Annotated in this window: 52 protein-coding genes, 1 tRNA gene and 1 other RNA gene (2 of these 54 cut by a window edge); 37 read left to right on the top strand and 17 right to left on the bottom strand. The window is 53.1% G+C overall.

Annotated features, from left to right (window positions below):
* Together infB and rbfA are read left to right on the top strand one after the other, a co-directional pair.
* Window positions 1–304 carry the end of a translation initiation factor IF-2 gene (gene infB / locus FCN51_RS19980; protein ID WP_003624603.1) on the top strand. The gene continues 2,366 nt to the left of window position 1, outside the view, so the window shows 304 of its 2,670 coding nt (coding positions 2,367–2,670); its start codon lies beyond the left edge, outside the window; it ends in the stop codon at window positions 302–304.
* Window positions 301–765, top strand: coding sequence for a 30S ribosome-binding factor RbfA (rbfA, locus tag FCN51_RS19985; RefSeq protein ID WP_014457541.1), 465 nt, complete (start codon window positions 301–303; stop codon window positions 763–765). Before infB ends, rbfA begins: the two co-directional genes overlap by 4 nt.
* A gap of 4 nt (window positions 766–769) precedes the next feature.
* Here the strand turns inward: rbfA and FCN51_RS19990 are convergent, their stop codons facing one another.
* Window positions 770–1,222, bottom strand: a complete 453-nt coding sequence (locus tag FCN51_RS19990) for an Lrp/AsnC family transcriptional regulator (RefSeq protein ID WP_160256680.1) — start codon at window positions 1,220–1,222, stop codon at window positions 770–772.
* Between the two features lie 128 nt (window positions 1,223–1,350).
* On the opposite strand from FCN51_RS19990, the gene alr reads away from it, so the two are divergent.
* The 3 genes from alr to FCN51_RS20005 all read left to right on the top strand — a co-directional run bounded on the left by alr (window position 1,351) and on the right by FCN51_RS20005 (window position 5,568).
* Entirely contained in the window at window positions 1,351–2,496 is a 1,146-nt protein-coding gene (gene alr, locus FCN51_RS19995) for an alanine racemase (protein ID WP_160256681.1), read from the top strand.
* Between the two features lie 30 nt (window positions 2,497–2,526).
* Complete coding sequence (locus tag FCN51_RS20000) at window positions 2,527–3,786, top strand: D-amino acid dehydrogenase (RefSeq protein WP_160256682.1); 1,260 nt, start codon at window positions 2,527–2,529, stop codon at window positions 3,784–3,786.
* Between the two features lie 249 nt (window positions 3,787–4,035).
* The gene (locus FCN51_RS20005) at window positions 4,036–5,568 is read left to right on the top strand and encodes a glucoamylase family protein (RefSeq protein ID WP_160256683.1); all 1,533 of its coding nucleotides are present in this window, start codon (window positions 4,036–4,038) and stop codon (window positions 5,566–5,568) included.
* A gap of 50 nt (window positions 5,569–5,618) precedes the next feature.
* On the opposite strand, the gene FCN51_RS20010 is transcribed toward FCN51_RS20005, so the two are convergent.
* The 4 genes from FCN51_RS20010 to ssrA all read right to left on the bottom strand — a co-directional run bounded on the left by FCN51_RS20010 (window position 5,619) and on the right by ssrA (window position 8,810).
* Window positions 5,619–6,011, bottom strand: coding sequence for a VOC family protein (locus FCN51_RS20010; RefSeq protein WP_003624614.1), 393 nt, complete (start codon window positions 6,009–6,011; stop codon window positions 5,619–5,621).
* 60 nt (window positions 6,012–6,071) lie between these two features.
* A complete protein-coding gene (locus FCN51_RS20015; RefSeq protein WP_035365812.1) occupies window positions 6,072–7,724 on the bottom strand; it encodes a fumarate hydratase in 1,653 nt (550 codons plus the stop codon).
* Between the two features lie 46 nt (window positions 7,725–7,770).
* A complete protein-coding gene (locus FCN51_RS20020; RefSeq protein WP_003629524.1) occupies window positions 7,771–8,307 on the bottom strand; it encodes an SspB family protein in 537 nt (178 codons plus the stop codon).
* Window positions 8,308–8,483: 176 nt separating this feature from the next.
* Window positions 8,484–8,810: a transfer-messenger RNA gene (ssrA, locus tag FCN51_RS20025) on the bottom strand.
* 120 nt (window positions 8,811–8,930) lie between these two features.
* Between ssrA and thyX the strand changes: the two genes are divergently transcribed.
* Genes thyX through FCN51_RS20040 form a run of 3 tightly spaced genes read left to right on the top strand, consistent with a single transcriptional unit; the run spans window position 8,931 to window position 10,462 of the window.
* On the top strand, window positions 8,931–9,839 hold the full coding sequence (gene thyX, locus FCN51_RS20030; protein ID WP_035362352.1) for an FAD-dependent thymidylate synthase: 909 nt from the start codon (window positions 8,931–8,933) through the stop codon (window positions 9,837–9,839).
* A 22-nt stretch (window positions 9,840–9,861) separates the two neighbouring features.
* Window positions 9,862–10,140 carry a hypothetical protein gene (locus FCN51_RS20035; RefSeq protein ID WP_003629528.1) on the top strand — a complete coding sequence of 93 codons (279 nt, stop codon included), beginning with the start codon at window positions 9,862–9,864 and terminating at the stop codon, window positions 10,138–10,140.
* A 40-nt stretch (window positions 10,141–10,180) separates the two neighbouring features.
* Entirely contained in the window at window positions 10,181–10,462 is a 282-nt protein-coding gene (locus FCN51_RS20040; RefSeq protein WP_014457537.1) for a hypothetical protein, read from the top strand.
* A 74-nt stretch (window positions 10,463–10,536) separates the two neighbouring features.
* Here the strand turns inward: FCN51_RS20040 and FCN51_RS20045 are convergent, their stop codons facing one another.
* The gene (locus FCN51_RS20045) at window positions 10,537–11,652 is read right to left on the bottom strand and encodes an Mrp/NBP35 family ATP-binding protein (RefSeq protein WP_160256684.1); all 1,116 of its coding nucleotides are present in this window, start codon (window positions 11,650–11,652) and stop codon (window positions 10,537–10,539) included.
* A gap of 157 nt (window positions 11,653–11,809) precedes the next feature.
* Here FCN51_RS20045 and FCN51_RS20050 point away from each other — a divergent pair, with 157 nt between their 5' ends.
* The 6 genes from FCN51_RS20050 (at window position 11,810) to FCN51_RS20075 (ending at window position 18,650) form a co-directional block, all read left to right on the top strand.
* Window positions 11,810–13,021 carry an OpgC family protein gene (locus FCN51_RS20050; protein ID WP_124296170.1) on the top strand — a complete coding sequence of 404 codons (1,212 nt, stop codon included), beginning with the start codon at window positions 11,810–11,812 and terminating at the stop codon, window positions 13,019–13,021.
* Window positions 13,022–13,032: 11 nt separating this feature from the next.
* Window positions 13,033–13,689: an SGNH/GDSL hydrolase family protein gene (locus tag FCN51_RS20055; RefSeq protein WP_160256685.1), complete on the top strand. Its 657-nt coding sequence runs from the start codon at window positions 13,033–13,035 to the stop codon at window positions 13,687–13,689.
* A gap of 131 nt (window positions 13,690–13,820) precedes the next feature.
* Window positions 13,821–15,353: a DegQ family serine endoprotease gene (locus tag FCN51_RS20060; protein ID WP_003629535.1), complete on the top strand. Its 1,533-nt coding sequence runs from the start codon at window positions 13,821–13,823 to the stop codon at window positions 15,351–15,353.
* Window positions 15,354–16,382, top strand: a complete 1,029-nt coding sequence (locus FCN51_RS20065; RefSeq protein WP_003624626.1) for an FUSC family protein — start codon at window positions 15,354–15,356, stop codon at window positions 16,380–16,382. It abuts the gene before it with no gap.
* 102 nt (window positions 16,383–16,484) lie between these two features.
* Entirely contained in the window at window positions 16,485–17,480 is a 996-nt protein-coding gene (locus tag FCN51_RS20070) for a quinone oxidoreductase family protein (RefSeq protein WP_160256686.1), read from the top strand.
* A gap of 465 nt (window positions 17,481–17,945) precedes the next feature.
* Window positions 17,946–18,650, top strand: a complete 705-nt coding sequence (locus tag FCN51_RS20075) for a hypothetical protein (protein ID WP_160256687.1) — start codon at window positions 17,946–17,948, stop codon at window positions 18,648–18,650.
* A gap of 124 nt (window positions 18,651–18,774) precedes the next feature.
* Here FCN51_RS20075 and ilvD read toward each other — a convergent pair whose 3' ends face one another.
* Complete coding sequence (ilvD, locus tag FCN51_RS20080) at window positions 18,775–20,643, bottom strand: dihydroxy-acid dehydratase (RefSeq protein ID WP_035365815.1); 1,869 nt, start codon at window positions 20,641–20,643, stop codon at window positions 18,775–18,777.
* 264 nt (window positions 20,644–20,907) lie between these two features.
* Between ilvD and pstC the strand changes: the two genes are divergently transcribed.
* From pstC to phoU, 4 genes are read left to right on the top strand one after another with little or no spacing between them, the layout of a single operon-like run.
* Entirely contained in the window at window positions 20,908–21,891 is a 984-nt protein-coding gene (pstC, locus tag FCN51_RS20085; protein ID WP_014457531.1) for a phosphate ABC transporter permease subunit PstC, read from the top strand.
* 2 nt (window positions 21,892–21,893) lie between these two features.
* Window positions 21,894–22,769 (top strand): phosphate ABC transporter permease PstA, encoded by an 876-nt coding sequence (pstA, locus tag FCN51_RS20090; protein ID WP_014457530.1) that lies wholly within the window; start codon window positions 21,894–21,896, stop codon window positions 22,767–22,769.
* Window positions 22,766–23,596 carry a phosphate ABC transporter ATP-binding protein PstB gene (gene pstB, locus FCN51_RS20095; RefSeq protein WP_003624643.1) on the top strand — a complete coding sequence of 277 codons (831 nt, stop codon included), beginning with the start codon at window positions 22,766–22,768 and terminating at the stop codon, window positions 23,594–23,596. The genes pstA and pstB overlap by 4 nt, the downstream gene beginning before the upstream one ends.
* A 17-nt stretch (window positions 23,597–23,613) precedes the next feature.
* On the top strand, window positions 23,614–24,330 hold the full coding sequence (gene phoU, locus FCN51_RS20100) for a phosphate signaling complex protein PhoU (protein WP_003629542.1): 717 nt from the start codon (window positions 23,614–23,616) through the stop codon (window positions 24,328–24,330).
* A 27-nt stretch (window positions 24,331–24,357) separates the two neighbouring features.
* Here phoU and FCN51_RS20105 read toward each other — a convergent pair whose 3' ends face one another.
* Entirely contained in the window at window positions 24,358–25,230 is an 873-nt protein-coding gene (locus FCN51_RS20105) for an SDR family oxidoreductase (protein ID WP_201762552.1), read from the bottom strand.
* Window positions 25,230–26,561 (bottom strand): hypothetical protein, encoded by a 1,332-nt coding sequence (locus tag FCN51_RS20110; RefSeq protein WP_160256688.1) that lies wholly within the window; start codon window positions 26,559–26,561, stop codon window positions 25,230–25,232. The genes FCN51_RS20105 and FCN51_RS20110 overlap by 1 nt, the downstream gene beginning before the upstream one ends.
* 206 nt (window positions 26,562–26,767) lie before the next feature.
* On the opposite strand from FCN51_RS20110, the gene rplM reads away from it, so the two are divergent.
* Window positions 26,768–27,244, top strand: coding sequence for a 50S ribosomal protein L13 (gene rplM / locus FCN51_RS20115; RefSeq protein ID WP_006115057.1), 477 nt, complete (start codon window positions 26,768–26,770; stop codon window positions 27,242–27,244).
* A gap of 5 nt (window positions 27,245–27,249) precedes the next feature.
* On the top strand, window positions 27,250–27,738 hold the full coding sequence (rpsI, locus tag FCN51_RS20120) for a 30S ribosomal protein S9 (protein WP_003624653.1): 489 nt from the start codon (window positions 27,250–27,252) through the stop codon (window positions 27,736–27,738).
* Window positions 27,739–27,805: 67 nt separating this feature from the next.
* On the opposite strand, the gene FCN51_RS20125 is transcribed toward rpsI, so the two are convergent.
* Window positions 27,806–29,398 carry a S10 family peptidase gene (locus FCN51_RS20125; RefSeq protein ID WP_160256689.1) on the bottom strand — a complete coding sequence of 531 codons (1,593 nt, stop codon included), beginning with the start codon at window positions 29,396–29,398 and terminating at the stop codon, window positions 27,806–27,808.
* A gap of 184 nt (window positions 29,399–29,582) precedes the next feature.
* Between FCN51_RS20125 and FCN51_RS20130 the strand changes: the two genes are divergently transcribed.
* On the top strand, window positions 29,583–30,143 hold the full coding sequence (locus FCN51_RS20130; protein WP_231862516.1) for a hypothetical protein: 561 nt from the start codon (window positions 29,583–29,585) through the stop codon (window positions 30,141–30,143).
* Between the two features lie 61 nt (window positions 30,144–30,204).
* Here the strand turns inward: FCN51_RS20130 and FCN51_RS20135 are convergent, their stop codons facing one another.
* Window positions 30,205–31,962, bottom strand: coding sequence for a DEAD/DEAH box helicase (locus FCN51_RS20135; protein WP_160256690.1), 1,758 nt, complete (start codon window positions 31,960–31,962; stop codon window positions 30,205–30,207).
* Between the two features lie 121 nt (window positions 31,963–32,083).
* On the bottom strand, window positions 32,084–34,129 hold the full coding sequence (locus FCN51_RS20140) for a hypothetical protein (protein WP_160256691.1): 2,046 nt from the start codon (window positions 34,127–34,129) through the stop codon (window positions 32,084–32,086).
* Window positions 34,130–34,174: 45 nt separating this feature from the next.
* Here FCN51_RS20140 and FCN51_RS20145 point away from each other — a divergent pair, with 45 nt between their 5' ends.
* The 11 genes from FCN51_RS20145 (at window position 34,175) to FCN51_RS20195 (ending at window position 42,815) form a co-directional block, all read left to right on the top strand.
* Entirely contained in the window at window positions 34,175–34,576 is a 402-nt protein-coding gene (locus FCN51_RS20145; RefSeq protein WP_124306611.1) for a VOC family protein, read from the top strand.
* A 105-nt stretch (window positions 34,577–34,681) separates the two neighbouring features.
* Window positions 34,682–35,494, top strand: coding sequence for a diaminopimelate epimerase (dapF, locus tag FCN51_RS20150; RefSeq protein WP_124296160.1), 813 nt, complete (start codon window positions 34,682–34,684; stop codon window positions 35,492–35,494).
* Window positions 35,491–36,735: a tRNA (N(6)-L-threonylcarbamoyladenosine(37)-C(2))-methylthiotransferase MtaB gene (gene mtaB, locus FCN51_RS20155; RefSeq protein WP_160256692.1), complete on the top strand. Its 1,245-nt coding sequence runs from the start codon at window positions 35,491–35,493 to the stop codon at window positions 36,733–36,735. The genes dapF and mtaB overlap by 4 nt, the downstream gene beginning before the upstream one ends.
* A gap of 1 nt (window position 36,736) precedes the next feature.
* Window positions 36,737–37,666 carry a signal recognition particle-docking protein FtsY gene (gene ftsY, locus FCN51_RS20160; protein WP_003624133.1) on the top strand — a complete coding sequence of 310 codons (930 nt, stop codon included), beginning with the start codon at window positions 36,737–36,739 and terminating at the stop codon, window positions 37,664–37,666.
* A 119-nt stretch (window positions 37,667–37,785) separates the two neighbouring features.
* Window positions 37,786–38,088: an AtpZ/AtpI family protein gene (locus FCN51_RS20165; RefSeq protein WP_003624137.1), complete on the top strand. Its 303-nt coding sequence runs from the start codon at window positions 37,786–37,788 to the stop codon at window positions 38,086–38,088.
* Between the two features lie 54 nt (window positions 38,089–38,142).
* The gene (locus FCN51_RS20170; protein ID WP_003624139.1) at window positions 38,143–38,892 is read left to right on the top strand and encodes a F0F1 ATP synthase subunit A; all 750 of its coding nucleotides are present in this window, start codon (window positions 38,143–38,145) and stop codon (window positions 38,890–38,892) included.
* 55 nt (window positions 38,893–38,947) lie between these two features.
* The gene (locus FCN51_RS20175) at window positions 38,948–39,172 is read left to right on the top strand and encodes an ATP synthase subunit C family protein (RefSeq protein ID WP_003624142.1); all 225 of its coding nucleotides are present in this window, start codon (window positions 38,948–38,950) and stop codon (window positions 39,170–39,172) included.
* A 49-nt stretch (window positions 39,173–39,221) separates the two neighbouring features.
* Entirely contained in the window at window positions 39,222–39,803 is a 582-nt protein-coding gene (locus FCN51_RS20180; protein ID WP_003624144.1) for a F0F1 ATP synthase subunit B family protein, read from the top strand.
* Window positions 39,804–39,826: 23 nt separating this feature from the next.
* Window positions 39,827–40,330: a F0F1 ATP synthase subunit B gene (gene atpF, locus FCN51_RS20185; RefSeq protein WP_003629562.1), complete on the top strand. Its 504-nt coding sequence runs from the start codon at window positions 39,827–39,829 to the stop codon at window positions 40,328–40,330.
* A 26-nt stretch (window positions 40,331–40,356) separates the two neighbouring features.
* Window positions 40,357–41,130, top strand: a complete 774-nt coding sequence (locus FCN51_RS20190) for a glycosyltransferase family 2 protein (RefSeq protein WP_160256693.1) — start codon at window positions 40,357–40,359, stop codon at window positions 41,128–41,130.
* On the top strand, window positions 41,124–42,815 hold the full coding sequence (locus FCN51_RS20195) for an ArnT family glycosyltransferase (RefSeq protein ID WP_003624150.1): 1,692 nt from the start codon (window positions 41,124–41,126) through the stop codon (window positions 42,813–42,815). Before FCN51_RS20190 ends, FCN51_RS20195 begins: the two co-directional genes overlap by 7 nt.
* An 85-nt stretch (window positions 42,816–42,900) precedes the next feature.
* On the opposite strand, the gene FCN51_RS20200 is transcribed toward FCN51_RS20195, so the two are convergent.
* Window positions 42,901–42,973 (bottom strand) — tRNA-Thr (locus tag FCN51_RS20200).
* A gap of 171 nt (window positions 42,974–43,144) precedes the next feature.
* On the opposite strand from FCN51_RS20200, the gene FCN51_RS20205 reads away from it, so the two are divergent.
* The 3 genes from FCN51_RS20205 to FCN51_RS20215 are packed head-to-tail and all read left to right on the top strand — an operon-like array spanning window position 43,145 to window position 47,023.
* The gene (locus FCN51_RS20205; protein ID WP_160256694.1) at window positions 43,145–44,614 is read left to right on the top strand and encodes a paraquat-inducible protein A; all 1,470 of its coding nucleotides are present in this window, start codon (window positions 43,145–43,147) and stop codon (window positions 44,612–44,614) included.
* Window positions 44,611–46,320, top strand: coding sequence for a PqiB family protein (locus tag FCN51_RS20210; RefSeq protein WP_014457527.1), 1,710 nt, complete (start codon window positions 44,611–44,613; stop codon window positions 46,318–46,320). Before FCN51_RS20205 ends, FCN51_RS20210 begins: the two co-directional genes overlap by 4 nt.
* A gap of 4 nt (window positions 46,321–46,324) precedes the next feature.
* Window positions 46,325–47,023, top strand: coding sequence for a PqiC family protein (locus FCN51_RS20215; protein ID WP_003624157.1), 699 nt, complete (start codon window positions 46,325–46,327; stop codon window positions 47,021–47,023).
* Between the two features lie 82 nt (window positions 47,024–47,105).
* Here FCN51_RS20215 and purF read toward each other — a convergent pair whose 3' ends face one another.
* From purF to metH, 4 genes are read right to left on the bottom strand one after another with little or no spacing between them, the layout of a single operon-like run.
* Window positions 47,106–48,593 (bottom strand): amidophosphoribosyltransferase, encoded by a 1,488-nt coding sequence (purF, locus tag FCN51_RS20220; protein WP_003624159.1) that lies wholly within the window; start codon window positions 48,591–48,593, stop codon window positions 47,106–47,108.
* Between the two features lie 46 nt (window positions 48,594–48,639).
* Window positions 48,640–49,164 (bottom strand): CvpA family protein, encoded by a 525-nt coding sequence (locus FCN51_RS20225; protein ID WP_124296155.1) that lies wholly within the window; start codon window positions 49,162–49,164, stop codon window positions 48,640–48,642.
* 51 nt (window positions 49,165–49,215) lie between these two features.
* Window positions 49,216–49,566: a phosphoribosyl-ATP pyrophosphatase gene (locus FCN51_RS20230; protein ID WP_160256695.1), complete on the bottom strand. Its 351-nt coding sequence runs from the start codon at window positions 49,564–49,566 to the stop codon at window positions 49,216–49,218.
* Window positions 49,567–49,587: 21 nt separating this feature from the next.
* The gene (metH, locus tag FCN51_RS20235; protein WP_160256696.1) at window positions 49,588–53,094 is read right to left on the bottom strand and encodes a methionine synthase; all 3,507 of its coding nucleotides are present in this window, start codon (window positions 53,092–53,094) and stop codon (window positions 49,588–49,590) included.
* A 664-nt stretch (window positions 53,095–53,758) separates the two neighbouring features.
* Between metH and FCN51_RS20240 the strand changes: the two genes are divergently transcribed.
* Complete coding sequence (locus FCN51_RS20240; RefSeq protein WP_003624170.1) at window positions 53,759–56,014, top strand: peptidase domain-containing ABC transporter; 2,256 nt, start codon at window positions 53,759–53,761, stop codon at window positions 56,012–56,014.
* Window positions 56,015–56,018: 4 nt separating this feature from the next.
* Window positions 56,019–57,183, top strand: partial view of an HlyD family type I secretion periplasmic adaptor subunit gene (locus FCN51_RS20245; protein ID WP_003624171.1) — the 5' portion only. 299 nt of this gene lie beyond the right edge of the window; only the first 1,165 of its 1,464 coding nucleotides appear in the window; its start codon is at window positions 56,019–56,021; the stop codon falls past the right edge of the window.

Genomic DNA, 57,183 nt, shown 5'->3' on the forward strand with positions numbered 1-57,183 from the left:
ACCTAAGCATCGTGAAAAGTTCCTTGGCTACGCCGAAATCCGCCGTGTGTTCGAAATCAGCAAGGTGGGCAAGGTGGCTGGCTGTTACGTTACGGAAGGCGTTGTCAAACGCGGCTGTGGCGTGCGTCTGCTGCGTGATGGCGTAGTGGTTCATGAAGGTGATTTGAGCCAGCTCAAGCGCTTCAAGGACGATGTGAAGGAAGTCAGCAAGGGTTACGAATGTGGCCTTTCCTTCGCAGGCTACAATGATCTGCGCGAAGGCGACGTGGTGGAATGCTTTGAAAGTGAGCTGGTTCCAGCATGAGCCGTAAGAACGGATCAGGCAGTAAAGTAGCAGGGCCGGCGGGGTATCTCGCCGGTCTTGCTCCATCTGGCCCCTCTCAGCGTCAGTTGCGGGTGGGGGAAGAAGTGCGGCGTGTGCTGGCAGAAGTTTTTGCACGCACCACGTTTCGTGATCCGGATCTGGTAGATGTTGACCTTACGGTAACAGAAGTTCGGCTTTCCCCAGATTTTCGTCACGCAACGGTTTTTATTACCCGTTTGGGGCGTAGCGATGTTGCGGAACTTCTGCCCGCTTTAAAGCGGGTGGCTCCGTGGTTGAGAACACAGCTTGCGCATAAAATACGTGCGCGTACTGTGCCGGAACTACATTTCCAGCCAGATACAGCGCTGGATACGGCCATGCATATGGATACACTGCTGCGTTCTCCGGAAGTGCAGCGTGATCTCAATGCAGCATCAGAAGATGAAGAGTCGGAAGACTAGGTATTCAGCTACATTTGCCCTGTTGCACAACGGGGCGAATGGCAAAGTTGCTTTGAATACGCACAACACCTGGCATGCGGGATAATTCCTCTTTGTGGATACGCTCGTAATCCTGCATGTCTCGGGCTTCTACGCGCAGTAGATAATCTGCATCACCTGTCATCAGGTAACATTCCTTAACATCAGCACATTCTTTAATGCGGCTTTCAAAACGCCGAAGGCATTCCTCTGTCTGCTTTTCTAGCGTGATCTGCACAATAATGGTGGCAACTGCCGGGCTTTTCTGCCGGGCAATAATAGCCTGGTAGCCTTGTATGGTACCCTGCTGTTCAAGCATGCGCACACGGCGCAGGCAGGCAGATGGAGAAAGGCCAACTTTTGCAGCCAGTTCCGCATTGCTAAGGCGGCCATTGTGTTCAAGCTGTCGCAAAATGGCTTCGGTTACACGATCTGGCATAATCTGTCTTTTGCGGTCTAATATTGAAATTTTATTCTAAAATATAGGAAAAATAGTATGTTCTGCAACACACAGGCAGGATATCTTATAAAATACCTGCTAAAATTTTGGAATCGAAACAAATAAGGGTGGCGGTTGTGAATACTGTTTCGTCCTCAGCCAGAACATTGTGGCCGGCATCTCGCGCGGGGGCTGTTCTTACAGTCAACCTGTCTGCCATTGCTGAAAATTACCGCTATCTTAAAAGCCGACTAGGCAAAACAGCGTGTGCCGCAGTGGTTAAGGCGGATGCCTATGGGCTGGGTGTTGCGCAGGTGGCGCCTGTTTTGGAAAAAGCAGGTGCAGAACATTTTTTTGTTGCGCATGTAGATGAAGGACTTGCCCTCAGGCCATTTCTCTCTCCTCACACATCGGTAACGGTGTTGCATGGGCCTAGGCCTGATGCTGCTGAGGTATGTGTACGCAACAATCTGCGGCCTGTTCTGAACAGTTTGGAACAAGTTGCTGTTTTGCGAGATCTGGCAGCCAAAATGGATAAGCCTCTGGATGTGGCTATTCAGCTTGATACGGGCATGTCTCGTTTTGGGCTTTCAGAGGCGGATATTCATAAACTGGTGGCGTCTCCAGAGCTTCTGAAAGGCTTATCTGTCAGTCTGGTGATGAGTCATCTGGCTTGCGCAGATACACCGCAAAATCAAGCAAACACCATGCAGCGCGAACGGTTTGAGGCATATGCCCACATGCTGCCGCAAGCGGCATTAAGCCTTTCTGCATCATCCGGCATTTTTCTGGGGCCACAGTTTCATTTTGATCTCGTGCGCCCCGGTGCTGCTTTATATGGCGTGGCACCACAGAATGAGGGTGATAACCCGCTTAAGCCTGTGGTTGGCCTGCAAGCGCATATTCTACAAATTCGTCATTTATCCAAGGGAGACCGGGTCGGTTACGGGTTGACATGGCAGGCTCATGGTCCATGCCGTGTTGCCACTATTGCTACCGGTTATGCAGATGGTTTTGCCCGTGCCGGGGCTGCCGCTGGGTGCGCTTGGTATAAGGGCTATCGGCTGCCAATTCTGGGCCGAATTTCCATGGATTCCATGACTGTTGATCTTTCTGCAGTGCCCGAGGGTCTGTTGGAAGAAGACAGCATGGTGGAACTTCTGAATGAGTCGTACGGCGTAGATGCTGTGGCCAAAGCAGAAGGCACAATTGGCTACGAAGTACTGACATCTCTGGGGCGGCGTTATCATCGCGTTTACGCAGCGGCTGCCTGAACAGTTTACCCAACAGAAAGATAAGCAGAAATGAAAATTCTGGTTCTGGGAAGTGGTGTTGTAGGGGTTACATCTGCCTGGTATCTGGCTAAAGCCGGGCATGAAGTTACAGTGGTGGACCGCCAGCCGGAAGCCGGTATGGAAACCAGTTTTGCCAATGCGGGGCAGGTTTCCCCCGGTTATTCTGCGCCATGGGCCGGGCCGGGTGTGCCGCTTAAATCCATTAGCTGGCTGCTGATGAAGTATCGGCCATTTGTGTTTTGGCCAATGCCAGACCCGCATTTGTGGAAATGGCTTTTTCAGATGCTGGAAAACTGCACGGCTGCTGCGTATGATCGCAACAAGGGCCGTATGGTGCGTTTGGCTGAATATAGCCGTGATGTCATGCAGGATTTACGTGCGACAACAGGTATCACGTATGATGACCGCCAGCAGGGCACGCTACAGGTTTTTAGAACCCAGAAGCAGCTTGATGCAACAGCCAAGGATATTGCTGTTCTTAAACAGTATAATGTACCCTACGAACTTTTGGATGTAGATGGCTGCGTAGCGGCAGAACCGGGTCTTGCAGCATCTCGCCAAAAGATTGTTGGTGGTTTGCGTTTACCGGGTGATGAAACGGGAGATGCCTTTAAATTCACACAGCGTCTGGCCAGTATGGCGCAGGAAGCTGGTGTAAAATTTCTGTATGATACAGTTGTGCGTCGCATTCGCTCAGAAAGTGGACGGGTGACGGGTGTAGAAACCTCTCGCGGCGTATTGACGGCAGATTCCTATGTGCTGTCATTGGGCAGTTTTTCTCCCGCACTGCTACGGCCTTTGGGGATTGATCTTCCAGTTTATCCCGTAAAAGGTTATTCGCTCACAGCATCTATTCAAAATGCAGATGCAGCACCTGTTTCTACCATTATGGATGAAACCTTCAAAATTGGTATCACCCGCTTGGGGGACAGAGTGCGTATTGGGGGTACGGCAGAACTGGCTGGCTTTAGCCGCCGTTTGCGTAAGCCCCGGCGTGAAACATTGGAACATTCTGTAACAGATCTGTTCCCCGGCTGTTGCGATGTAGGGCAGGCACTTTTCTGGACAGGTCTGCGCCCAATGACTCCAGATGGCACGCCGGTTATTGGGCGCACAGGTTTGGATAATCTGTTCCTTAACACCGGGCATGGCACGCTTGGGTGGACCATGGCATGTGGTTCCGGCAAAGTTCTGGCTGATCTTATGTCCAACAAAAAGCCTGAGATTGATACGGCAGATTTGAATATCTTCCGGTATCGTCAGTCATAATTCTATCATCCAGAACTATTTTCAGGTGCGGGTGGAAAGCGCTATATGCGTTTTCCACTTGTGCGCACCGCAAAAAATCTACCCTCAAAAGCATTGTTTTTGCATACGCTGTGTTTCATGCTCACGTTTGTGGGAACTTTACACAGTTGCTGGAATGTTTTCATGCGTCTTGCATACAAGCCGTGGCAGTGCGGTTTTGTAACGTAATGGTCGGGACGGTCTGGGGTAACAATCGGATTTTTGGCGGTTATGAAAACAAAGTGCGTGCCTGATGTGTGGAAAAACAAGAAGCTGGATCTTTCAGAAAAAAGAAAATCCTTTCTAAAAACTGGGGCTTTGCTTCTTGCCGGAAGCCTCTTTCTGGGTGTTGCCAATATCAGTGGGCAGGCTTATGCGCTTGCACCATCTGCGCAGGCACCGCAAGCTTATACACCCACACCGGCTGATGTGGCGATGGTATCGGATCTGGAGCAACGGACATTCCAGTGGTTCTGGGATTCAGCAGATCCGGCTACAGGGCTTATCCCAGATCGTTATCCATCAGATCAGAAGCAGGATAGTGTTGCTTCCGTAGGTTTTGGTCTTACAGCTTACGGTATTGGTGTTAAGCGCCATTATATTACGCGCCAGCAGGCAGTAGAACGTACGCTTACAACGCTGCGTTATATGTGGAAATTGCCGCAAAATGAGAGTGCGGATAAAGCCTCTGGCTATCACGGGTTTTTCTATCATTTTCTTGATAACCGCACAGGTTTGCGCCTGAACCCGGATATTGAACTTTCCAGTATTGATACCGCATTATTAATGCAGGGTGTGCTGTTCTGTCGTAATTTTTATACGCAGGATACAGCACAGGAAAAAGAAATTCGTCAGCTTTCAGACCAGCTTTTCAATAGGGTGGACTGGAAATGGATGGAACGTCCAGACCATCGGTTGAGCATGGGGTGGTCACCCGAGCATGGTTTTCTTCCTAATTATTGGGAAGGCTACAGCGAAGGGATGATGCTGTACATTCTTGCTTTGGGTGCTCCCGAGCATGGGTTACAGCCTGTTTCCTGGCAAGCCTGGCTGGCAACAAATGATAAGCGCTGGGGTGAAGAATACGGGCAGACATTCCTGAACTTTGCACCATTGTTTGGGCATCAGTATTCCCACGCATGGATAGATTTCCGAGGGATTCAGGATAACTGGATCAGCAGCAAGGGCATTGATTATTTTGAAAACAGCCGGCGTGCTGTGTATGCGCAACGTAATTATGCTGTGTCCAACCCCGGAAAATGGCAAGGTTACGATGCAAACACATGGGGCTTAACAGCCAGTGATGGCCCCGGCGATGTGACCAAAACAGAAAACGGGCAGACGCGTCACTTCCTGTCTTACAGTGCGCGTGGTGTTGGGCGTGATTATACGCAGGACGATGGCACTATTGCCCCAACGGCTGCTGGTGGTTCTGTGGCGTTTGCGCCGGAAATTGCCATTCCGGCACTGCGCACCATGAAAAGCAAATACGGAAACCATATTTACGGCAAATATGGTTTTGCAGATTCGTTCAACCCTAGCTTTCATGATGAGAAGCAGGATTACTGGGCCGATAATACTTACCTGGGTATCGACCAAGGGCCCATTTTGCTGATGGTGGAAAACTGGCGCAGCGGCCTTGTGTGGGACACAATGCGGCAAAGCGCTGTTATTCGGCGTGGTCTGCTTCAGGCTGGTTTTCATGGAGGGTGGTTGCAACAGGTCGCGCAGCAGCCCTCATCAGTTGTGCGGCGTAAGGGCTGAAAGTAAAAAGCCTCCCTCTTTTATAAATTTTAAAGAGGGAGGCTTTTTTTTTAACCTTGATAAGATGCAATTTCGATCAGATTTTCATCCGGATCATGGCAGTAAACGGATGTAATGGGGCCTAGTGCACCAAGGCGTGCCACAGGGCCTTCTACAATTGTTACACCGCAGGTTTTAAGGTGTTCGCAAACATCTTCACTGGTAATGGCGGTTACAAAGCATAAATCGTTTCCGCCGGGCAGGGCGTGCGTGGCTGTTTCCCACCCTTCGGCATTGTAAGCACGCAGGTTCAGCTTCTGGCCCCCAAAACGCAGCGCAGTGCGATTGTTGCGGCCGTATTCTTCCCGGTCCATCCCCAGCACGCGCTGGAACCATGAAGCGGAAATTTCTACATCCCTTACAGTCAGCACCACATGGTCTAACCGATCTACTGTAAAACGCATGAAACCGCATCGCTCCCTTGCTGTTGGCCCCTTTGCAGCAAAGGGGCCAAGGCTGCTGTCTTACAGCTCAGCGTAGAAGTCGTTGCCCTTATCATCAATAACAATAAACGCAGGAAAATCTTCTACCTCAATTTTCCACACGGCTTCCATGCCCAGTTCAGGGTATTCCAGCACTTCCACCTTGCGGATGCAGTCTTTGGCAAGCCGTGCGGCAGGCCCACCAACAGACCCCAGATAGAAGCCCCCATATTTCTGGCAGGCATCCTTCACGGCCTTGGAGCGGTTACCCTTGGCCAACATAACGTAGGAACCACCATTGGCCTGAAGTTCCGCCACGTAAGAATCCATACGGCCAGCCGTTGTAGGGCCAAAGGAACCTGTAGGCATGCCAGCAGGCGTTTTGGCCGGCCCTGCGTAATAGACGGGATGATCTTTCAGATACTGCGGCAGACCTTCACCTTTTTGCAGGCGTTCGCGGAACTTGGCATGGGCAATATCACGTGCAACTACCACTGTGCCCGTAAGGGCCAGACGGGTTTTGACAGGATATTTGGAAAGCTCTTTGCGGATTTCATCCATCGGCCGGTTCAGGTCGATCTTGATGGCTTCGCCTTCCAGATGTTCATCTGTGGTTTCTGGCAGGAAGCGGGCAGGGTCATGCTCCAGTTGTTCCAGAAAGAAGCCCTCTGCTGTTACACGCGCCTTGATCTGACGATCTGCCGAACAGGAAACCCCAATACCAACCGGCAGTGATGCACCGTGCCGGGGCAGGCGAATAACGCGCACATCGTGGCAGAAATATTTGCCACCAAACTGAGCTCCAATCCCCAGCTTGCGGGTAAGTTCCAGCACCTTCTGTTCCATCTCAACATCACGGAAGGCGTGGCCTGTCATATCCCCTTTGGTTGGTAGGGAATCATACCAATGGGTAGATGCCAACTTAACTGTTTTGAGTGTCTGTTCAGCAGACATGCCGCCAATAACAATGGCCAGATGGTAAGGTGGGCAAGCGGATGTGCCGAGTGTCTTGATCTTGGTGTCCAGCCAGTCCAGCAACTGCTGTTCAGACCCCAGAAGAGCGCGTGTTTCCTGAAACAGGAAGGTTTTGTTGGCAGAGCCACCGCCCTTGGCCACGAACATCAGGTCCATCTGCTCATCGTGCTCACCAGCGGGGCTGGCAAAAAGATCGCACTGAACGGGCAGGTTGGTGCCGGTGTTCTTTTCCTCAAACATGGTCAGCGGCGCCATTTGGGAATAGCGCAGATTGGTGCGTGTATAGGTTTCGTATACGCCCTTGGAGAAGGCAACTTCCTCGTTCCCTTCCACCCAGACACGCTGGCCTTTTTTGCCGAACACAATGGCAGTGCCGGTATCTTGGCACATGGGCAGCACGCCACCAGCAGCAATGCAGGCGTTTTTCAGCAGATCAAGCGCCACAAAGCGATCGTTATCTGAAGCTTCGGGATCTTTCAGAATGGAGGCGAGCTGCGTCAGATGTGCGGGACGCAGAAAATGCGCCACTTCATGAAAGGCCTGCGCTGTGAGTTCGGTAAGGGATTCGGGCGTAACATGCAGCACGGTTTTGCCACCGCACTGTGATGTGCTCACACCTGCAAGATCCAGCTTGCGATAGGTGGTTTTATCCTCCCCCATCGGGAACAGGGGAGAATAGGCAAATTCCGGCACCGGGGGGCGAGGGGGCTGGCTGGTCATTTCTTCGTGTCTTCTCCGTCAACCTGGCCCCGTTTGCACCGGGGCTTCAGGCGGGTGATGGTCCTTTCTTGCGGAAAGCGTCAAGACTCACGACCTGTGAGGACGAGTCGCTTTCCTCCGGCCCGTCCTGTTCGGGCTGGCCAGTGGTGGGTTCTTCCGGCGCGGGTTCCTCCGTTGGCTCCATGGCAGCAAAATGCAGGCTGAACCTTATGGCAGGATCAGCAAACCCAGTAATAGCCTGCACAGGAATAACCAGTATGGAGCCAACACCCCCAAAGGAAAGGCCGACAGAAACAGTTTTTGCTTTCCGGTCTACCTTCAGATCCCAGAACTGGTGCTGGAGCACGATGGTCATTTCATGCGGATACTGGGCGCGAAGTCGGGCAGGAATATCCACGCCGGGAAAATCCGTAAGGAAAGTCAGATAGAAATGGTGCTCTCCTGCAAGCCCTTCGCGGCTCACATGTTCGAGCGCATTCAACATCACACTGCGTGAGGCCTCATTCAGCCAGCGTTCATAAGGCAGCAGGCTGGGAGCCGGAAAAAGGGAGTCGTCCTGTGTGGGGTCGTGGTCATCAGCCATATTATTTGCTCCTTGCCGCCACCGGGGTTACCCCGGCTTTTTGATCAGTACTTATATAACGCAGGGATGCGCGAAAGATCACGCAAGCGCAAGCACGCCGGGCATGTTTGTTGCAACACCAGCCATGCAGGCCGGAGTATAACGTTTTAATACGAAGCTGAGCTTGGAAAATGAGGTGGGAGGGCTTCTGTTGCCCGGTGCCCTCCCGAACCGCGCTTATCGCTTATGCAGCGACAGCGAGCACCTCAGTGTTATCATTGGCACTTGTAAAAATAGCCCGATAACGGTGGTACAATACCGGGCAAAAAGAACATCTTTACTGCGCGTGTCGAGCCTATTTCGTCCCCATCTGTCCAAACCTTTGTAAGGCCGGATGATTGGTGGAGACGCCGGGTACCGCCCCCGGGTCCACTACGCCTATTCCATATCCCGTTTATTGCCATAGTCAGAAGCAAACTTCTCACACCCCAAACATAGGAAGTCCGGTAATGGATTGCAAGCGGAATTAACCCTTTCTCCCTCTTTCCTATAGCGCGTTGTGTACGTAAAATGCCCGCGTTTCGCGGGGTGGTCGCTATTGGCTCAGTTCCGTGTTTTGCAAAGATTTTAGTAAGGGCCAGACCATGTCACTGACCGACGAACAGCGGGCGGAAATAGCAGCTCACGGGCAGGAAACCTTTGCCACGCGCAGGCCTACCGTGCCGGCGCTGGAAGCTATGCTGTATGAACCGCAGGAAGTGCTGGATCATGGGTTCTTGCGTGTTATTGACTATATGGGGGATGATGCCGCCATTGTGCAGGCAGCCCGTGTTTCATACGGCCGAGGCACTCGCAAGGTTTCAGAAGATGCGGGGCTGATCCGCTATCTGATGCGCCATCGCCATTCCTCACCGTTTGAAATGTGCGAGATGAAATTTCACGTCAAACTGCCCATCTTTGTGGCGCGGCAGTGGATTCGCCATCGTATGGCTAGCGTGAATGAATATTCTGCACGCTATTCCATTCTGGACAGTGAATTTTATCTACCCGCCCCAGAACATATGGCCGCCCAGAGTGAAGTAAACCGTCAGGGCCGGGGGCAGATTCTGGCTCCAGAACAGGCAGCCGAGGTTCTGGATATTCTGCGCGATGATGCCATGCGGACATATCGTGATTACGAAAAAATGCTAGATGCAGAAAATGGGTATGGGCTGGCGCGTGAACTGGGCCGTATTAACCTGACCCTGAATACCTATACCCAGTGGTACTGGAAAATAGACCTTCATAACCTCATGCACTTTCTGGCCCTGCGGATCGACCCGCATGCGCAGTATGAAATCCGGGTTTATGCAGAAATCATGCTGAAAATTCTGCATGCATGGGTGCCGGTAACAGCCAGCGCTTTTGAAGAATATCGCCGTGGCGCAGTCACATTCTCTGCAACCATGATGCAGGTTCTGCGTCGTATGTTGGCCGGAGAGAATGTGGAGCAGAAAGGCTCTGGCCTGAGCCGTCGTGAATGGGATGAAATGTTGGCGAGCCTGAAAGGCTGATTGCTAGAGCGTTATCCTGACCATGACAAACAAGCCGGATGAAACAAACGCATTCAAAGGGGAAACACCCCTCTTTGAGCAAATTGTGCAGAAAGGTTCACACGGTAAAAAGTTACGGCAACCTTTTAAGCCTACATATTTGCCGCCATTGTGGCCTTTCGTGGTTGTTGCTGTTGTGCTGGTGGTTATATGGGGTGTTTTGTTTTTGAATGCCCCAGCCACCAAAGATAATTGGCATTTTCAATTCTGTGATAAGGCGCAGGGTGGAATGAAAAACATTTGCCCTAAGCTCGACCCGTAAGAGCAGCCTGTTACAGGTAATTGGCAATTTCTGAAATTTAATGGGGGATAGAATGACAAATTTTATGCAACGTATCTCTATAGTGTTTTCTGGGGTGGCTATGATCGGTCTGGCGTATCCTGCTCATGCGGACACATTGCGAGAAAAGCAGACAGAAGCTTGCAAAGGGGATGCTCTACGTCTTTGTGCGCTGGCTATTCCCAATGAAAAGAAAATCACACAATGCATGGAGCGTAAGCAGGATAAGCTCAGCCCTAAGTGTCGTGCTTTTTTCAAAAAAGGTACAAAAGCACCTCCGGCACATAAGCCAAAATCCAAATAACCACGTGTTTAATGTGTAAGAAAACCGGTCTCCCGTTGCATAAAGGGAATGACCGGTTTTTCTGTTAAAATTGTTTACTTTTGCAGTTGTGGCCGCAGCATTTCTGCAACTGTATGTGCAATGTGGCGCCATGCTTTGGCACCTTCACCATCCGGGTTTTCAATAATACCGGGCACGCCTTTGTCTCCGCTTGCGCGAATGTCTGCCAATAGTGGAACTTCGCCGAGGAAGGGCACACCCATGGCTTCGGCTTCTTTCTTGGCGCCGCCATGGCCAAACAGTTCTGTATTGTGTCCGCAATTCGGGCAACAGAAGTAGGACATGTTTTCAATAAGGCCCAATACGGGCACATTTACTTTTTCAAACATTGTCACGCCGCGGCGCGCATCAATCAGTGCGATATCCTGCGGGGTAGAAACAATAACCGCGCCGGTTAAAGGCACTTTTTGTGTAAGAGAAAGCTGTGCATCACCGGTGCCGGGCGGCAGATCCACCACCATCACATCCAGATCTCCCCAGGTTACATCCGTCAGCAGCTGATTGATGGCGCCCATCACCATGGGGCCGCGCCAGATCATGGCGGCTTTTTCATCTACCAGCATGCCGAGGGAAACTGCCTTGATGCCCCATGCTTCAACAGGTTGCAGCTTACCCTCTATAACTTCAGGTTTGCCCGTTGCGCCCAACATGCGGTGCAGGGAAGGACCATGAATATCTGCATCCAGCAGGCCAACTTTTAGGCCTTCCAAACCAAGCCCAACGGCCAGATTGGTTGCAGTAGTGGATTTGCCCACACCGCCTTTGCCCGAGGCCACGGCAATAATGGTTTTCACACCGGGAAGAATGGGGGCATTGCCATCAGCCGGTGCCACACCTCCTAAAGGACGATGCCCACCAGTTGCGGCCTTGGGTTTTGCTGCGGCTCCGGCTGGGCGATGTGCAGTAAGAATAATACTGGCACTTTGCACACCCGGAAGGGTTTCGAGCTGACGGGCCGCATCATCACATAAAGCAGAAATGGTTTGGGCGTGTTCCCGCGCGATTGCAAAGGCCACGGAAAGTTTGCCCTCCGTAAGTGAACAGCCTTCCAGATGCCCATAAGCCAGCAGGTTTTTGCCTGTTTGTGGATCTTTTACATTTTCCAGAACACGCGCGATGTCCTGAGAGGAAACGGAGGGAGGCTGGGCCACAATTTTGCTCCTGTTAAAGGTGATGAGGTCTGTTGTGTTGGCAACAGCAAGTATGGCTTGCCGTCAAGGGGAGGGCCTGCGCGGGATGTTGTGCAGGTTTGGCGTGGTTTCTGTGTGTGACAGATTTTTTCTGGCACAGAACAGACGAGGCCGGTAGATGACGCACATGGTAAATGCAGTGGCGGATGGCCGGGTGGAAAAAATGACCTCACAGGCTGAAAAAACTTCAGGATCTGGTGTTGTCTCTGCACAGCCACTCAAGCCTGTTGCAGGCCGAGGGCGAGATCATCGGATTGATGCCATGCGTGGTGTGGCGCTGCTGATGATGTTTATAGACCACATCCCTCAAAACCTGCTCAACCGTTTTACCATGCGCAATGTCGGGTTTGCAGATGCAGCAGAAGTGTTTGTGCTGCTTGCGGGTTATGCATCGTGGTTGGCATATGGGCGCGGCTTTAGAAAATATGGTGTGCCCACAATTCTAAAGCGGATTTTCCGCCGGTGTGTGCAGCTTTACATTGGCCAAACCATTATGGTGGCGGCTTACGTCTTCACCGTGCGGGCATGGCGCCATTTTACGCCAGTTTCAGTCGATTATCTGGAGCCAGAACTGGCGCATGGCATGGGCTGGGTCTGGCGTGTGATGATGTTTGATGCCTTGCCCAGCAACCTTAATATTTTGCCCCTGTATATTGTTCTGCTGGGTGGGTTTCCGCTTTTTTATGTGCTGATGCGCGTGCATCGTTCCCTTGCGCTCGTGCTGTCTGGCGCTGTGTGGCTGTTTGTCAATTTTGATCCGGAAATTAACTTTCCGAACTGGCTGGACCCAGACGGATGGTATTTTAATCCATTTGCATGGCAGTTTCTGTTTGCGCTGGGGCTGACGGCTTCTGCCGAAACCGAGCGGCGCGGGGGTGATCTGCCACAGAAGCGGTTACTGGTGATCGCCAGCATTTTGTATCTGGTGTTTTCTGCCATTCAGGCATTCCCCTGGACGTTGTGGGGGCTACCAGATTTCCGCCCGTTTGGAGATTCCATAGCGCCTGCCAAAACATGGCTTTCTCCGTTTCGTCTGCTGGATGTTGTGGCCATTTTTTATCTGGTTCAGTCTTCAGATAAAGCGCGGCAGTGGGCGGCAGAAAGCAAACTGGGGCAAATTCTGGCACGGGTTGGCCGTCATTCCCTGGAAATCTTTGTGGTGGGCACGGTGCTGGATTTATACGCACGGCTCATTTTCAGCACGTTTGGTGAAGGTTGGGGTTTGCAGGTGGCGGTCAACATTGTGGGGCTGGCTATATTGTTCTGGCTGGCCGCTTGGCTGGATGCCCGCCGCACACGCCAACGTGCTGCGTTGGCGGCCAGTAAGTAACGCAGAGTTGGTTGCATCATAAAGGAAACATCATGCCCTTAACGAAGCTTTCTGCCCTGCCGCATGTGGCCCGACTTTTGCAGTATAAAAAGCCTGTAAAAATTACGTTGTTTGGCTCTTCCTCTACGGAAGGCGTGGGCGCTTCATCGATTGCGACCAGTTACGCTGGCGTTTTTGAGCAAACATTGCGTGCTGCCGTGCCGGATAAGCTGGAAGTCATTAATCGTGGTATTGGTGGGCAGGGGGCTGTGCAGATGCATGCCCGCTTGGCGCAGGTTCTGGCAGACAAGGCCGATCTTGTAATCTGGCAAGGCGGTGTAAATGACCCGCTAACAGGCGTAAATCTGACAGATTTTGAGCAGATAACGCGCGATGATCTGCGAGCGCTGCGCGAAAACGGAGCAGATGTTGCACTCATGGATTTGCAATGGTGCCGTTTGCTGGATGAATGCCCTGTGGCACCGGCTTTTCAGGCTTCTGTGCACGCACTGGGGCAAGAGCTGGAAATGCCAGTATTCCCACGTTTTGAGATGATGAAGCAGTGGAGCAAAACATACGGTTTAGGGCGGGAAGACCTTTCGCCCGATGGTATCCATATGGGGGATACTGGTTACCAATTGTTAGGTGAGGCCGTTGCGGCGTGGGTGCTGGAACTGGCGGAGGGGTAACGGCTTTAAATTAGGCTGATATGGGCAGAACAAAAACCGCATGTGTAAAGCGGGCTGACCTTTCAGCACGTTCATGCCATAAACTCAGAACATATTTTCCTGCCGCTGTCTGACAGAAAGACTGTTTCTTCATGCGTATATCTGTCCGTTTTGCCCGTGTTTTTTCTCTGTCTGGCCTTTTGCTGGCGGGTGCAAGTTTTGTGCATCCTGCACGGGCAGATCAGGCTGCTACTGCTACACCGCCTGTAGTGGTGGCACAGCGCGTGCCGGAAAGCTTTGCAGATCTGGCGGCAAAGCTTTTGCCCGCTGTGGTGAATGTGTCCACCACCCAGACCGTGCGGGCAGATTCGGACGATGATGATGAAGATGACCAACTGCCACAGATGCCCAATTTTCCGCAGGGCTCTCCGTTCGAGAAATTCTTTCATGATTTCATGAACAGGCAGACTGAGCCAGATGCACCACCTCGGCGGATGCAGGCTCTGGGTTCTGGCTTTATTATTGATCCTACCGGCTACATTGTGACCAACAACCACGTTATTCGTAAGGCAGACCGTATTACGGTTACTTTGCAGGATAATACGGTGCTAACGGCCAAGGCTGTTGGCCATGATGACAGAACAGATCTTGCCCTGCTGAAGGTGGAAAGCAAAAAGCCGCTGCCTTTTGTGCAATTCGGTAATAGTGACAGCCACCGGGTAGGGGATTGGGTGCTGGCTATTGGCAACCCGTTTGGTTTGTCCGGCACCGTTACGGCTGGTATTATTTCCTCACGCGGGCGCAATATTGACCAAGGCCCGTATGATGATTTTATCCAGACAGATGCGCCCATCAACAAGGGCAATTCCGGTGGCCCGCTGTTTGATATGAATGGGCAGGTTATTGGCGTAAATACAGCCATTTATTCGCCCTCTGGCGGCTCTGTTGGTATTGGGTTTGCCATTCCTTCCAACGAGGCCCGCAATGTAGTCGAACAGCTGCGTAAAACCGGCAAGGTTTCACGCGGGTGGCTGGGTGTAAGAATCCAGAATGTCACGCAGGATATTGCGGATGGTCTGGGGCTTACGCCTGCACGCGGCGCTTTGGTGGCCGGTGTGGAAAAAAATGGCCCAGCAGCCAAAGCCGGATTGCAGACTGGGGACGTCATTCAGTCACTGAATGCACAACCGATTGAAGGCAAGGCATTGCCACGCCTTTCTGCCCAATTGCCTGTAGGAAGTGTGGCACATCTTGGCGTATGGCGGCATGGCAAAACTCTGGATCTGCCAGTTACCATTGCAGCTTTGCCAGAACCTGCGGATGAAACGCCTCAGAAAACAACGGCTCCATCTAAAACCAAAGAAACCGTCAGTTTTGCAGATTTTGGTTTTTCTGTTGGCATCATTGATACGGCAGCCCGGCAGAAATACGGCCTGTCTGCCAATCAGAAAGGGGTGCTGGTTACATCCGTGCAGGAGGATGGCCTTGCCGCAGACCGGGGGCTAAAGCCCGGAGATGTGATTACCGAAGTGCAGCAGGCCGAGGTGAACACACCGGCGGATCTAAAAAAACGGATTGAAGCAGCCAAAAAGGACAAAAAGCGTTCTGTTCTGCTGCTTGTGCATGATTCAGATGGGTTGCGTTGGATTCCGTTTTCCTTAACGGGTGAAGATACGTCTCAATAAATGATTCCATTTTCTATTCAGGCGCCATGGCTGAACAACGCCGTGGCGCGGCAGACCGTACGGCTGCTGAGTGCCGTCGGCCTTTCTGGTTTTATGGTGTGGCTGACCAATCTGCAGGAACCAGGTTGGGCCATTATTACGTCCGTTATTGTCACGCAAAACAGTATTACGGATACCATTTCCAAAGGGCGAGATCAGATTGTTGGCACCCTTATTGGTGCAGTTGCCAGTATTGTGCCCATTACGCTGATGATGTTTTTGCGCTGGCCGTTGTGGGAGGCCTTTGCAATTGCCTTTATTCCATTAGCCGTGTTGGTCAGTTGGAAGCCCGAAGCACGCATGGGTGTGGTCACACTCATGATTGCCACTTTGTTTCCCTCAGAGGGAGATCCGTACCTCCGTCCTATTGAGCGTGTGCTGGCTATTTTGATCGGGGTAGGGGTTTCCACATTGGTGACGTACGTTGTGCTGCATGAGCAGGCACGGCGGGATGCCTTCCGCAACGCAGCGGAAACAGTGACGCAAATTGTGGCTATGTTGCAAAAAGCCCGTTCTGGAGACACAGATTGGGTGACCATTCAGGACATGAATGATGAGTGCGCGGCGTCTTTGCGCAAGGTTCAGGCTGCGTTGGAAGAGGCACGGCGTGAACATTGGAAGCCGTTAGAGCAACGAGACCCCATGCTGGCGCAACTTCCCAAGGAAGTGCGGCAATTGCAGATGGATGCATTGGTGGTGGCACGTGCCATGCTGCGTTTTCCACATTCCGGCGCCACTATTCCCCCACAACAGGTGGCCACAATTAGCGCGGGCCTTCTGCGTGGGTTTCAATGGGTTATTCAGCGTTGCAATGATGAAGCCACGGCCCGTTCAGGGGATGACAGCCGCGTGGCAGCAGAAGTTATTTCAGCCCTTCCGGCAGAAGATGAAACGGCAGACCCGATTATACGTTTTGTTGTAGGAATCCTGCTGACTGATCTGAAGCATATTATCAGTTTTCTGGGTGAGGATGACGCAGACAGGCCCTGACTTTCAGGAAGATAGGGCCGACATGTTTGGAGTATTGTAAACCTGTCTGGCTGCTGTTGTGCTTGGGAAGATGACGGAGGGCTATGCAGCGGACAGCAGAAAATGAGGCAAGAAATGGCAAGCGATCTCAACACAGTTGTGCGTGTGCATCATACAGGCCCACCGGATGTATTATGTGTTGAAACTCTTCCTGTTCCCCAGCCTCAAAAAGGGGAAGTACTCCTGCGGCAGGAAGCCATAGGCGTTAATTTTATAGATACCTATTTTCGCTCTGGCCTGTATCCGTTTCCCGCTTTGCCAGCCATTCCCGGAAACGAGGGAGCGGGCGTGGTGGAAAAAGTGGGCGAAGGTGTGCAGCATCTTCAGCCGGGTATGCGGGTTGCCTACGCAGGAGTTTTGGGGGCTTATGCCCGTTATCGCACCATTGCAGCAGATAGGCTGGTGGTGCTGCCTGATACTATTCCATTTGATATTGCGGCTGCTGTCACTTTACGGGGCCTTACAGCCCATATGTTATTGCGCCAAGTGTACCATGTGCGTGCGGGGCAGGATATTCTGGTTTACGCCCCGGCCGGAGGGGTCGGGCAGCTTATCTGCCAGTGGGCACGGCGTTTGGGCGCGCGTGTAATAGGTGTGACATCTACAGAGGAAAAAGCAGCTATTGCCAAGGCTTGCGGGGCTACGGATGTTGTTATTGGAACATCAGATTTACCTGCTCGGATAAGAGATCTGACTGACGGGAAAATGGTGCCCGTTGTGTATGACAGCATTGGGCGAGATACTTTTGAAACCAGCCTGAACTGCCTTGCCCCACGTGGGCTTATGGTCAGTTATGGAAATGCATCCGGGCCGGTTACGGGTGTATCCGTAGGAACTTTAAGTGCACATGGGAGCTTGTATCTGACACGTCCTTCTCTGACGACATATATTGCAGATCGCAAGGAACTGGAGGCCAGTGCGCAGGAACTGTTTGCAATGGTAGAGCAGGGGGTGTTGAAGCCAGAAATTGGTCAACGCTTTTTGCTAAAAGAAGCCGAACAAGCGCATAGGGCGCTGGAATCGAGCCGCACAACTGGCAGCACGATTCTAACAGTTTAGCTTTTTGCGCAGCTGTCATGAACATATGCCAACATGCGTTTCAATGGCATGACGTGCAGGCCCGTATAGGGTAGGATAACTTATCTGCCTGATTGTAACGGGTGGAATAGATCAAGGATAACAGAACATGTCCAAGTGTGCGGTTAAGTGCCCGAAATCTCCGTGTGTGCGTGGCCTTCTGGTTGCCGGACTGATTGCAACAGTGGTGTATTTCCTGCGTAAGAAGAAGTCCTGCGCATAAAATTTGCTTCTTGCAGATTTCATGCAGCAAAGCCCGTCTGGTCCGCCAGACGGGCTTTCTGTTTTCTGATCGCGTCGTTGTCAGACCCCATAACATGGCGTCATGGCTTGTGTTATGGTGAAACCATTGTATCACGGGCATTAAAATAACCCAGTGTCTGGCGCATGGCTGCATCAGACTGATGTTGGAAAGGATTAAGAGCGTTGCATCCTCTCGTTTCCCGTATGTCTTCTTTGGTCACAGGTTCAGTGGCCGTGTGCACGCTCGCTGTAGCTGGCTTGGCTGCTGCTCCTTCCGCAGCTCATGCTCAGGCTTCCGTGCTTCTGAAAAACCAGACCGCAACCGCTGTGGTTGAAACAGTGGACCGTGATGCGCGTGAAGTGCTGCTGCGTGAAGGCAATGGGCATCTGATCACCGTTGAATACGGTAGCGCTGTGCGTGACCTGCCGCACCTGCATGAGGGTGATCACCTCAAGATTCGGTTTGTAGAAACACTGGGCGCACAGATGGCGCCGCCTGATAGCCCGCTGCCCGAATCCACGCTTACAACAGCACGTGGTTATGCGCATGGTCATCCACGCGGTGTGATTGCAGCTTTCAACCGTGAACGTGGCACCATTAAGGCGATTGACCTGAATACCCACACGGCTTCCTTTGTTACGGACGACGGCGCGTTGCATGTTGCTGTTCTGCGTACCCAGGCCATGCAGGATTTTCTGGCGACCCTGAAAATTGGCGATGTGGTGGATATTACGCGTGCGGAATCCATCTCCTACGTTATCACCAATGAAAACGTGCCACAGCCGCCTGCTAATGGGCAGCAGCTTGCTGTTCCGGCGGGTGATAGCGTAGCCGCCACACCTGCTCCGGCAACACAGGCAGCTCCTCCGGCAGCTCCGCTTGAAGCGCCTCCAGTAGCTGGTCAGTAAGATTTTAGCTGCTTGGATATCATCTTTTAGGGGTGATATTCGGCACGGTTAAAACGCAATAAAAAGCCCCGGTGGAAAATATCCACCGGGGCTTTTTGTTATTTGATATGTTGAGGAGCCCGTCTTAACGGGGCGTCCGTCGCGTAAGCTGGCTAACATCTCTTACGGCACCACGGGCAGCACTGGTGGTGAGGGCCGCATAGGCCTTCAGCGCGTTGGAAACCACGCGGTCACGCTTAGGCTGCCATGCCTGATCCCCCAGATCATCCATACGGGCGCGGCGGTCAGACAGTTCGCTTTCTGGCACAGCAACTGCCAGTTTACGGTTGGGGATATCAATTTCAATAATATCACCTTCCTCAACCAAGCCGATCACGCCACCTTCGGCGGCTTCGGGGGAGATATGGCCAATGGAAAGGCCAGAACTACCGCCTGAAAAACGACCATCCGTAATCAGGGCGCATTTTTCAGCCAATCCTTTGGATTTCAGATAGCTGGTGGGGTAGAGCATTTCCTGCATGCCGGGGCCGCCTTTGGGGCCTTCATAGCGGATCAGCACCACATCACCGGGTTTGATTTTGTCGCCCAGAATGGCGGAAACTGCGGCATCCTGGCTTTCAAAAATACGGGCCGGACCAGAAAATGTTTCCAAACCAGCGGCAACACCTGCTGTTTTAACAATGGCACCATCTTCGGCCAGATTGCCGTATAGAACAGCCAAACCGCCATCCTGATTATAGGCATGTGCCCCGCTACGGATAGCGCCGTTTTCCGTATCCATATCCAGTTCATGATATTGGCTGGACTGAGAGAACGCTTCCGTAGTGCGCACCCCGCCCGGAGAGGCACGGAAGAAGTCTCGCGCTGTGGTGTTGGTTTCAGCACCCGGTGCGCGAATGTCCCATTTTTTCAAGGCTTCGGGCAGGTTGGCAGAATGCACCATCGGCACATCGCGGTGTAACAGGCCTAGCCGATCTAACTCACCCATAATGGCCGGAATGCCACCCGCGCGGTGCACATCTTCCATATGCACATCCGGGCGGGAAGGGGAAACCTTACACAGATGCGGCACCTTGCGTGAAAGGCGATCAATGTCCTTCATGGTAAAGGGCACGTTGCCTTCATGCGCAGAGGCCAGAAGATGCAGCACAGTGTTGGTGGAACCACCCATGGCGATATCAACTGACATCGCATTTTCAAAGGCATCCATAGTGGCAATGCTGCGTGGCAGCACAGAGGCATCTTCCTGCTCATAATAACGGCGGGCCATATCCACAATACGCTGCCCGGCTTCTACAAACAGGCCACGGCGTGCGGAATGTGTGGCTACAAGGCTGCCATTGCCGGGCAGGGAAAGGCCCAGAGCTTCTGTCAGGCAGTTCATGGAGTTGGCGGTGAACATGCCGGAGCAGGAACCACAGGTAGGGCAAGCCGAACGTTCAATGGCAAGCGAATCGGCATCGCTCACATTCGGGTTGGCCGCAGAAACCATGGAAGTTACAAGGTCTGCCCGCTGTTCAATATCCGCCAGTGTTACGCGTCCGGCTTCCATCGGGCCGCCGGAAACAAAAATGGTGGGGATATTCAGCCGCATGGCGGCCATAAGCATGCCCGGCGTAATTTTATCGCAGTTGCTGATGCAAACCAGCGCATCCGCACAATGTGCGTTCACCATATATTCCACGGCATCGGCAATCAGCTCGCGCGAGGGCAGGCTGTACAACATGCCGCCGTGGCCCATGGCAATGCCATCATCCACCGCAATGGTGTTGAATTCACGGCCAATTCCGCCAGCTTCGGCAATGGATTGGCACACAAGCTGGCCCATATCCTTAAGATGCACATGGCCGGGCACAAACTGGGTAAAGGAGTTGGCAACCGCAATAATGGGTTTGCCAAAATCGGAGTCTTTCATCCCGGTGGCGCGCCACAGGCTGCGAGCGCCTGCCATGTTGCGCCCGTGTGTGGTGGTGCGGGATCTGTAACCGGCCATGGTGGGGTCTTCTCTCTGGTTTCTGTCTGCTGTGTGGTTCCGGAGCAATCTGGCGTCCGCCAGATATATGGGGGCTGCACATTAGACTACAAAGAAACTTCTGTCAGGCCGGGATTGCGGCCTAAGGGCGGATAGTGGTTTTTCCTGCTACAGTTTTGTGACAAATCTGCTTTTACCCAGCTTTCTTGCGGGGATTATGTTGCAGGAGACGGAGGCGTTCAGTATTCCTCCTCGCATCCGGCGGACGTTCGGAACGGAGAGCAGATGGAAATTTCCGCAAGGCAGCCCCTGCCCGCAACAAAAAAGAACCATCCAGCCGGAGGTGTTCGCACAGCAGATCCTTTCTTCAGGATGCTGGTGATGGCAACCGGTATTGGTGTTCTGGTGGTGCTGGGGGCCATTATTGGTGTGATGGCAGTAGGGGGCTGGAAAGCCTTTGCTGTTTTTGGCCCTGAATTCCTTATATCTGCGGTGTGGAACCCTGTTACCCAGCATTTTGGGGCAGCGGCACCCGTTTTTGGCACCATTGTCAGCAGTGCGATGGCACTTGTTGTGGCGGTGCCGTTGGCTTTTGGTACCGCATTCTGGCTTGCAGCCCTTGCCCCTCCGGCTGCGGCAGCTTTTATTGGCATGGCTGTGCAGCTTCTGGCTGCTGTGCCTTCCATTATCTTCGGGATGTGGGGCTTTTTTGTGGTGGTGCCATTGGTTGCCCATTATGTGCAGCCTACGGCCCGGCATCTGTTTGGGCACGTGCCCGGGCTTTCCGCACTTGTAGCTGGCGCACCATTCGGCACAGGCTTGTTCACTGCCAGCCTTATTCTGGCAATCATGATTACGCCTTCCATTACCGCCGTTATGCGGGACGTGTTTGTTTCCATGCCAACGGTATTGCGTGAAAGTGCTTACGGCTTGGGCGCTACGCGGTGGGAAGTTATGCGCAATGTAGTGTTGCCGTGGTCTCGGCAAGGCGTGATTGGCGCGGTTGTGCTGGGCATGGGCCGCGCCATGGGCGAAACAATGGCAGTGACCTTTGTGATTGGGGATAGCAACCATATTGGTTGGTCGCTTTTCGCACCGGCTAACACCATTGCTTCTCTTATCGCTCTGGAATTCCCTGAAAGTGCGGCAGGTAGCCTGAAGTTGGCATCTCTCATGGCGCTTGGGGCTATTCTGATGGCAATTTCGTTCCTGACACTCTGGTTCTCTCGCTGGCTTCTGGCCCGTGGGCAAAAAGCTGCGGGAGGTTAAGAATGGCTACGTCACGTTCTCTCCTTCGGTCCGATCGTTCTGCTTCGCTTCTGTTGCGCAGAAAAATCACCGACAGAATGGCAACCGGCCTGAGCTGGCTGGCCATGCTGATTGTTGTGTGTGTTCTGGGGTCCATTTTGTGGACACTGGTTAAAAACGGGTTGGCTGGGCTGAGCATTAACCTGTTTACGCATTCCATGGCGGCACCCGGCCAGAATGGCGGGCTGGCAAACGCCATTATGGGCAGCCTTCTGCAAACCGGGCTGGCCATTTTGCTGGGCACACCGGCTGGGCTGCTAACAGGTATTTATCTGGCAGAATACGGAGCAAACAACGTGCTGGCGCGCACAGTACGCTTTGTGTCTGACATGCTGCTTTCTGCCCCATCCATTCTGATCGGTCTGTTTATCTATATGGTGCTGGTGGCACCGCTGGGGCATTTCTCTGGCTATGCGGGGTCTTTGGCCCTTGCCATTCTGGCTATGCCTATTGTGGTGCGCACAACAGAAGACATGCTTTACTTGGTACCCGTTGCCATGCGTGAGGCTGGTATTGCGCTAGGGGCGCCAAAGTGGCGGGTTATCCTGTTTATCTGCCTGCGTGCAGCGCGCGGGGGCATTCTTACAGGTGTTCTGTTGGCTGTGGCACGTGTGGCAGGTGAAACAGCGCCGCTGCTGTTTACATCACTGGGGAACTCCGAGTGGTCTGTTGATATGAACAGGCCCATGGCCAGCCTGCCCGTAGCTATCTACCAGTATGCAGGTTCCGCTTATCAGGATTGGATGCAGCAGGCCTGGACAGGCGCGCTGCTGGTTACACTTGGTGTATTGGTCATTAATATTGTGGTGCGGGTAGGAACCCGTGGAGGACGGACATGAGCGTAGAGGTCCAAACGGAAACCGTTGCCGCAGAGCAGACAGTGACTGTTGCTGAGACAGAAAAAGATGCCCGCCCGATTGCTTTGCAGGTGCGGGATCTGAATTTCTATTACGGCAAGTCACATGCGCTGCACGATATTTCCCTTAATTTTCCCGAACGCAGCGTAACGGGCATGATCGGTCCATCAGGGTGCGGTAAATCCACCCTGCTGCGTGTGTTAAACCGGATGTATGACCTGTATCCGGGCCAGAAAGCCACGGGTGAGGTCATATTCGATGGCCAGAATATTCTGGCCGCCGGGGTGGACCTGAACGTGCTGCGTTCACGCATTGGCATGGTGTTTCAGAAACCTACACCATTCCCTATGTCCATTTACGATAATATTGCTTTTGGTATTCGGCTGCATGAGCGTGTTTCCCGTTCAGAAATGGATGGACGGGTAGAAGATGCCCTGCGGCGCGTGGCTTTGTGGTCTGAGGTGCAGGACAGGCTCAGCAGTTCTGCTACGGCCATGTCTGGCGGCCAGCAGCAGCGCTTGTGCATTGCGCGCACAATTGCTGTACGGCCTGAAGTTATTCTGCTGGATGAACCTACAAGTGCGTTGGATCCAGTTTCCACTGCCCGTATTGAAGAACTTCTGGATGAACTGAAAACCGAGTTCACCATTGCTATTGTAACGCACAACATGCAGCAGGCTGCGCGATGTGCGGATCAGGTGGCATTTTTCTATATGGGCAAGCTGATTGAAGTGGACAGCACGGCACGCATGTTCACAACCCCGCGTGAGCAGCAAACGCAGGATTATATTACCGGCCGCTTTGGGTGAGCAGAAAGGAACACGTTATGGGAAACGAACCCGCACATACCGTTACCCGATACGATCAGGAACTTGATCGGCTGCGTGGAATTGTTGCCCGCATGGGTGGTTTGGTGGAACGCCAGACAGCGCAGGCCATTGCCGCAGTGGTGGATCAGGACGAAGAAGCCGCGATTGAACCACCCGAACTGGATACAGAGGTGGATGCGCTGGAACGTGAAGCAGAAATGCTGGCGATCCGCATTCTGGCTCTGCGCGCGCCAATGGCGGTGGATTTGCGCATGATTGTTGCCGTTCTGAAAATGAGCGGTGATCTGGAACGCATTGGTGATTACGCCTCCAGCATTGCCCGCCGCGCCATGAAGGTGGAGCCGCTGGATGGTGCATTTTCCTTTAGCCCGTTACGGGCCATGGCGCGCCTTGTGCAGGAAAACCTGCACAAAGCTATTGAGGCCATGGTGGAAAATGACAGCACCCGTGCCATGGAAGTGTGGAATGCGGATACGGCTGTAGATGAGCTATATACGGCCATGTTCCGCGAACTGGTGACGTATATGATGGAAGACCCGCGCAAGATTGGCCCGTGTATCCATCTTCTGTTTGTTGCAAAAAATCTGGAACGCATTGGTGACCACGCCACCAATATTGCAGAGCGTGTTTACTACGCTGTAACCGGCAACATGCTGCCAGCAGTGCGCCCACGCGGCGGTGCAGCTAGAAAAGACGCTCATAAAGATTCTTGATTGTGTAGAACTAAAGGTTGGCACGTATTAGCCCGTAAAGGTGCGTGCCAATCCTTCCTGCAGATCTATGGGCTGCACGCCTAACAAATTCTGCATCGGTGCAATATCGAAGTTCTTGTTTTCAAGCAGGCGGCGGATTTCGTCTGGCCCGATTTCAGGTAGTCCCGGAACCCGAGAAGTTATACGGGCACATGCCATAAGCAATTTGGCAGGTAATGAAACAAAGGGACGCGGGCGTAATCCGCTAGCCTGTTCCACCAAAGTTACAAACTGTTTGTAGGTTACGGCGTTTTTCCCGGCAATCACAAGGCTGCGTGGGCCATGCCATGTTTGTGCAAGTGCAGCCAGAATACTGGCGGTCACATCTCCCTGCCAGATAGGCTGCACCAAAGCTGTTCCGCTATTGGGCAAAGGAATAACGGGCAAAAAGCGCAGGAGTGCTGCCAGGCGCTGCACATTATTTTCACCTTGAGCACCATAAATCATGGTGGGGTGTAAAATAATGCCATCCCGCCCGGAGGCCAGCAGGGCTTTTTCACCTAACAGAACACCATTGCCGTGAGCATCGGGCCAGTGTGTGAATTTACGCGTACTGCCGAGACATACCAGTTTGGCAGAGGCCGGCGCAGCAGCCAGCAAGGCTGGGATATTACGTGCGTGCGCTGTGCAAACAATGCGCGTGGCATCTGCCAATACAGGTTTTATCAGCTCCGTCGGGGCTGTTAGATCGGCAATACGGATATTTTCTAACCCGGTTGCCCGGCTGGCGTTACGCACAATCGGAACAACGGGAACACCCTGTGCCAGTAAAGCCTGACACACAGCTCGCCCAGAACGGCCTGATGCCCCAATAACATGAACAGGGTCTGCCATAGGCTGTAGCGTATGAAGGGGCAACATTACGGCGTATGCAGGGAAAGGCCGACCTGCTGTGCAATTTGTGGCGCCACACCTACAGCTCCCAAAGAAGCCAGAACTGTCATGAGAGGGAGAGGGCGCTGCGGCTGAATATAGATATCCAGCGGGCCTTTTTCAGGGTGCAGGGCATAGGTAAGTGCCTGGGCCAGAATCGGGTTGTTGCCCTGCTTGGTCTGTTCCTGCCATCCGGACAGCATATCCTGCAGGTTCATGTTGCGTGCCTTGGCAGCCTGATCCAGTATTTTCGGCACAAGCCCATGATCCATATAGTTCATGTGCATGTGTAAAACCTGCATGTCTGCATTTGCGGCTACAACAGCGTGGGAACCTGCCTGCGCAAAATCGCCATCCAAGTGCAGGCGGCCCATCTGGGCGGCATCTACACTCAGTTCTTCAATATGCAGTTTGTCTGTTTTCAGATCGTGCGTATCGTTGAGAACCAGAGAGGCACGTAGGCGATCATAACCCAAGGTGGGCAACCATCCGAGATTCGGTAAGCTGGGCCAGAGTTCTGCATCCTGCACGCTGGAAACCTCCTGCTCAGCGGTCTCAGACTTGCTGGAATGAGAAAGAATTTTCACAGCGCGCAGAAGAGGGCTGTCACCATCAATGGCAAGGCGATCAATCTGGATGTCACGGGTGCCATTGCGGCCGGTATAAGCTGCGCCGGTTGTAAGACTATTGTACAATCCAGCCAGATCCAGCCCATCAATGCCAACATGGTCAGCAGAAACATGGCGGGCAGGGGGCACATCCGCAGAAAATTGCAGCTTTGTGGCCTCAAGGTGTGAGGCCATGCTTTCTCCAAAGTCATCAACCGTAACGGTATCGGCAGCAATGTCGGATTGCAGGCTATCAATAAACCCATGCAGCTTTGTGGCCTCTGCATGCTGGATGGAAAGCGTATGTGCTGGTGTGTGTACATCTTCCTTTACAGGCAGTGCCACGCCTTCCATGGCCAGTTTTGCCAGATGCAGGCTACCCGCCGTATCTGCCATCTGAAAGTTGCGGAAGGAAAGGTGCTCAATAAGCGGGGACTCGGAGCCTTTGGTAACGGGTTTGGAAACCTCGGCTTCATCTGCAGTTATGGTTTCTGGCCCCTGGCGGAACACAAGGCTGGTAAATTTTACACTGCGCCCCAGAACGCCGGGTGTGGCTTTCTTATATGTAAAAGAAGCATCAGGCCCCAATGTTTGCCTAAAACGCTCTATGCTTTTGTCCAGCATAAGATGTTCGGCATGGCGTGCACCAAGCCAACCAATGCCACCTAGAATGGCAATGCCGGAAATCATGACCAGAACGTTCTTCTTCACCCGTTGGAAATCCTACTGTTTCGGGACACAAAACCAGCTTTAGTGCATGGCGGATGGGGCTGCAAGCGCCGATGCGGTAACATATTACCTATAGAAAACCCCCTGAAAATACAGACATCAACGCAAACAGTGCTTGACGTTTTGTTTCGGGCACCGCATAAGGCGCCATCTTGGATACACAACTGTTCTAGTATGGAATCAGTGTCATGAAGACCACCCTCTCGCTGAAGCCCGCGGAGGTGACGAAGAACTGGATCCTGATCGATGCCGAAGGTCTCGCTCTAGGTCGTCTCGCCGTCATCATTGCCCAGCGCCTGCGCGGCAAGCATAAGCCTCAGTTTACTCCGCATGTTGATTGCGGTGACCACGTTGTTGTCATCAACGCGGAAAAAGTTGCCCTGACAGGCCGCAAGGCTGATCAGAAGCTCTTCCACTATCACACCGGTTACCCCGGCGGCATCAAGGAACGCACTGTAAAGCAGCGCCTTGAAGGCAAGAATCCGGGTCAGCTGGTTGAAAAAGCTGTGGAACGCATGATCACACGCGGTCCGCTGCAGCGTCAGCAGATGCGCAGCCTGCATGTTTATGCTGGTGCAGAACACCCGCATGCTGGCCAGAACCCCCAGCAGCTTGATGTTGCGGCCATGAACCGCAAGAACGTTGTTAACGTGCAGAAGGGCTGAGCAGAATGTCTGAAACTCAGGAACGTACAGGCACGCTGGCCGATCTGAAGACCGTGGTTCCAGAAATTGCTTCTGACGCCCCGGTTTATGAAGCCAAGCGTGACGCTCAGGGCCGCTCCTATGCAACCGGCCGTCGTAAAGACGCAGTTGCTCGCGTGTGGATCAAGCCTGGCAAGGGTGAAATCACCGTTAACGGTCGCCCGGTTGGCACCTACTTTGCGCGCCCCGTGCTGCGCATGCTGCTGACCCAGCCTTTCCTTGTGTCTGACCGCTACAACCAGTTCGATGTGGTTTGCACCGTAACAGGTGGTGGTCTGTCTGGTCAGGCAGGTGCTGTTCGTCATGGTATCAGCCGCGCGCTGACACATTACGAACCAGAACTGCGCAGCATCCTTAAGGCTGCTGGCTTCCTTACGCGTGACTCTCGTAAGGTTGAACGTAAGAAATACGGTCGCGCCAAGGCTCGTCGTTCCTTCCAGTTCAGCAAGCGCTGATCTGTCGGGAAAAACGGTTTACCGTTTGGCAAAAACGGGTGGGGAAGAAATTCCCCACCCGTTTTTTTTATGGTGTCATGAATGTTTTGGCATCCTGCGCAAGGGCTGCGCGGCTGTCTGCACGGATGTAAAGCATATGCCCGCCGGGGTAGGTGTGCAGGGCAATGCGGTTTCTGCCTACCGGAATATGCTCAGCTACCCAGCGGGATGAGGCAAAGGGGCAAACCAGATCATAATACCCATTGGCAATAAAAACCCGCAGGGTTGGGTTCAATGCCAAAAGCCGGCGAAGTGTCGGAATGGGGCGGACAATAGGGCTGCCACCATCCCGATAATCCCACGCCTCATTTACCTTCATATTCAAAAGAGAATAGCTTAGCGGTGTGCGGAAGTTCAGGCTTGTTGCAGCATACTGTTCAAATGCGCTGCCATAGGCGCGGGTAAAGCCATCCAGAATGGGGTCCGGGCTGGCACCATTTTCCACACCTTCGGGGAATGGGTCTGCAATGGAAAACGTGCCATCGTAAAGGGAATAAAGGCGCCCATTACGGCTGCGCACATCGTGGGCCTCTGGCTGCAGCATGCCGCGCTCTTTTGCCACAGTCTCAAGCGGAATGCCTGAATGTGTGGCAACGTCTTCGTAAAAATCCTGCGCGGCATTTCCGGCAAGTGGCGCATTGGCCAGCGTGCTGAGGTATGGGCCAATGGCGTAATGGTATGCGCTATCCAAATGACCGGCAGCGTTTTCTGGTGTCAGTTTATGTTGCAGTGCAAGCTGGGATGCTTCCAGAGAGGGCAGGACAAAACTGGTTGCCAGAATATCATTGGCCGTATCCAGCAATGTCATATCCAGTGCTGGGGAGATCATGATGATCCCATTTACCAGAATATTTTGATCCTGCGCGAGGGCATCGGCCACTTCAATGGCGCGGAGGCCACCGTAGCTTTCACCTACAAGATAACGTGGAGAAATTTGCCGGTTATTGCTTTGGGCCCAAAGCTGGATAGCTTTTGCAAATGCGTGTGCATCCTGTTTGACGCCGTAAAATGCCTTAGCGGCTTTTTTGGCATCTGTAGGGATAGACCAGCCAGCGCCCGGTGCATCTATAAACACCAGATCCGCTGCAGCCAGCCAGCTTTCCGTGTTGGGTGTGAGCTGTGCATTGGCACCATCTGCCGGGTTACCATTAGGGAAAGAGAGAACAGAAGGGCCAGCCGCGCCCAAATGTAGGTAAGCCGTGCCTGCACCGGGGCCACCGTTAAAGAAATAGGCAACAGGCCGATGAGCCGGATCTACACCATCCTGCGTATAGGCAACGTAAAAAACACGTGCAGTAGGAGCCCCTTCATCATCCCGTAAGGTCAGGGTACCGGTATGGGCTGTGTAGGAGATTTTGCGCTTATCAAAAATGCCGGTGTGATGCGTGATGGCATCCTGAGGCAGCAGGGCTGCTTCATTGTGAAATGTATCTGTTTGCGTTTGTGCCGGAGCTGAGCCTGTTACCGGTGGTGTGGGCTTGGCTGGCGGTGGTGATGGCTCGGTTGCGGCTATGGCTGTGGTGGATAGGCTAAGGGCAACAGCTAAAGAGCAAGCAAGCTTTAGCTTGCTAAAACTTGGCCATTTTGCCGGGTAGAAAACAGGTTTCATCACGATACGCATGGTCCTTGGGTTTATCGAAAATACTTGTCGCTATGCTGCGTCTGCAATCGTGTTCTCGCAAGGGCCGGGGTGGACTATTTTTTGCCAGAATTACATGTCTAAAAATTCATCAACGCTCCACTTCGTGTGGACAGAATTGAAGAAAGAATAGGTTATTATGAGGTTTATTCAGAAATTTGCGGTGATGAGTTTATCTGTGGCAGCGTTGGCTGGCACGGCATCTTTGGCACATGCTGATCCGTGCCTGTCTCTGACGGGTTGCCTGCAGCAGGACGCACAGGACCAACTGAATGCAACACGTGATAGCGTGCGCAATGATGCCAATAATCTGACATCTGGTTTTAGAAATAGCGGGCAGGCTGCACGAGATCAGGTGCGCAATAGTTGGAACAACAGCACTGAAGCAACGCGTGAACAGCTACAGGCGCAGCGCGATCGTGTTACCAATGCAGAAAAGAACGTGCGTGACCGCTGGAACAATAGCGGTGAGGAAGCACGTGAGAAACTGCAGGCACAGCGAGACCGTGTTACTAATGCGGAAAAGAACGTCCGGGATCGCTGGAATAACAGTGGTGAGGAAGCACGTGAAAGGCTGCAGGCGCAGCGTGATCGTGTAACCAACGCAGAAAAGAACGTTACAGACCGTTGGAATAATGCGGGGGAAAATACGCGTAAGGCTTGGAAAGCCCAGAAAGACCGGGTTTCTTCAGACCTGCGCGATGCAACCACTCTGCCACCTTTGTAAGGTTGGCTCAAACTGCATCAGGCCGCTTGAAAGCGGCCTGATGGGTTGATGAGTGTAAAGTTTATTTTGATTTACGCTTGCGGGAAGAACCGTTTTTGCTAGGGCCTTCCCGACGAGGCGCAAAAGAACGGCCACCTTTGGGTTTCCGATCAGCATAAGCGGGGCGAGGTCCGCCACCACCACCGCCACCTTTGCGGGGTGCTGCTGCTGGTTCCACTGTAATTTCATCCGGGTCCGTGGCAGAGGCGCAAGACGCAAACTGCTCGGCTTTATCGGGAGAAATTTCAACCAGTGTGTGGTCCTGCGTAATACGGATAGAGCCGATGTCCTGCTTTTTAATGTTCCCCAAGCGGCACAGCATGGGCACCAGCCATTTGGGGTCTGCACGATCTTCACGGCCAACAGAAAGGCGGAACCATTTACCATCCATCGCAGGTGTACGTTCTCTTTCGCGCACAGGGCGGTTTGGATCACGTTCCCGCGGGGCACGACGAGCATCTGGAGTGATGACGCGTACAGAAACAGGCGCAGGCAGGCTTTTATGCCACAAGCCAACAAGTGCTGCAGCCAGCTGTTCTGGCGTGTGTTCAGCAACAAGGCGACCGATCAGCGTTTGTGTTTCTGCATCTTCTGGTGCCGGAGCAGAAAGGAATGGAGCACCCAAAAGGCGCTCGGCATCGGCTGTGGCAATGGCAGCCGGGGTAGGGGCACCACTCCATTCTGCGGTGACCTTGGCAGCTTGAAGCAGGCGTTCTGCCAACCTTCTGCGTGCGGGGGGCACTAGCAACACACAGGTACCTTTTTTGCCTGCACGGCCTGTACGGCCGGAACGATGCAGCAAGGTAGCTGGGTTGGAGGGCAGGCTGGCATGGATAACCAGCCCCAGATCCGGAATATCAATCCCGCGGGCGGCTACGTCTGTTGCTACGCACACGCGGGCTTGGCCGTGGCGCAGGCTTTCTATGGCGCGGCTACGTTCGTTCTGCCCCAGATCACCTGAAATGGCGACGGAGGAAAAACCGCGTTCTGTCAGAATTGCCTGCAACTGGCGCACAGCTTCACGCGTATGGCAGAAAACGATGGCAGCGGAGGATTCCATCAGGCGCAGCACGTTTACAACCGTGCCAGCCATATCGCCTTGTTCTGTCAGAACAGCGCGGTAGGTAATATCGGCGTGGGGGGTATTTGTCCCTACCGTATCAATGCGTAGGGCATCCTGCTGATAGCGGCGTGCAAGGGCTGCAATATCGCGTGCAATGGTTGCGGAAAACAGCAGGGTGCGCCGCTCTTTGGGCATGGCGTCCAGCAGGGTTTCCAGCTCATCACGGAAGCCCAGATCAAGCATTTCATCTGCTTCATCCAGCACCACGGCTTTCAGGTGTGAAAGATCAAGCGCACCGCGGCGCAGATGGTCACACAGGCGGCCAGGGGTGCCCACAACAATGTGGCAGCCAGAGGCAAGGGCCCGGGCTTCCTTGCGGGGTTCCATGCCACCAACGCAGGAAACAATGCGTGCACCGGTTTCGGCATACAGCCATTCCAGCTCACTACGCACCTGCAAGGCAAGTTCACGCGTGGGGGCAATAACCAGAGCGATAGGTGCGCCAGACGGCACGCAGCGGCCTGCATCATTCAGCAGCAGGTCAGCCAGTGTCAGGCCGAAAGCAACAGTTTTGCCAGATCCGGTGCGGGCTGAAACCAGCAGGTCGCGATTTTTGGCATCATCGGCCAGAACGGCGGCCTGAACAGCGGTAGGAGCAGTAAAGCCACGTGCAGCAAGAGCACGAGCGAGAGGGGCAGGAGCATTCTGAAAAGGCATACAATCCGGATCCGGGCAACGGGAATAGAAATGCGAGATAAAGGTTCCTGCCCGGAAAAGCTAGTAGTTTGACGGCAGAACCCTGTACTGCATGATTTTATAGCACAGGAATTATGCGCTTTTACTGGAAAGGAAGATAGCGGAAATCCATAAAAACCTGGCTCATACCTGCACTTGGGGCGCCACCCAGCCCTTCCCAGGCTTTGCGGCGGGAATACGCAAGCTGCAAACCGGCTTCCACAGTGCCGTAATGGCCCTTGAAGAAACGATACCACGCGCCAACGGTTGCTTCCATGACGCTGCGGGTATTGCCCGTGCAGCCAAGAGTGGAAAGTTCTGTGGCCATTTCAACATTACAGCCGCTGTTATCAAACGATGGGTTACCATACCCATAGGCCGAGCCATTGGCATCAAAGTAGCGACGGCCTGCCTGTTGATATCCAAAGTAACCATACACATCGATAAGCGGGTTGGGGTGGGCAATAACGCCAGCCGTGCCTTGTATGGATGGAATGGGTGAGGGCTCACCTTTGGAATTAAGCGTGGCATCTGGCAGCAACACAGACCCGTAACGGCCAATGCCTACCCCAGCCAAGCCTGCAAGCCGCACTTCCACCTTGTGCGGCAGAACGGGAAGCACAACAGAGCCACCACCACCGCCAGCAATGGCAGTATGGTTACGTCCGCCACCAAGTTCGGAAACGCGGGTATGCGGAAAGTGCAGAATCCCCTCAACTTCGTAGTGCCCCCAGTGGGGGTCCCATGCCAGCTTACCAATAATGTCTGGGGCAATTTCGTTGGGGAAGAGGGCATCGTTTGTCAGGCCCGTGCCGTCATACCCTACAGTTGCAATCCGTCCGTTTGGCAGGCGTACCTGCCCGTCTGTCACGCTCGAAAAGCTATCAACATTATAAAGAGTGGCCGAGTTTTCGATGGAAAGACCTGCCCACAGTCTGTGCTGGAAGAAGTCTTTTACAAAGCGGAATTGTAGCTGCCGCGCCCATGTCTGGCCTGCCAGCATGGAGGATTCGATGGTGAGGGGCAGATTTTCCTGACGAGGAATAATACCCACGCGGCCAGGTGTCAGCATGCTCCATGCTTGCCCGGCCAGAAAGTGAAAGTTCAGAGCACTGTTATCGTAGGCCATATAAAGTTGGCGCATACGGAAGGTGTAACTGTTACTTTCATACGGATCTGTTGTGGAAGCGCCCGCCCCGAAGTCCATTTCATAAAAACCGGAAATGGTGGAGTTTTTATCCACGTTGCCGCGGGCCATAAGGGAAATACGGCTGTAACGTGCGCTGCCTTCAAAGTTATCGGTATGGTAACGCGCATCACCCTTGTAAGGCATGTCTGCCCAATAGTTGAAGGTGCCAGTGGATGTATGGCGGTTTGATTCCACCGCCGCTGCATCCAGAAAGCCACCCAAAATAAGGGTAAGTGGGCCAAGGTGGAACACGCCATGATCACCCAGCGCACCGGCGGCCTGTGCGCCAGCTGTTTCACGCTGGTGCGCGCCCACCTGGTTGTCCGCAATACGGGCAATCATGTCTTCTGCACGGTGGCCAACAACGGATTCCACTTCGGGCGTATCATTTTTGCCAGAAAATACAGGTTGGGCATCTGGGCCAAGAGCATGACGCATAGAGCGTGTGGAGGCTGGTGCGCTAATACCCGGATCTGTGGAGGCTGTGCTGGCGATTGTACCATCCTGCATGGCAACGGTAACACCAGAGCCAGAACTGGCAACGGCATGGTGGCTGCCAGAAACAGCCCGTGCTGTAGTGGAGCTGCCATTACTGGCGTGTACAGTGCCGCGGCGCTGGGCAATCTGTTTTTGCACGCTTACAAGTGCTTTTTGCAATTCGCGCTGTTCGGTTTGAATGCGCGCAATCTGCTGTTCCAACGCATCAAGCGAGGCCGCATCATCCGCTGCCGCATAGGCGTAGTTGATGGCCATTCCGCCAGAGGCCAGTACAGTGCCCATGCATAGGCCTGTTTTAATATGATGTGCCATGCGGCAGGAAAACTGGCGGAAGATGCGCATTCGCTTTTCAAATATTGTTGAAGTGGTTCTTATATGAATGTGAACCATTTTCCTTGGCTTGCCGTAAAGAGCTCTCTCCTTAAAAAATAATTTCAGGGAAAAAAGATGTGCGTTAAGCACAGGCGTTGGTTTTTATTATGCTCTGTTTGGTAAAGGAATGTTTTTATGGCCAAAATGATCCACAGCATGTTGCGGGTGTTGAACGAGGCACGTTCCACGCATTTTTATGCAGATACGCTCGGCATCAAGCCTGTCGGCCGGTTTGAATTTGAGAGTTTTACATTGGTGTATCTGGCTAATGATGAGCAGACTTTTGAGCTTGAACTCACAATCAACCACGGGCGGACAGAACCTTATGATCTAGGGGAAGGTTACGGCCATCTCGCTGTGTCTGTTGCGGATGTGCAGGCAGAACATGATCGTATGGAAGCAGCTGGGCATCCGGTTACGCCGGTTAAAACGCTGGAAAATAAAGGCCAAGTGGTAGGGCAGTTCTTTTTTCTGACCGATCCGGATGGTTATAAAATTGAAGTATTGCAGCGTGGTGCTCCGGGGCGCTTCCTGTAAGCACGTTACAATTATGCCAGTAGAGCGCGGAAAAGACCGATTTCCGGGCCTGCTGGCTGCTTTCTCTCATGGCATCAGCGCTTAAAGTGGCGTATAAGCCACGGCATGCTGACATCTTTCCGTAAAATGCATGGTCTGGGGAATGATTTCGTCATTCTGGACGAGCGCAATGGGCATTTGTCCCTTACGCCAGCCCGTATAGCCGCTTTGGCGCATAGGCGCCGTGGTATTGGGTGTGACCAGTTGGTGACGCTGCGCCCGGCCTGTGCGGAGGGGGCAGATGTTTTTGTGCGTTTTTTCAATCCTGATGGATCAGAGGCCGGTGCGTGCGGAAATGCTTCGCGCTGTGTGGCCGATTTGATCTGGCGGGAAACAGGAAACAGAACGCCTGTGCTGCAAACGCGCGCTGGACGCCTGCCTGCGCGGATAGAAGAAAACGGTCTGATTACGGTAGATATGGGTGAACCCCGCCTGAACTGGCAGGATGTGCCTTTGGCGGCGGAAATGGATACCCTGCATCTGCCATTAGAGGGTGACCCTGCTGCGGCATCTATGGGGAACCCGCACGCAACGTTTTTTGTGGAAGATTTTGTGCGCCTTTCCCAAGGGCATGCGCTGGAGCACGATCCGCTTTTTCCCGAACGCGCCAATATCGGGTTTGCACGTATTGATGGGCCAGCACGGATGCGGCTCAAGGTGCATGAACGTGGTGCCGGTGTAACAGAAGCCTGTGGTTCTGGCGCATGTGCCGCAGTGGTAAATGCAGCACGGCGCGGTTTGATCGGCCGTGTGTGTGAAGTAGAACTGGATGGTGGCATTTTGCGGATTGAATGGGCAGCCAATAATCATGTGCTCATGACAGGTTCTGCAACAACAGCTTTTGAGGGGACGGTTGATTTGGCCGCGTACCCAGAATGAGCAAGCCAGAAATTCTCACATTTGGCTGCCGTCTGAACACATGGGAAAGTGAAGTGATGCGTAACCACGCAGCTTCACTGGATAATGTAATTATCGTGAATACCTGTGCCGTTACGGGAGAAGCAGAGCGGCAGGCGCGGCAGGCTATTCGGCGCGCGCATCGTGAAAATCCGGATGCCCGCATTGTGGTCACTGGATGTGCAGCCCAGATTAACCCAGAAAGTTGGAGCGATCTGCCCGGCGTAGCCCGTGTGCTGGGGAATGAGGAAAAACTGAAGGCCGAGAGTTGGTCTGCTTCGGCCTTGTCTGAGCCGCTTGCTGTGTCCGATATTATGGCAGCCAAGGAAACAGCCGCGCATCTGGTGACGGAATTTGCAGGTCGCACACGGGCCTTTGTGCAGGTTCAGCAGGGGTGCAATCATCGGTGCACGTTCTGCATTATTCCTTTTGGGCGCGGGCCATCTCGGTCTGTCCCCGTGGGGGCTGTGGTGGAGCAGGTGCGTGCTTTGGTGCAGTCCGGGTATCGGGAAGTGGTGCTAACCGGGGTGGATATGACATCTTGGGGGGAAGACCTACCCGGCAAGCCAGTGCTTGGTCAGCTTTGCCGCCGCGTGTTGCGCCTGGTGCCAGAACTGGAGCGCATGCGCCTTTCTTCGGTAGATCCGGTCGAGATTGATGAGGATATCTGGCAGCTTCTGGCAGAAGAGCCACGTTTTATGCCTTATCTGCATCTTTCCTTGCAGGCAGGGTCTGACCTGATTCTCAAGCGCATGAAGCGGCGGCATTTGGTGGCAGATGCTGCGCGGGTTGTAGAACGTGCACGAAAACTGCGGCCAGATATTGGCATTGGCGCTGATGTTATTGCGGGCTTTCCAACAGAAGACGAATCGCTGTTTGAAGAAACCCGCAGTTTTCTTGCCCAGCAGGCGCTGCCGTATCTGCATGTGTTTCCGTATAGTGAGCGGCCAGGAACGCCTGCTGCGCGTATGCGTGCAGTGCCTGTGCCCGAGCGCAAGGCGCGTGCTGCGCAGTTGCGCGAAGTGGGTGCAGCCTCTGCTGCCCGATATTATGAAAGTCTTGTAGGTCAGCCCCTACGCGTGCTGATGGAAACCCCAACCACCGGCCATAGTGAGCAGTTTGCGCCGGTGCGGCTTGCGCAAGGTGAAGCCGAAGTGGGGGGAATTATAACCCTTCAGCCCACAATGGCCGAAAGTGCAGGGCTGGTGGTGGAAAGGATCTAAGATGGCGCTTGGTTTTTTCTCTCGTCTCAAGCAGGGATTGTCACGTTCTACCCAAAAGCTGGGTGGAGGCATTACGGGCATTTTCACCAAGCGCAAGCTAGATGACGAAGCACTGGAAGAGCTGGAAGATCTGCTGATTACAGCAGATATGGGGCCGGCTGTTGCAGAGCGTATTATCGAATCCTTCCGATCCTCCCGTTTTGGCACTGAGGTGACGGACGAAGAAATTCGCAACACCTTGGCGGACGAAATTGCCACCATTCTGGAACCTGTTGCCAAACCTTTTGAGCCTGATCCCGCACACAAACCGCATGTTGTGTTGGTGGTGGGTGTGAATGGCGTGGGTAAAACAACCACTATTGGCAAAATGGCCCGCTTTTTTACCGAGGAAGGTAAGAAGGTGATGATGGTGGCGGGCGATACCTTCCGCGCCGCAGCCGTGGAGCAATTGCAGATTTGGGGCGAAAGAACCGGTTGCCCGGTTATTGCTGGCCCCCCCGGTGCAGATGCAGCCGGTTTGGCCTTTGAAGCACTCAAGCGTGGCAAGGCAGAAGGTGCTGATCTGCTGTTTGTAGATACGGCCGGCCGCCTGCACAATAAAAGTGCGCTGATGGAAGAACTTGCCAAGATTATCCGCGTCATGCGTAAGTTCGATGAAACGGCACCACACTCCGTGTTGTTGGTGTTGGATGCCACAACTGGCCAGAATGCTGTGGAGCAGGTGCGGGTGTTTCGCGAACTTGTGAATGTGACCGGTCTGGTGGTGACAAAATTGGATGGTTCTGCCCGTGGGGGCATTGTGGTGGCGCTGGCTGATCAGTTTGGGCTGCCCGTGCATGCCGTGGGTGTGGGTGAACAGGCAGAAGATCTGCGACCTTTCTCCGCAGTGGATTATGCACGCGGTTTAGTGGGTGTGGCTGACACAGTCTGATTTTTTGTGGAGAATTATGGTGGAAAAGACAGATTTTGATGCATCTATCCATCATGGTTTCTTGACAGGATATGACAGCCCCGTTAGCAAGCGCCTGCACCCCTCTGAAGGGGCGAAGAATGAGTAAGAACGGTGACGATTCCTTCGATGCTCGGCTAAAGGCGGCAGAACGTCGCTCTGGCCTAGAGAAAAAGGAAGATTCAGCCGAGAAAGAAGATGCTGTAGAGCAATCTCTTCCTGGGCTGGCGCTTAGAGCTGGGGCAGAAATGCTTTCAGCACTGATAGTGGGCGTTGCAATTGGGTGGGAGCTAGATCACTGGCTGAAAACCCGGGCAGTTTTTCTCGTTATCTTCGCGCTGATGGGCGGAGGTGCTGGCGTGCTGAATGTTTGGCGGCTGGTCAAGTCGATAGACGGCAAGTAAGAAGCTGTAATCCGATACGATTCGGATGCGGTAAAGGGTTTTAGGAGAGCGGTTGTGGCGGGCGGTTCCAGCATCAACGTACTTGAACAGTTTGAGCTTCATCCCGTTCTTGGTGGGCTGGGCGAAGCATTGCGTTTCAGCCAATCCCCTCTGTACATGATTGTGGCAGTGTGTCTGGTTCTGGCATTCCTATATTTTGGTATGCGCCCAGCGGCAGTTGTTCCCGGTCGTTTGCAGGCAGCGGCAGAAGTTTGTTACGAATTTATTCATAACATGGCGGTTGATACGATCGGGCCAGAAGGCACGGCTTTCTTCCCGTTCATCTTCACGCTGTTCTTCTTTATTCTGGCCGGTAACTATATTGGTTTGCTGCCGTTTTCCTTTACGTTTACCAGCCATATTGCCGTAACCTTTGCGCTTGCCATGATGGTGTTTGTGCTTACGGTTATTGTCTCCCTTAAGGTGCAGGGGCTGCGTTTCTTTGCGCACTTCATGCCGGAAGGCGCTAGCCCGTTTCTGGCTCCGCTGCTGATCCCGATTGAAATTCTTTCTTTTCTTTCGCGTCCTGTCAGCCTCTCCATCCGACTGTTCGCCAACATGGTTGCCGGGCATGTCATGTTCGATATTTTCGCAAGCTTTGTTATCATGCTCGCCGGTTTTGGTGTGGTGGGTGACGTGTTTGCGGTTGGGCCGATTGCCATTAACGTGGCACTGATGGCTCTTGAGTTGCTTGTTGGTGTGTTGCAGGCCTATGTGTTTGCCATTCTGACGTGCATCTACCTGCGGGAGGCCGTGGCTCACTGAGGAGCTGCTTTGCCCGTTTCGTTTGAACTGTACTTGAAACAAGGAAGTGACTGATATGGACATCGCTGCAGCCCGGGAAATCGGTGCAGGTATCGCCGTGATCGCCCTTGCCGGCGTTGGTATCGGCCTCGGCAACATCTTCTCCACGCTGGTAAGCAGCATTGCGCGCAACCCGGCTTCCCGCCCGCATGTGTTCGGTCTGGGTATGCTCGGCTTTGCTCTGACAGAAGCTATCGCTCTGTTCGCGCTGCTGATCGCGTTCCTGATCCTGTTCGTCTGAGAAAGCTTTCAGGAAAGAGGAGAACATTCCTGTGGGTGTGATTAAGAAGATGCTTCGTGCCGGCCTGTTGGCAACGGTTTCCGGTGTGTCTCTTCTGGCCGTTTCCGCGCCTGGTGCATATGCCACGGGAATGCCTCAGCTAGATTTTGCCAACCCCCTTGTAACCGGTCAGGTTATGTGGGGCGCGGTAATTTTCTTCGTCTTTTATATGGTGCTCAGCAAAGCCATGCTGCCCGGTATTACCCGGGTGCTGGAAGACCGCAGCAAGCGTATTTCCGGGGATCTGGAAATTGCACGCGCGGCTAAGCAAGACGCCGATAAAGCTGTTGCTGAACTTCAGCAGGCCCGTAAAGATGCCATGGCAGAAGCTCAGGCGCATCTTGATCAGGTTCTGGCAGAAGAACATAAAGCTGCCGAACAGCAGATGCAGGAAATTAATGCGCGGGTAACAGCAGAAATTGCTGATGCCGAAAAACGCGTGGCTGAGGAAAAAACGCGTGCATTGAGCGCGCTTAAAGAAATTGCAGGTGATACCACGCAGGCTCTGGTTCAGCGTCTGACAGGTATTGTGCCTGATGCTCAGCTTGTTGCCCAGAAGGTTGAAAGCGCTTCGGCGCACAGCACTATCTGACCAGCTCCGGGGGAATTTTCGTCATGTCTGGCATTTTTCACGAAGCGGGTTTCTGGGTCGCTGTTTCGTTCGTTTTGTTCTTTGTGCTGGTTGGCAAAAAGATTTGGCTACCTATTACCACCGTTCTGGATAGCCGCGCCAACCGTATCCGTGAAGAACTGGATGAAGCTGCCCGCTTGAGAAGAGAAGCTGAGCAGATGCTAGAAGATGCCACACGTGATCGTGAGCAGGCACTGGCAGAAGCTAAGTCTTATGTAGAGCAGGCGCATCAGCAAGCCGCTGAAATGGCCCAGAAAGCACGCGCAGAGGCAGAAGCCGCTGTGCAGCGTCATGAGCAAATGGCGCGTGATCGTATTGCTGCTGTAGAACGCGCTGCTGTTAAAGAAGTGCGCCAGTTGGCAATTGATGTGGCCGTACAGGCTGCCAACGGTGTTATTCCTCAGACGCTTGATGAACAGAAAGCTGCAGGGCTTGTTGATCAGGCGCTGGCTGGTTTGCCTGCCGCTCTTGCGCGCAAGGCAGCCTGAAACATTATCAGCTGAATGGTGAATACGTGACAGGTCTGGTTTCAGCCGCACCGTCACAGCATAACGATGCTCAGTGTGAACTGAGCATCGTTATTGCTGTTTTGGATGAACAGGATAATCTGCCACAGGTTTGCCGGGAACTGGCCGAGGCCATGCAGCAATTGCCTGCGGCCGAAGTGGTTTTTGTAGATGATGGTAGCCAAGATCAAACCGTAGAAGTTTTGCAACATTTGCGGGATGAATGTTTGCCAAGCTTACGCATTCTTTCTCATGATCGACGTTGCGGTAAGTCTGCTGCCCTACGTACAGGCATTACGGCAGCCCGTGGTACATGGATTGCCACTATTGATGGCGATGGGCAGGATGACCCGCGTGAACTGGGGACTTTAGTTTCTCTTGCGCAAGCGCAGGCAACCAAGGGTAGGGCCCCACTTGTTGTAGGGGTGCGTACACGCCGTAAGGATGGTTGGTCTCGCCGTTTTGCAACGCGTTTTGCTAACGGGTTGCGGCAGAAACTTTTAAATGACCAGTGCCCGGATACAGGCGCACCTATCAAAATTTTCCAACGGGCAGACTTCCTGCGCTTGCCGCAGTTTGAGGGCTTGCATCGTTTTCTTCCGGCGTTGTTTGCATCTTACGGTGTGCCGTTGGTGTGCCACCCTGTTACGCATCGGCCGCGTTTGCATGGGCAGTCTAAATATACCAACTTCAATCGTGCGGTGGTTGGCGTGCGCGATCTGCTGGGCGTGATGTGGCTGCGGAATCGTACACATCTTCCAAAATCGATTCGTGAATGCTGAATCAGAAAAACGGTCACCAGCCACTTTCTCTTAAAGCTCTGCTGCTTTTAGGCCTTGCTGCTTTTTTGCTGTTTCTGCCAGGGCGAGCCGTGACGCCACCATTTGATCGGGATGAACCCCGATACATGGAAGCCACAGCGCAGATGCTAGAATCGCACAATTTTGTAGATGTGCGCTTTCAGGACAAACCGCGTTATTTGCAACCGGCTGGTATTTACTGGCTGGAGGCTGCTGCTGTTTCTATTACAGGAATGCAGCATCAGCGTGTTGTTTGGCCGTATCGTATTCCCTCACTTCTGGCCATGTCTGGTGCTGTTGTTCTTACAGCACTTATTGGCTCCATGCTGTTTGGGGCTTCGGCCGGATTGGGTGCGGGCTTATTGTTTATGGCTTCTGTGCTGGTTGCAGCAGAAAGCCGTATGGCCACTATCGATTCCTGCCTGCTGCTTACAGTTTTGCTTGCGCAGTTGGCGTTAACAGGCGCTTTGCGAGATCGCCAGCAAGGTGTGGCCACGCCCATAAAGCGTGCTTTGCTGTATTGGGGTGCCATTGGCTGCGGCCTGATGTTGAAAGGGCCGGTTATTCTTATCCCATCTCTTGCGACACCCTTAGTGTTGGGGATGTTAGAACGAGATTTTGGTCTGTGGCGCAGAATGCGCCCGGCATGGGGCTGGCTTTTGTCCGCCGCTATTCTGGTGCCGTGGTGTGTAGCTATTGGGGTTGTGAGCCACGGTGAGTTTTTTCGGAATGCTGTTGGTACCAACTTTTTAGGCAAGGTGGCCTCTGGGCAGCAAGCGCATGGGTTGCCACCAGGCTACCATCTGTTGGTTTTTTTGCTGGCGTTCTGGCCTGGCTCATTTTTTGCGGCCTGCGTGGCACCTTTGGTTTGGTGTGCGCGTAAGCAAGAAACAGTGCGCTATTTGCTGTGCTGGATTATTCCGCATTGGGTGGTGTTTGAAGCGATTGCGACAAAACTTCCGCATTACGTGCTGCCTACTTATCCAGCTATTGCCATTCTTACAGCAGCGTTTTTGGCCCAAGGTGGGGACGTATGGCGTAATTGGCCTGCGCGAGTTTGGGGCAAGGTGCTGCTCAGTATTTATGCTGTCGCGTGGGCTCTGGTGGGCATTGCCTTGGCCGTTGCTGGCCCGACCCTGGTCTGGGTGTTGGAGCACCAAATATCCGCAACTGCTATTGTTCTGGCCTTGGGCGTATTGCCGTTGGTTGGCCTTGCAACATGGTATATTTCACGCGCACGCTTGCAACAGGCCGCTTTAAGCAGTGTGGCTGCCGCTGTACTGCTCTATGTGGGGCTGTTTACGGTGGTGGTGCCACAGCTGCAGAGCATCTGGTTGGCCCCGCGTCTGACAGCACTGGTGCAAGCACACCAACCGTGTGCAGAGTCGCATGTGGTGTCAGTATCATTTTCTGAGCCCAGCCTGGTCTTTCTGCTGGGTGGCAAGGTGTTGCTAACGGGTGCAGAAAATGCTGCAGCAGCTGTAAAGGCAGATGCAAAGTGCACGGTGGCACTTGTTGATCAGCGCGATACACCCGCATTTATGGCAGCGCTGGGTAATAAATCAGAAGATGCCGTTAGCCTTGGTACAGTAGGTGGGCTGAATTACTCCAATGGCCGTCATTTGCTCATAAGTTTGTACAAGCTGAATACGTCGCCAAAGCAGTAAAACTGTTTGAATGGACGGATATAAAACGCATTTTTACAGCGCAATGTAGAAGTGCGTTCAGTATTTTGGGAAGTGCAAAAGGAAATGCCCGCTGGCGGATTCGAACCACCGGCCCCATCATTACGAATGACGTGCTCTACCAACTGAGCTAAGCGGGCACATTTTGTTTGCGGGGCGGTGACTATCATGATCCCTGTGCCTACGCAAGGGAAAACTGCAATTTACCTAGAGGTTTGGGCAACAACAAAACGTCATTTCTGGCTTTAAGCAGGGGTGCCATTCTGTTTTGAGTGTGACGGAACAGTTTTTTCGTTTTAAGAACTATCCGTATGAACATGTCGCAGTTATTTGGCTTGGTGCGGGAGGCCCTTAATCCCGGGCAGAATGTTCCGGTTGATGAAAAACGGCATGTTCGGCTTGTGCAGGGTATTGTGGAATGCCCTTGCTGTGGCCATTACCAGCATCTGTCAGAACTTAAACCCGGAACACAGGCACGCTGTTGCCGATGCGGGCAATTGCTGGATCGGCGCAATCGCACCTCTCCTATCGCAACACCTCTGGCTTTTTGTATCAGTTCGGCGTCTCTTTATTTGGCCATGCTGCTTTCCACATTGATGATGCTGGATCTGTATGGACGAGAGAGAACCGTAGATATTCTTACCGGCCCGATAGAATTGTTGCATGAGGGTTGGGGCGAAATTGGCGTGTTGGTAGCCATAGCCACCATTATTGTGCCGGGGCTTGTTATCAGCATGATGATGCTGGTGCTGGTTGGTGCGCTTCAGCCCAAGTTGCCGTTCTGGGTGCCGCATCTTCTTAAGTGGTATGAACGCTTGCGCCCGTGGTCGATGGTGGAAGTGTATATTCTGGGTGTCTTTGTAGCCTACACCAAGCTGTCAGATATGGCTTATGTGCAGGTGGGGGCAGCAGTCTTTCTGGTCGCCTCGCTTATGGTCACTATGTCCGCCACAGATGCCACGTTGGATACGGAATTGATCTGGCGGCGCAGGCAAACAGATACCAGCTTGCGGCGGATGGATAATCAGCGCGTACGCCTATCCTGCGAGGAAATCGGGCCGGATGACCAGATACCGCCAGCCAGCCATATGGTTTCCTGCCTGTCTTGCTCTGCGGTGCTGCTGTTTGATGAAAAGCTGGATCAAACAGCTCCGTTAGGGTTTTGCCCTCGCTGCGGGCATGTGCTGCGCCAACGCAAGCCAGATAGCATTGCCCGTACCGTGGCGCTGCTTGTTTCCGCTGTGGTGTTTTATCTGCCGGCCAATATCTACCCGGTTATGACCGTTATCCGGCTGGGTGCAGGTACGGGGCATACCATCGTGGAAGGGGCCATAGAACTGTGGGAAAGCAACATGATCCCGCTTTCCCTGCTGGTGTTGTTTGCCAGTGTGTTGGTGCCCGTTCTTAAAATTATCGGGCTGATGTTTATGGTGATCAGCACCAAATACCATTCTGCGCGAAATCTGGCTGCCCGATCCAGGCTTTACAGGTTGGTAGATGTTATCGGGCGCTGGTCTATGATTGACGTATTCATGGTTTCCATTCTGGTAGCCATGGTGCGCTTTAGCAGTATGGCCAGCATCAGCGCTAACGGCGGTGTGGTGTGTTTTGCCGCCGTTGTGGTGCTGACAATTTTTGCAGTGCATGCATTTGACCCTCGGTTGATGTGGGATGCAGCGGGCAAAAACGGCGATACGGCCCCAGCCGATGCCGGGCAAAATTGCCCGGCAAAAATTGAGGCTGCTGCATATTGGGACAACATGGAGCCGGACAGGGCGTGAACGGACACAGTCATAATCATTTCTCTCCTCCAGAAGGGGAAAGTGCTCAGGATGCTCTGGTAAGGCGCATTCGGTTTTCCATTATCTGGATTATTCCCATTGTTTCCGTGCTGATTGCGGGCTTTCTGGTCTGGCGCAGTTTTATGGACAATGGGCCAGAAATTACCGTTGTATTTGATACAGCCGATGGCCTGACCAGCGGCCAGACACAGGTAAAAAACAAATCTGTGGTTCTGGGCACGGTGGAAGGTGTTTCGCTGACTGATGATCTGCGGCATGTCAAAGTGCGTATCCGTATGAATAAGGGTACGAATGATATGCTGACAGATAGCGGCCGGTTCTGGGTTGTGCGTCCGCGTATCAACGGGGCAAGTATTACCGGCTTGGAAACCCTGATGTCTGGCGCGTATATCGCGTTTGATCCGGGGCTGAACAAGAATGGCCACCCCGCAGGTAAACGCACCACAACGTTTGAAGGGCTGGAAGCTCCTCCGGGTGTGCGTTCAGATCAGCCTGGCCGTATTTATACGCTGGTAGCGGGCAATATCGGGTCTATCGGGCAGGGGGCGCCTGTTTTCTTCCGTGATGTGGATGTGGGGGAAGTGCTGGGTTACACCATGCCCCCCGGCGGCCGCGGCCCGGTGATGATCCAAATTTTTGTGCGCGAACCCTATGATCATTATCTGAACACCAATTCCCGTTTCTGGAACGTTTCTGGCGTTAAGGTTGGGTTTGGTGCCGGTGGGCTTAAGGTACAGTTGCAATCCCTGCAGGCTTTGTTCTCTGGTGGCGTGGCTTTTGGTCTGCCGCCTGTTGCAGAAAGCCGCCTGCATCCAGCTTCAGAAGCACCAGCCAATACGGTTTTTAAACTGTATGACACCCATGAGGATGCAGATAACGCAGGCTATCGTGAGCGCGTGCCACTTGCCACTTATGTAATGTCTTCTGTCAAAGGCTTGGATGTTGGCAGCCAGGTCACGATGTTTGGGATTCAGGTGGGTAATGTAACCAGTGTAAAGCTGGATCTAAGCACCAACCCGGGACATCCGCGTGTGCGTATCGGCATGGAAGTTCAGCCTGAACGCGTGCTGTCTCCGGCTGAATTGCGGAATAACAACCTGACAGATATGTTCCGCACTCTGGTAGCGAATGGTCTGCGTGCTTCAACAGACAGTGTGAGTTTCCTGACGGGTGAGGGGATGATTTCCCTGAACTTTATCAAGAATCCCGCACCAGCTACCACCAGCATGGAAGGTCCTACGCTGGTTATCCCAAGCCAGGCCGGTGGGATGGGTGGAATTATGGATTCGCTGTCCACCATTACGTCTCGTCTGGCGGCTATGCCGTTTGAACAGATTGGCACAAACGCCAATAATCTGCTGGCACATGCGGATCAAACACTTGTTAGCCCGGATGTTAAGCAGTCTCTGATTGGACTGCGCAATTCCATGCAGAACCTGCAGGCTCTTACGCATGATCTGCGCAATGGTATGGCACCGCTGAGCAAGCGTCTGCCAGAAATGGCACAGCAGCTTGATCAAACTCTGCAAAATGCCAACCGCCTGCTGGCTAGTTATGGCGGCAACAGTGATTTCCATCGGAATCTGCAATCCATGGTGGTGCAGTTGGGGCAGACAGCGCGCTCCCTGCGGTTCCTGTCAGATTTTCTGACCAACCATCCTTCTGCGCTGCTTTCAGGACGATAAGATCATGACGCAAACTGGTTCTTGCAAGCCCATGAAAACCCGTCTTGACCGGCGTATGTTGCTCCGCCTGAGCGGTGTGGCCGGGCTGGGTGTTATGGCCTTTACGTTAACGGCCTGCTCTGGTGGGAGTCCCTCTCTTTACACATTGGCGGTTACACCCGGCCAACCGCAGCCAGGTGGACCACGCTTTGTAGAAGTGCGTTTGCCTACTGTGGCATCCGGTTTGGATAGAGACCGAATTGTTACGGCAGATAGTGGTTATAAGCTTACAGTTTCTGCTGCTGATGCATGGAGCGATTCCCTGCCTGCCCAGATCAGCCGCGTTATGGCAGGTGATCTGGCACAGCGCCTGCCGGGCACAGGCGTGTTTGTAGAGAATGATACTGTGGCGACTGAGCCGGAAGCCTATGTGGATATGTCCATCAGCCGCTTCTCAACCGGCCCGTCAGGCAATGTGGAACTGGATGCCACGCTTTCCATCCAACCCGCATCTGCTGGTGCTCCTGGCAAGGATGAGCAGTACTATATGCAGAACTTTACACTGCAGGGCACACAGGCCAGCGCCACCATGCCAATGGTGCAGGTGTTAAGCCAGTTGCTGGGCCAATTGGCGGATGTTGCTGCCCAGCAGCTACGCCAGCTTCCTTCTGGTCAATCCACTGGGCGACACACCATTGTGCGGAAGAAAACACAGCACGGGTGATATTGCTCTAGAATATGGAGAGTGAAGATTACAAAAAAAGCGGCCAATTTGGCCGCTTTTTTATTTGGTAAGGATACTGGCCTCAGGCAGTGCCGGGGCCAAACTCCGCATCATGGTCGATCAGGGGAATAGGGTAATCCCCTGTAAAGCAGGCATCGCAATAGCGGGCATCGCTTGCCTGTCGGTCTTTGTAACCCATGGCGCGATACAAGCCGTCTAGCGAAATAAAGGCAAGGCTATCCACGCCAATCAGCTCTGCCATGGCTTTCAGATCATTCTGGGCCGCCAGCAGTTTGCTGCGTTCTGGCGTATCAATGCCATAGAAGCAGGAATGCCGAGTGGGTGGAGAAGAAATGCGCATATGCACTTCTGTTGCCCCCGCAGCCCGCACCATATCCACAATCTTGCGGGAGGTAGTGCCGCGCACAATGGAATCATCCACCAGAATAACGCGCTTGCCGTTCAGAATTGGGCGATTGGGGGAGTGTTTCATCTTCACGCCCAAATGCCGGATCTGATCAGTGGGTTCGATAAAGGTGCGGCCCACGTAATGGTTGCGGATAATGCCGAGTTCAAAAGGAATACCGCTGGCCTCAGCATAACCGATAGCTGAAGGCACGCCTGAATCGGGCACTGGCACCACGACATCAGCATCTACATGGCTTTCACGCGCCAGTTCGTGGCCGATCTGCTTACGCACTTCGTAAACAGGCAACCCTTCCAGAACGGAGTCTGGGCGAGCAAAGTAGATGTATTCAAACACGCAAAAACGCGGGTGCGTATCACCAAACGGGCGCAGGGAGCGGATACCGTTTTCATCAATCACAACCAGTTCGCCCGGTTCCACATCGCGCACAAATTCTGCGCCGATAATGTCCAGACCACAGGTTTCTGATGCCAGAACCCAAGAGGGCTGCTTACCATCTTCGGAAGGCAGCTTGCCAAGCACTAGCGGGCGCACACCCATGGGGTCACGCACACCAATCAGTGCCTCTTCAGACAGCACAACCAATGAATACGCGCCGGTTACCCGTTTTAGCGCATCGATCAGCCGGTCTTCCACTGTTGCGTACAGGGAGATGGCAATCAGATGGATGAAAACTTCCGAATCCGTGGTGGACTGGAACAGACAGCCACGGCGGATAAGTTCGCTCCGCAGGGTATCGGCGTTGGTCAGGTTACCGTTATGGGCCACGGCCAAGCCGCCAAACGCAAATTCAGCAAACAGCGGCTGCACGTTGCGCAGCAGCGTGGCGCCTGTTGTGGCGTAGCGGTTATGACCAATGGCGCGTGTGCCTTTTAGCGTAGCCATAACGCGGGAATCTGCAAACACATCACTTACAAGGCCAAGGCCTCGGTGAGAGTGGAAGCGACGTTCCTGCGGGTCAAAACAGACAATACCGGCGGCTTCTTGCCCGCGGTGTTGTAGGGCGTGCAAACCCAGAGTGGTAAGGGGAGCAGCATCCTTAGCGTTCCAGATACCAAAGACAGCACATTCTTCGTGTGGATGATCATCATCCAGTGTCAGTGGATCAGGCAAGGAAGCAGACGGCGTGGGATGGGCGAGCATAAGCGTGCAGGGCCTCCGCAGAAGGTCAGAAACTGGCCGTATGGGATCACAAGGTGGCGTCATGACCTGTAGAAGGATTCCGCGCAACCCCTTTTGCGCTTAAATCCGGTAGATATGGCTGGATATGGGATGCGCCGAGCCGGATGTAAGGGGTAAGCCGGCTATCTTCTGTCAGGGCGGCCATGTCTTGGGGCTGTAGTAACCATTGTGCGGCCATAAACAGCACAACCACCAAAAACATCCCGCGCACAATTCCAAAAAGCAGGCCCAGTAACCGATCCAGCGCATCCAATGGGGTGGCTTTAACGATTCGGACAATGGCAGCAGAAAGCACATAACCAGCGCACAATACCCCAAGCAGAAGCAGAGCAAAGGAGCCTATCTGTGCGCCTGTAGGCGAAGTGATAAAGCGCTGCACAAAAGGCAGAAAAGCTGCGTGGAAGCGCAGCGCCAGCACAATGGCAATGCCCCAGCTCATAAAGCCTAGCGCATGCCGGGTGAACCCTCGCCAAGCACCATGCAGGGCAGACAGGCCAATAATCAGCAGGGAAAGGGCATCTATGGCAGCCATGAGGCAGGCTTTATGCCAATGAATGAGCGACCTGTCATGCGCTTCTGTATTTTATGGCAGCTTGCTGGTGGTAACGCGCCAAGGGCGCATAACCTTGCCATTTCTTTTTTTCCGGTGCGGCGGTTGATTCAACTTCATCAACAGTTCGGCCACTTCCAGCCTGCGCAGCAGTTCTGTCCATACTTCGGCCGGATCAACATCCTGGCTTTCCCACAATTTGTGCAGGGTTTGCAGGAACAAAGCGCTTTCATTCACAATATCCTGGTGCCGGTTATCTATAAACGCGGCAGTACAGTTTGTGGCATGGAGCCCGACCTGCCGGCAGAGCCGCTTGAGCGCGGCACTAGCTGGAGGAGAGGCAGGTGGAGGTGAAGTAACCATAAGGTGAATGATGCGCTGCATCTTCACCCTTGGTCAATGGTATTAGATTGTGAAGTATTTTGCGTGCTTGTTTAGAATAACAAGTGCAGAGGTAGACTGTTCCGGATGGAGTTGATCTCCATCTGTTAAGGAAACCCCAATACGTTCGGCGTCCAGCAGGGCTAGAATGGGGTGCTGATCTTCCAGTCGTGGGCAGGCCGGATATCCGAAGGAATAGCGAGAGCCGCGGTATCCCTGCTGAAGCAGTTTTTCCATATCCCGCGCATCTTCCCCGGCAAAGCCGAGTTCTGCCCGGATACGCTTGTGGGTGTATTCGGCCATGGCTTCGGCCATTTCAACGGAAAGACCGTGCAGATACAGATAATCCTGATATCGGTTTTCCTCAAACCAATCACGGGCAATATCAGAAGCTTTCTGGCCAACGGTTACAACCTGCAGGCCAATAACATCACGTTCCAGTTCTGAGATGTCGCGCACAAAGTCAGCAATACATTCACCATCCGCCTTTGGCTGGCGCGGTAGTGTAAAGCGGCAGGCTTCGGTTGTACCGTCTTCTTCAAACAGCACCAGATCATTGCCATCCCCGGCGGCTTTCCAGTAGCCGTAAATAGCCTGCGGTTTGAGAATGTTTTCTTTGGCCGTCAGATCCAGCATCCGGCGCAGGATTGGGCGGAGTTCCTGGCGCGCCCATACCAAGAAATCATCCAAAGAGCGGCCCTGTTTACGGAAGCCCCACTGGAACTGATAAAGCGCGCGTTCGTTCAGGAACGGCAGAACGGCTTCTGGCGTAGCTTCCAGAACGCGGGAACCCCAGAATGGCGGAACCATGGGCGGTTCATCTGCTGTCAGGCGTTCACGCCGTGCGCGTGCCGCAGCAACATCAACGGGGCCAAAGCCACGTGTTTCTGCCGTTTCTGGCGTGCGGGCATTGGTGCGTGTGGCTTTACCTTCGCGTCGTTTCTGGATGGCTGCCAGATAATCATCAAACTTCTTCTGGCTGATCTGGTCCATAAGCGTCAGACCATCAAAGGCATCACGCGCATAGGCTACACGGCCTGTAGGCGCATAGGCGGCAACACAATCTTCTTCCACATAGTTGCGGGTGAGCGCCGCACCACCCAACAGAACGGGTGTATCCAGCCCAGCGCGGGAGATTTCTTCCAGATTTTCGCGCATGATAACGGTGGACTTCACCAACAGGCCAGACATGCCAATGGCATCGGCCTTTTCCTTGCGCGCAGCGTCAATCATATCCTGCACAGGCACTTTGATGCCCAGATTAACAACGCGATACCCATTGTTGGTGAGGATGATATCCACAAGGTTCTTGCCGATATCGTGCACGTCACCTTTAACCGTAGCTAGCACGATTGTGCCGCGCTGCTGGCCATCTATCCGCTCCATATGCGGTTCCAGATAGGCCACAGCGGCTTTCATGGTTTCGGCAGATTGCAGCACGAATGGCAGCTGCATCTTGCCTGCACCAAACAGTTCCCCAACCACCTTCATGCCATCCAGCAGAACAGTGTTGATGATATCCAGTGGGGCCATGTTCTGCATGGCTTCTTCAAGGTCTGCTTCCAGCCCTTTTCTGTCGCCATCAACAATGCGGTCTTTCAGGCGTTCTTCTGCTGTTTCAGCCCGCTTGCGCTTCACCGCATCTGCGGCTTTACGATCTGCAAACATGGCCAGAAGCGTTTGCAGTGGGTCGTAATCTTCTGTGCGGCGGTCAAAAATCAGATCTTCCGCAACCTTCACTTCCTCAGGGGCAATCAGGTGCAGTGGACGGATTTTGGAAACATGCACAATGGCGGCTGTCATGCCCGCTTTAACAGCGTGGTCCAGATAGACCGAGTTCAGCACGGCACGCGCCGCAGGGTTCAGCCCGAAGGAAATATTGGAGAGGCCGAGCACAATCTGAATATCCGGGAAGGTATCCCGAATCATTTTAATGCCCTCAAGCGTCCACTGCCCCAGTTTGCGGTCATCTTCCGCACCGGTGGCGATGGTGAAGGTGAGGGGGTCAATCATCAGGTCAGACTGTGGTAGACCGTATTTTTCGCAGGCAAATTCTACAAGGCGGCTGGCAATACGCAGCTTGTCTTCCGGCTTGCGGGCCATGCCCTCTTCATCAATGGTCAGGGCAACAACAGCGGCACCAAACTTGCGGGCCAGCTCCATGCGGTCTGATGCAGGGCCTTCACCATCTTCAAAGTTGATGGAGTTGATGATGGGTTTGCCGCCGTGTAGCTTGAGGGCTGCCTCAATAACCGGCGTTTCGGTGGAATCAATTACCAGTGGTGCGTTTACGGATGAGGTGAAGCGCTTGATCACTTCATCCATTTCTGCACGTTCGTTACGGCCTACAAAAGCCGTGCAGATATCCAGCGCGTTGGAGCCTTCACGGATCTGCTCACGCCCAACGGTTACGCAACCATCCCAGTCATGCGCTTCCTGGAGTTCACGCCATTTTTTGGAGCCGTTGGCATTGCAACGTTCCCCAATGGAGAAATAGGCGTTTTCCTGCCGGAGGGGGACCTGAGAATAAAGGCTGGCAACAGAAGGCACCCATACGGATGTGCGCGGCACAGGGGCAGGGCGTAGGCGGCCAGTGCCTTCTGCACGGCGGCGCAACATGGCATCCAATGCTTCTGTATGTGGGGTGGAGGTGCCACAGCAGCCCCCAATCAGGTTCAGGCCATCCTCTGTAATAAAGCGCTCAACCCATGAGGCCATTTCTGTGGGTGTAAGAGGGTAATGGGTCTGGCCGTTCACCAGTTCTGGCAAGCCCGCATTGGGCTGCACGGAAATGAGCCGCGGCCAGTTTTCAGACAGCCATTTCACGTGTTCGGCCATTTCCTGTGGGCCGGTTGCGCAGTTCAGGCCCATCAGATCCACATCAAGGCTATGAATGACTGTAGCTGCCGCAGCAATGTCCGGCCCTACCAGCAAGGTGCCTGTGGTTTCTACCGTGACCTGCACAAAAATCGGGGTTGTAGCCCCCAGTTCTTTTCGTGCAATCTTTACGCCGTTTACAGCTGCCTTGATCTGAAGGGTGTCTTGGCAGGTTTCAATCAGGATTGCGTCTACGCCGCCTTCAATCAGGCCACGGGCTTGCTCTGCCAGAGCAGCTTCAAGGCTATCGTAATCAATATTGCCCAGAGAGGGCAGCTTGGTGCCGGGGCCCATGGAGCCCAGAACATAGCGGGTGCGGCCATCGGCAAAGCTTTCTGCAGCTTCGCGCGCCAATATGGCGGAGTTCTTGTTGATTTCCCGCGCTTTGTCTGTCAGACCAAATTCACCCAGTGTGATGGGGGAGCCACCAAACGTATTGGTTTCCACCATGTCTGCACCGGCTTCAAAATAACCGCGGTGGATTTCACGGATAAGTTCCGGGCGTGAGAGCGTGAGAATCTCGGTGCAGTTTTCCTGCCCCCAGTAATCACGCTGGACATCCAGATCCAGCATCTGGATACGTGAGCCCATGCCTCCATCACAAAGCAGAACCTGATCACGGAGGGCATCAAGAAGGGGCAGACGAGAAGACATGGCGACCATAAAATATAAAAGGAAAGGGAAGGGTGCTTTCCCAACACCGCAAAGCACAAGGCTTCACGTTATTCCAGAGAGCAGCCCGTATGTCCACTAGCCTTATAGAGCAGAGCGTAAAGCCTAGAGATGGGCGGATCATGCTTCATGTTTGTATATCGGTGCCAGACAAGAAGTCTGATGACCATGAAGATGCGCTTTTATTTGTTAATACAGAAATAACGCAAGAACAGAATGCAGGGTGGTGCCATATTTGGCGTTGGAATGGAGAGGTGGGGCAGCATGCCGCGCATTGTGTGTGCTGTACCGGGCAAGGCAGCTTATCGGCCTTTTTGCTGGCGCGTGCTCAGGAAAGCGTTTTAGGGCGCTGTGCACCTTACCAATCTGTGTGGATTATATGTCGCAAAAATGAAGCAGAACGTGTGCAGAAACGGTTGCAGAAAGAAGGATTTTTAAATTCTTTTTATAAATTTGTCGCTTAAAGCCAGTTTTCTGCCTTTATTACTACTCAGTTTTCTTTACATATTTTGCAATAACCTACACAGAAAAACTTGGAGACTGTGTCTTCTCCTGTCATAACGGCGCATGTGCCGGGCAGGAACGTATCTGCTGTATTTGTGCGGTGCGCTGTATTGTTAAGTTGGTTTAACCAAAAGGGTTGTGCGTGGACCAGACTGATCATGTGCCGGAACAGGCCGGTTCTCCTTCAGATACAGATCGCGGTCAGGGAGCTCCCGTTTCTGCGCCTGTTATCCGGTTAAAAGCTGTTGTTGCGGCTGCTAAATATCATGGCCTGGAATTGGACGTCCGTGATTTTGCAGCGGAACCGGGAGAAGATACGCCATCCCCTGCAACATTGGTGCGCTGGTTAGAAGAACAGGGTGCTGTAGCAAAGGCCGTGCGGATTAAGTGGCGTTATCTGGTTAAGATGACCAACTCTCCGCCGATTGTTTTGATGTTCCGCGATGGTTCTGCGGCATTGATGGTCAATGCGACACCAGATCGTGGGGTCGTATGGCTGCAGGATCCGCTCAAAGGTGCAGCTGTGGCTGCTGTGCCAGTAGATGAACTGCGCCTATCCCGAATATGGACTGGTGATATCCTTCTTATCAAGCGGCGTAAGGGGGAATCCGAAGCAGATGCGCCCGTCAGTCTAGGATGGCTGGCCAAAATGGTGCTGCGCGAAAAGCGCTCTATGCGCGATATTGGTATCGCATCCATGGTGCTAAGTGTGCTGCAAATTTTTCCACCACTTATTGTTATGCAGGTGATTGATAAAGTGGTGGGTTACCACTCCATGTCAACGCTGGTTTCAATTTCTGGTTTGTTGTTTATATTTTCCCTTTACGAGGTGCTTATCAGCTATGGGCGGCGTGAGTTGTCTATGGTGCTGACGACACGTATTGATTCTCGTATTTCCCTGCATCTTTTCAGTCGTCTTTTGTCTTTGCCGCTGGAGTACTTTGAGCGCCAGCAGGCGGGGAACGTGCTTGGGCGTGTGACAGCTATTTATAAAGTGCGAGATTTTTTGACCGGACGGTTGATGACCACCGTTTTGGATCTGTTTACGCTGGTTGTCGTTCTGCCTTTTCTTTTTATTCTCAGCGCAACGCTGGCTTGGATGACAGTTGCTTGTGCGGGTCTTATCGGTTTGGTTGTTGTGGTTGCCATGAGCCCACTTGCCAAACTGATGGTGCAACAGCTTGCTGCTGATCGGGATAGAAGTGCCGTTCTGTATGAAAGCGTTGCGGGTATCCGCACCCTGAAAACACTTGCTTTGGAACCTATTCGTAAACAGGCGTGGGATGATGCCACGGCAAATGTTATTCGGTGGAAACTTGCGGTAGGGCGCTTTTCAAACTGGACCCAAACAATCGTTATGCCGATTGATCTGTTTATCAATCGCGGCATTATTTTGGTTGGTGCTTATCTGGCGCTTGTTAGTCCTTCTGCTGTGGGAACAGGTGGTCTGGTTGCGTTTATGATGCTGGGAGGGCGTGTTGCGTCACCTCTGGTTGGTCTGGCAAGGCTCATGGACGAATTCAACGAAGTTATGGCATCGTTGGGAGAGGCTGCATCGGTTCTAAACCAGCCTACAGAAACAAGAGCACTAACAACAGGCATGCGTCCGCGTATTAAAGGGGCGCTTTCGTTCGAGGACGTTAATTTCTCTTACCCTGGGTCTACCAGATTGGCGCTGAAGAGCGTCAACTTCTCCGTGCCAGCCGGCACTATGTTGGGCCTTGTTGGACGAAGCGGATCCGGCAAATCCACCATTACACGTTTGTTGCAAGGGGTGAGCCGGTCTTACACGGGCTATCTCAAGTTGGATGGTGTTGATTTGCGAGAAATCAATCTTACTCACTTGCGCCGGTCTTTTGGTGTGGTGTTGCAGGATAACTTTCTGTTCCGTGGCACCATTCGTGATAACATTACGGCAGGCCGTCCCGGATTTACGATTGATGACGTAGTGCATGCGGCCAGAATGGCCGGGGCCGAAGAATTTATTGAACGGATGCCCGCTGGTTATGAAACCTTCATTGAAGAAGGTTCAACCAATATTTCTGGGGGGCAACGTCAGCGTCTTGCTATCGCGCGTGCTGTGATTACAGATCCTAAGCTGATGATTTTGGATGAAGCAACGTCTGCGCTAGATCCCGAAAGTGAAGCTTTGGTGAACGCCAATCTGGAGCGGATTGGTAAAGGCCGTACGATGGTTATTGTTTCTCACCGTCTCTCTTCTCTTGTAAACTGTGATCAGATTTGTGTGATGGACCAAGGGGAAGTGGCGGATATTGCGCCACATGATGTTCTGCTTGAACGGTGCGATATTTATCGGACACTTTGGATGCAGCAAAACCGGCATACAGAAGGGCGTGCTTCTTCTGCAGGTGCATCTTTGATCGCGGAAGGAGAATAATCCCATGAGCGAACAGGATGCACAGGTCGTGCCGAACGATCCATCTGATGACAAGCAGCAGAAGGCCGTTACGCCAGCTTCGGATGATTTTCTCAAGCAGGCTGATGACCCTTATGCACAAGGTGACATGCCCGTTGCGCTCTTGGAGTTTCATTCTCCAACAGCGGCATTGGTTAATATGCCGCCTACACCCAGTGCGCAGTATATTATTTGGGTGATTGGCGGGCTGGTGCTGTTTTCCATGATTGGGATAACAGTCTTCCCGCTTGACCGTGTTGTTTCCACTGAAGGTCGTTTGGTTTCCAGTGAGCCATCGCTTGTGATCCAGCCGCTGGATACATCAATCATCCGCTCGATTAATGTGAGAGAAGGGGATTTCGTTCATAAAGGCGATGTCTTAACGTATTTGGATCCTACGCAAACGGGTGCAGATAGTGAAAACCTGAAAACCCAGATGGATCAGTACCAAGCTGAAGTGGATCGCCTTACGGCCGAAGCAAATGGGCAGGATTATAAGCCTGATGTGAATAATCTGTCTGCGTTACCGCAGGGTGAGGCTTATTTGCGGCGTATGGCTGAATTTAACGCTAAAGTCGAAAATTATAATAAGCAGATTGCCAGTTTGCAAAGTGACTTGCAGGGGTATGTTGCAAATGCTGCAATGTATGCTGCGCGTTCCAAGGTGGCTGGCGATGTTCATAAAATGCGTATGGAGCTTCAGAAGGACCAGGTGGGAAGCCGACTGTCTACTTTGAGTGCTCAAAATGAGTTGATGGAAGTTGAGCGTTCGCAGATTTCGGCCCAGCAGCAGGCAGCTTCTGCCCGTAACAAGTTGGCTGCCGCGGTTTCTGAAAAAGAAGGTTATATTCAAACTTGGAAAGCCGAAATTTATAAAGATTTAATAGTGGCGCAGCATAAGCTTGCAGAAGCAAAAGGCGCGTACCAAAAAGCCATTTTACATAGTAACATGGTAGCGCTTAAAGCTGATGAGGACGCTGTTGTACTAAATATTGCTAAAATTTCTGTTGGTTCTGTTGTTACTCCAGCAGAAAAATTAATGACCCTTGTGCCTGTAGGGAAAGGGTTGGAAATTGAAACAGTTCTGTCGGGCCAGGATGTTGGCTTTGTACGGCTTGGTGATAAATCTTTGGTGAAATTTGCGACTTTTC

The organism is Acetobacter pasteurianus, from assembly GCF_009914215.2.
GTDB classification, from domain to species: domain Bacteria; phylum Pseudomonadota; class Alphaproteobacteria; order Acetobacterales; family Acetobacteraceae; genus Acetobacter; species Acetobacter pasteurianus.

Excerpts from the sequence above, each read along its gene's own strand:
- rbfA (WP_014457541.1), top strand. The coding sequence starts at position 301 with ATGAGCCGTAAGAACGGATCAGGCAGTAAAGTAGCAGGGCCGGCGGGG.
- FCN51_RS19990 (WP_160256680.1), bottom strand. The coding sequence starts at position 1,222 with ATGCCAGATCGTGTAACCGAAGCCATTTTGCGACAGCTTGAACACAAT.
- FCN51_RS20000 (WP_160256682.1), top strand. The coding sequence starts at position 2,527 with ATGAAAATTCTGGTTCTGGGAAGTGGTGTTGTAGGGGTTACATCTGCC.
- FCN51_RS20005 (WP_160256683.1), top strand. The coding sequence starts at position 4,036 with ATGAAAACAAAGTGCGTGCCTGATGTGTGGAAAAACAAGAAGCTGGAT.
- FCN51_RS20010 (WP_003624614.1), bottom strand. The coding sequence starts at position 6,011 with ATGCGTTTTACAGTAGATCGGTTAGACCATGTGGTGCTGACTGTAAGG.
- FCN51_RS20015 (WP_035365812.1), bottom strand. The coding sequence starts at position 7,724 with ATGACCAGCCAGCCCCCTCGCCCCCCGGTGCCGGAATTTGCCTATTCT.
- FCN51_RS20020 (WP_003629524.1), bottom strand. The coding sequence starts at position 8,307 with ATGGCTGATGACCACGACCCCACACAGGACGACTCCCTTTTTCCGGCT.
- thyX (WP_035362352.1), top strand. The coding sequence starts at position 8,931 with ATGTCACTGACCGACGAACAGCGGGCGGAAATAGCAGCTCACGGGCAG.
- FCN51_RS20035 (WP_003629528.1), top strand. The coding sequence starts at position 9,862 with ATGACAAACAAGCCGGATGAAACAAACGCATTCAAAGGGGAAACACCC.
- FCN51_RS20040 (WP_014457537.1), top strand. The coding sequence starts at position 10,181 with ATGGGGGATAGAATGACAAATTTTATGCAACGTATCTCTATAGTGTTT.
- FCN51_RS20050 (WP_124296170.1), top strand. The coding sequence starts at position 11,810 with ATGACGCACATGGTAAATGCAGTGGCGGATGGCCGGGTGGAAAAAATG.
- FCN51_RS20060 (WP_003629535.1), top strand. The coding sequence starts at position 13,821 with ATGCGTATATCTGTCCGTTTTGCCCGTGTTTTTTCTCTGTCTGGCCTT.
- FCN51_RS20065 (WP_003624626.1), top strand. The coding sequence starts at position 15,354 with ATGATTCCATTTTCTATTCAGGCGCCATGGCTGAACAACGCCGTGGCG.
- FCN51_RS20070 (WP_160256686.1), top strand. The coding sequence starts at position 16,485 with ATGAGGCAAGAAATGGCAAGCGATCTCAACACAGTTGTGCGTGTGCAT.
- FCN51_RS20075 (WP_160256687.1), top strand. The coding sequence starts at position 17,946 with ATGTCTTCTTTGGTCACAGGTTCAGTGGCCGTGTGCACGCTCGCTGTA.
- ilvD (WP_035365815.1), bottom strand. The coding sequence starts at position 20,643 with ATGGCCGGTTACAGATCCCGCACCACCACACACGGGCGCAACATGGCA.
- pstC (WP_014457531.1), top strand. The coding sequence starts at position 20,908 with ATGGAAATTTCCGCAAGGCAGCCCCTGCCCGCAACAAAAAAGAACCAT.
- pstA (WP_014457530.1), top strand. The coding sequence starts at position 21,894 with ATGGCTACGTCACGTTCTCTCCTTCGGTCCGATCGTTCTGCTTCGCTT.
- pstB (WP_003624643.1), top strand. The coding sequence starts at position 22,766 with ATGAGCGTAGAGGTCCAAACGGAAACCGTTGCCGCAGAGCAGACAGTG.
- phoU (WP_003629542.1), top strand. The coding sequence starts at position 23,614 with ATGGGAAACGAACCCGCACATACCGTTACCCGATACGATCAGGAACTT.
- FCN51_RS20105 (WP_201762552.1), bottom strand. The coding sequence starts at position 25,230 with ATGTTGCCCCTTCATACGCTACAGCCTATGGCAGACCCTGTTCATGTT.
- rplM (WP_006115057.1), top strand. The coding sequence starts at position 26,768 with ATGAAGACCACCCTCTCGCTGAAGCCCGCGGAGGTGACGAAGAACTGG.
- rpsI (WP_003624653.1), top strand. The coding sequence starts at position 27,250 with ATGTCTGAAACTCAGGAACGTACAGGCACGCTGGCCGATCTGAAGACC.
- FCN51_RS20125 (WP_160256689.1), bottom strand. The coding sequence starts at position 29,398 with ATGCGTATCGTGATGAAACCTGTTTTCTACCCGGCAAAATGGCCAAGT.
- FCN51_RS20130 (WP_231862516.1), top strand. The coding sequence starts at position 29,583 with ATGAGTTTATCTGTGGCAGCGTTGGCTGGCACGGCATCTTTGGCACAT.
- FCN51_RS20135 (WP_160256690.1), bottom strand. The coding sequence starts at position 31,962 with ATGCCTTTTCAGAATGCTCCTGCCCCTCTCGCTCGTGCTCTTGCTGCA.
- FCN51_RS20145 (WP_124306611.1), top strand. The coding sequence starts at position 34,175 with ATGGCCAAAATGATCCACAGCATGTTGCGGGTGTTGAACGAGGCACGT.
- dapF (WP_124296160.1), top strand. The coding sequence starts at position 34,682 with ATGCTGACATCTTTCCGTAAAATGCATGGTCTGGGGAATGATTTCGTC.
- mtaB (WP_160256692.1), top strand. The coding sequence starts at position 35,491 with ATGAGCAAGCCAGAAATTCTCACATTTGGCTGCCGTCTGAACACATGG.
- ftsY (WP_003624133.1), top strand. The coding sequence starts at position 36,737 with ATGGCGCTTGGTTTTTTCTCTCGTCTCAAGCAGGGATTGTCACGTTCT.
- FCN51_RS20165 (WP_003624137.1), top strand. The coding sequence starts at position 37,786 with ATGAGTAAGAACGGTGACGATTCCTTCGATGCTCGGCTAAAGGCGGCA.
- FCN51_RS20175 (WP_003624142.1), top strand. The coding sequence starts at position 38,948 with ATGGACATCGCTGCAGCCCGGGAAATCGGTGCAGGTATCGCCGTGATC.
- FCN51_RS20180 (WP_003624144.1), top strand. The coding sequence starts at position 39,222 with ATGCTTCGTGCCGGCCTGTTGGCAACGGTTTCCGGTGTGTCTCTTCTG.
- atpF (WP_003629562.1), top strand. The coding sequence starts at position 39,827 with ATGTCTGGCATTTTTCACGAAGCGGGTTTCTGGGTCGCTGTTTCGTTC.
- FCN51_RS20195 (WP_003624150.1), top strand. The coding sequence starts at position 41,124 with ATGCTGAATCAGAAAAACGGTCACCAGCCACTTTCTCTTAAAGCTCTG.
- FCN51_RS20205 (WP_160256694.1), top strand. The coding sequence starts at position 43,145 with ATGAACATGTCGCAGTTATTTGGCTTGGTGCGGGAGGCCCTTAATCCC.
- FCN51_RS20215 (WP_003624157.1), top strand. The coding sequence starts at position 46,325 with ATGACGCAAACTGGTTCTTGCAAGCCCATGAAAACCCGTCTTGACCGG.
- purF (WP_003624159.1), bottom strand. The coding sequence starts at position 48,593 with ATGCTCGCCCATCCCACGCCGTCTGCTTCCTTGCCTGATCCACTGACA.
- FCN51_RS20225 (WP_124296155.1), bottom strand. The coding sequence starts at position 49,164 with ATGGCTGCCATAGATGCCCTTTCCCTGCTGATTATTGGCCTGTCTGCC.
- FCN51_RS20230 (WP_160256695.1), bottom strand. The coding sequence starts at position 49,566 with ATGCAGCGCATCATTCACCTTATGGTTACTTCACCTCCACCTGCCTCT.
- metH (WP_160256696.1), bottom strand. The coding sequence starts at position 53,094 with ATGTCTTCTCGTCTGCCCCTTCTTGATGCCCTCCGTGATCAGGTTCTG.